Raw genomic sequence first — 56740 nt, 5'->3', positions numbered from 1 at the left:
CGCCCAAAGCGCAGGTCCAGGCCAACTTCGGCCGGCAAATCGATTTTGTAGCCCAGGTAGGTGTAGAGGGTGTCCTGGTCCTCGCCGAAGAGATTCGGCGTGTCCCTGGAGTAATTGGCACCCAGCTTCACGCCGTACAGGTCGAGAACGGCGTACACCTCGCTGAGGTTGAATTCGGAGTTTTTCGGATAGTCGTACTTGATGTAGCCCAGATCCAGGCTGATGGCGTCCGTCGCCTGCCAGTAGTAACCGGCGAAGTACTCAAGCTCCTGCCGGGTGTCGAAGCCGCCGCCGAAATCGACGTTGGAGGTCCAGGTACCGATGTACAGGCCGCTGCTGTGCAGCAGCGTTGCACCGCCCTGCACCGCCGGGTCGCCCAGGGTTTGCGAGATGCCGCGGGAACGGTAGTCGCTGACGACGCCCAGGGTCATGTCCAGGCTGAAGTCATCGTTGAGGGCAAGGGCCTGGCTCGTCAGGGGGGCCAGTGCCAGTGCGGCGAGGGTCAATGCTGAAAATGCGTTCATACAGTTCTCTTGTTGTTATGGCGTACGGGAATTTCAGGCATGGCGATGCCACGCCCCTTGCGGTACAAGGGGCTGGCGGTTTTTACGGGTATTGGGGGTACGCAGGTCAGGACGCGGGGGCGTAGACCTGCTTGCCGGCGAAGAAGGTGTTCAGGACTTTGGTTTCGAACAGTTCGTCATCGCTGACCTTGAACACATCGCGGTCGAGGATGATCAGGTCGGCCTGCTTGCCCGGTGCCAGCGAACCGATCTGCTTCTCCAGGCGCAGGGTTTTCGCCGCGTTGAGGGTATAGGCCTGGAACATGGTCTGGCGGTCGATGCTTTCCTTGGCATTGAGAATGCCCAACGGACCTTTGCGCGTGCTGGCCTGGGCAATGGCGTTGAACGGATTGGCGCTCGACACTGGCCAGTCGCTGCCACCGGCAATCGTCGCGCCGGCGTTATGCAAGGAGCGCGCGGGATACTGGTAACCGTAGGCAAAGGCGCTGATGTAGGGCTTGACCAACTCGACGGTGTAAGACTCGCCGGTGGCCCACAGCAGTTGCATCGAGGCAATCACGCCCAGTTGCTTGAAGCGCGGAAACTCCTTGGGATTGACCAGTTGCAGGTGCGCAATGCTGTGGGGCACGGGTGTCGGGCTGAGTTTGCGCGCATAGGCCACGCCATTGAGCGCTTCACGCACCGCGCGGTCGCCGACGGCGTGCATATGCACGATCCAGCCACGTTTTTCCGCCGCCACCACCAGTTCGCCAAAGTGCGCCGGGTCGGTCAGCAGTTGGCCGTTCTTGTGGCTGTTCTTGTACGGCACGACGACCGCCGCTGTTTGCCCGGGGAATTCGAGAATGCCGTCGACAAACACCTTGATGCCGGGGAACGTCAGGTTAGGCACGCCCTGGAATTGCTTGATCACCGTGTCGATCACCTCCAGGTCGGCAGGCTTGCTCTTCGGATTGGTGACCATCAACGCGGCGACGTGGGCACTGAGTTCGCCGTTCTGCGCCAGCTCCTTGTACAGCGGCAGCACGCCGACACTTTGCGCGGTGGCATGGAAATCGAACAGCGAATCTTCGCTGCCGCCGTTCGCCGCCGCGTCCATCCAGGCGGTGACGCCGAATTGATTGTTGATCTTCACCGCCTCGCGAGCGGCCTTGAGCATCACCTCCGGGGTGGGCGCCGGAATACCGTTGCGCACCACGTCCCAGCGGGACTCGGCAAAGTAGCCGTTGGGAGTGAAGTCCGTTTCATGGCCGATGTACCCGCGCTCTTTCTCCGGCAGGCTCTTGACCAGTGCCGCGTCGATGTTCAGACGCTTGAGCATCGCGTTGTTGGCCCAACCGGTGTGCCCGTCGATACCGCTGAAGACAATCGGTTGATCCGCCCAGCGGCCCTGGTTGAACACCTTGCCCAGTTCACGACTTTTCTCCCAGTAGGCCGAACTGACCCCGGCGACGCTGATCACATCACCGGCCCGGGCGCGCCCGGCCTTGTCCTCTTCGATCAACCATTGTTCCAGTTCCGGCAAGGGTTTGACCTCGTCCAGCAGGTTGGCCTTCATGCTGTCGAACGCCCCCACCACCGGATGGCTGTGGGTGTCGATCATGCCTGGCATCAGCACCTTGCCCGCCAGGTCGATACGTTGGGTCCTGGCGTCGGCCAGGGCATTGATTTCAGCATCGCTGCCCACTTTCAGAATCTTGCCGTCTTGCACCGCGACAGCCTGCACCAACGCCTGGCCGGGTTCGGCGGTGAACACTTTGCCGTTGAACAACACCAGGTCAGCGGCGGCCATCGCTTGTACCGAGGACAATGCCAGCGCGGCGGCCAACAGGTTTGGAATGAATCGCATCGGAACGCTCTCTAGTTTTTATTGGACGGATCGGGAAGTGACAACCTGGGAAGCAACCTGTGGCGCCAGTCCCAGGAACGGCGCCTTGGCCCACACGACCTTGCCGCCGACCAACGTCAGCAGCACGTCATTGCGACCCAGTTCCTCCTCGGGCACCTGCATGAAGTTCTTGTCGAGCACGATCAGGTCAGCCAGCTTGCCGACTTCCACCGAGCCCAGCAGCGCATCCAGCTTCAGCTGTTCGGCGGAACTGAGGGTGATGCTGCGCAGCACTTCGGCTCGCGTCAGCGCCGGATCGTTGTTGAGTCGCCCGGCGTACTTGGGCCCATAGCTGTGCGGATTGGTCGGATCGCCGGAACGGGTGACACCAACCTTCAAGGCGAGGAACTCATCCAGCGGATCGACCGGCCAGTCGCTGCCAAACGCCACGCGACCACCGGCATGGGCGATGCTGCCCGAGGGTTCCATGCGTTCGAATCGCTCGGCGCCGAGGTGATCACTGGTGCCGTCGACCGTGAACGGTGCCTGCTGCCCCCACTGGAACGACATGGTGGCCGTGACGTCCAGCGCCTTGAAACGCGAATAGTCGGCAGGGGCCACCGTCTCGGCATGCGCGATGGCCGGGCGGAAGTCTTGACCGGGCAGCGCCTTGCGCACGTAGGCGACGCTGTCCAGTGCATCGCGCACCGCGCGTTCGCCAGTGGCGTGCAGGTGCGGATCGAAACCGGCCTTGACCGCTTGCAGCAACAGCGGGTTGAGCACTTGCGGCGGGAAGTACAGTTCGCCCAGGTTCTTGCCCGGCGTCCACTTCGGCGCCTGGTCGGTGCCGCTGTTGTGCAGGTACGGGGTCAACATGGCTCCGGTGTCCGCCGGGGCATTGATGATGCCGTCCATGAACAGTTTGACGTGGCGCATGCTCACGCCCGGCGCGGTTTTCACTTCGCCCTGGTCGTAGCGGCTGGCCAGGGTCTTGGCTTCGGCGATGGTTTTGGCCGGATCGGCGGCCGCGGCGGCCGGGTCCAGCTTGATCGCCAGCAAGGCCCGGGCGGTCAGTTCACCCGACTGTTGCAAGCGGGTAAACGCCTGAGCATTTTCCGGCCCCGACAGGGCATCGAAGAAACTGGTAATGCCTTGCCGGCGCATGGCGTCGAGGGCCGCTCGAACCTGATTGAGTTTTTCCGCATCGGTGGCGGGCGGCACCACGGCGGCCATCGATTCCGCCGCACCGTCTTCGCAGATACCGTTCGGGTTACCGGCCTTGTCGCGCCGGTATTTACCGTCCTTGGGGTCGACCGTGTGCTGGTTGATCCCGGCCAGTTCCAGACCGCGAGAGTTGGTCAGCACCGTATGGAAGTCGGTGGAACGCACCTGGATCGGACGCTTGGTGTCGAGTGCGTCCAGGGTCGATTTGTCAGCGTCGCCATCGAGCCCGGTCATGCCCATGCGGTCCCAACTGCCCACTTCCAGCCAGGCATCCGGGCCCTTGTCCTTGTCGGCATCGAGGCAGGCCTGGATGCTCGCCTGAAACTGTGCGCGAGTCAGCGCCTGGTATTTCAGGTCGCACAGCGACATGGCGCGACCGCCATCCCCCGGGTGCATGTGCGCATCGACGAAGCCCGGCATCAACATGCGCCCGGCCAGGTCGATCAGTTGTGTCTGCTTGCCGATGTAGCCGTCGACACCGGCATCGCTGCCGACATAGACGATCTTGCCGCCCGAAATGGCGATGGCCTGCTGCACGGAGCCCTGGCCATCGACGGTGTAGACGTAGCCATTGCGCATGACCGTGTCGGCGGGTGTCGCCGCCAATGCCATGCAGGAAAACGCCGTGGTCGATGCAACGGCGATGAACAACCTGGAAAGTCTCAAATGCCTCACCCCTGTTCTTATTGTTTTGAAGCGGCCCGAAGCGACTGCGCCAGCCCCTGACAACCCTATAGGGCGCGGCGCGCGAATGGACCTCTGCAAATGAGGAGGGGTCAGGTAAATAATTGATAGGGCTGGGATTAATCCCGGCGCATGGACTCCGTCAGCCCACCCGGCGAACGCAGGACGGAGCCCAGTTCGACCTTGCTTTTCACACCGAGCTGCACGTAGCAGTTGCGCAAGTAAGTGCGCACGGTCGCGGGGCTCAGGGCGAGCATCCTGGCGATTTCCTTGTAGGAGTGGCCGGCGGCGAACAACATCGCTGCGGTGCGCTCCCGTGGCGCCAGGCCATCCCCGCCCGAGGGGGCCTCGAGGGACAGGATGATGTGTCCGGCGTTAGGACTCAGGGTCAGCGCGCAGCGGCCCAGGCGGAACACACAGGGTGCCTTCGGCAGTTGTGCAATCACTTCGGCTGGCAGCGTGGAACCGCTCCAGCCAGGTAATTCGCGTTGAATGGCGGCGCACAACCTGGCTCCGACATACAGCAGGCTGCCGTCCAGGCGTGCGACGCCAAAATCACTCGCTCCGTTTTCGCTGTCGAAGCGAATCATGTCCTGTACCTGAAACCGCCACAGCTGGAACAGGTGATCGCAGAACGCCGAAAACAGCTCGGCTTCGCACTCCCCGAACGCCTGTTCATCCTGACCACGGTAGAGGCAGACGAAAAACATCAGGCCGCTTTCGGGGAGCTCGTACGTGATGCTCATCAAGTGATAGAGATCGTAGCGCCGGGCGAAGTCGTTGACCGCCTCGCACGGGTCGTTGAACCCCTCGTCGCGCAGCACCTCGCCTGGACGATTGAGCGTGGCGTGGGAAAACTGATCGTTGGCCGCCACCGGATGCCATTCGGTGGCAAAGGATTCGGGGAGATTGATGCTGCCGTGCATCCAGCTCTGCGGGGGAACATCAGGACCTGGCGTCGACATCTCGCCCCACCAGGCAGACGCGAAGGGCACCAGTTGACCGAAAGCCTGCAGGCCGTCGGCAATGAACCGCGACGCCCCGTTCTCCCGCGCCAGCCGCCCGAGGTGCAGCACACAATGATTGAATGCCTTGAGCGTTGCCATCGTCGCGTCGCCGCCGACCTTGTTGCCCTCCTCCATCATTGCAATCCCGTTCACTGCATGGCTTTTCGTTTCGACGATGCCATAGGCCCGTGACGGGCGTCCAGCAAACAATGACATCAACGGTTACAAAGTGCTGTTCAGCCCGTACAACTGTGGCCGGCGGTCCCGATGCAGGTCGTTACGGGCACTGATGCGCTTGTTGCGCGCCTCGGCGAGATTCAGGCTGGCCAGCAACAACTGCTCGCCGCCCTGCTCCGCCGGCCCGGCCAATGGGTAACCGTCGGCATCGACGATGACCGAACCCTGGACCCAGCCGACCCCACGCTCATGGCCATAGCGATCACAGGCGGCGATGAACATGCGGTTCACCGAGGCATTGGCCTGCACCCGCAGCACTTCGGCCGGACGCTCGGTCTGCGGCCGCGGACCGTCGGGCCAATTGACCGGTGCACAGAGCAGATCGGCCCCGGCCAGTGCCGCAAGACGCACCCATTCAGGGAATTCCAGGTCGTAGCAAATCAACATGCCGAGCCGCCCGTGCAGCGTCTCGACCACGGGCGGTGGAGCATCGCCGGCGGTGAAAATATCCTTCTCGGCATCCCATAAATGCGCCTTGCGGTACACCGCGCGCAGGCCATTGGCGTCGATCATCGCAGCGCTGTTGGCCAACTCATCACCGGGCAGGCGCTCGCAAAAGCCGCCGACGATCACCAGGTTCAGCTCACGGGCCAGGGTTTTCCACAGTTGCAAGGTCAGACCGTCAACGGTTTCCGCCAGACCCAAGGCTTCGTCGCGGTCGGCAAACAGATAGCCGCTCTGCACCAGCTCGGGTAGCACCACGATTTGCGCGCCCTGAAAGGCTGCCTGGCGAATCGCGCGCTCGGTGAGCGTGCGGTTGTGGGCCAGGTCAGCTATTTTCGGCGCCAGTTGGCAACAGGCGACCACGGTATTTTTTACGCTGCTCAACGTCCTGCCTCCGCAGATGAATGGGTCATGGCGACGATGTCGCTTTCAGTCAGTGCATCGATCACCCGGCGCTCGGCGGCCAGATCGAGCGAGCGGCTCAGCAGGTAATAGGTCAGCCCCGAAACCACCAGGCCCACCAGCCAGGCAATGTCCACGCCTTCGAGTATCCGCGCCAGCGGGCCAACGAAAACCTCTTTGCCGGCGGCGGCATCGAAGATGTAGAAGAACGGCACCATCGCGGCAAAGCCGATCAGGTACGAAACGATGCCGCGAAATTGCCAGGCGCCGTAAATGCCGTTTGGCGTGAAGAAATGCGGAATCGCATAACGGCCCTTGCGCACGAAGAAATAGTCCACCAGGTTGACGGCGGTCCAGGGCACGAGGAAGTACAGCAACAGCACCAGGAAGGTGTTCAACAGTGCGATGCCGTCACCCTTGATCGACAGCACGCAGGTCAGCAGGATGATGCTGATCACACCGATCGACAGCACACGGGCGCGGGGTGTCGGGGAGATTTTCCTGATCGAGTCGACACCGGTCAGCAGCGTCAACATGGCGCTGTAGGTGTTGAGCGCGATGATCGGCAGGAAACCCGCCACCGAGACGATCACCAGCAGATTGCCCAGCCCCGGCACCATCGAGGAGCCGACCTGATTCAATGCCACCAGCGCATCCGCTGCTTTCAACGCCTGCGCCAACCAGGCGCCCAGGCCGATCATCCAGCTGCCGGACAACGAGGCGCCGATGAACACCGCCGCAATCAGTTTCGTCCGGCTGGTGTTTTTCGGCAGGTAACGGGAATAGTCGGACACGTAGGGCGCATAGGAAATGTTGTAGCTGGCACCGATGGCGAACAGCGTAGCGAAGGCCACCCAGTTGAAGCCCAGATCGGTCGCCGGAGTGACGCCTTCGGCACCTGCACCGAACATCAGGGCGATGGTCACCAGTGCATAGAGCGGCAAGGTTGCCAGCAAGGCCCACTTGAAGGCCTTGTGCATCAGGTCGTGGCCGTAGATCGACAACAGCGCGCCGATCAGCACCACGGATACGGCGACGATGGTCGGGTCGATGCCGAACACATGCTCAAGGCCGTTCATGATCAACGAGATGTTGACCACGTTGAAGCCGACGAACACAAACATCGTCGCCATCAACGCCAGGATCACCCCGCGATAGCCGAATTGGGCGCGGGACTGGATCATTTGCGGCAGGCCCATTTCCGGCCCCTGGGAGCCGTGAAACGCCATGAAGACGGTGCCGAACATGATGCCCAGGGCACCGGCAAGCAGGGTCCACAGCGCGGACAAACCGAGGCTGGGGCCGACAAAGCCGATGGAGAGGGTGAAGAAGTGGAAGTTGCCGAGGAACCAGAATGGCCCCTGGCTGGCGAGTTTGGCGTGACGTTCGTTTTCCGGGATGTAGTCGATGGAATGGCCTTCGATGGCCAACCCGCCGCTCGCCTCGCCGGCGTGCGCAGACACTGGGGAACCTGACATACGATTGTTCCTATGCTGTTGTTTGTTGTTTTTGTGGGTACAGCGCTCGCTACGACGTCCAGATCAGGTGAAACTCCATACATATCTGACGATGGCGCTGGTTTCACGGCAATGTAGGGCGTGGGTCCAGGCAGTAAAATATCGCAGGCACACTGTTCACATAGATCCGCATCTATGTAACCGAGAATCGGGAGCCCCCATGCTGGGAACTGTAACGGAGCTGGATCTGCGTCTGATCCGGGTCTTTCTGACCGTCGTCGAAGCAGGCGGCATCTCGGCGGCACAAACCGCCCTCAACACCACGCAACCCACGATCAGCGCGCAACTGGCGACGCTGGAAGCCAGGGTCGGTTTCCGCTTGTGCGAGCGTGGGCGCGGTGGGTTTTCGGTGACGCCCAAAGGCACTCAGTTCATCGACGCGGCCCGCCGTTTGTTGGCGGCGGCCGAGGGCTTCCGGGTCGAGGTGCAGCACATCAACCGCAAGGTCTCGGGCAATATCAACATCGGCCTGCTGGGGCAAATCGATCCGGTGGCGAACAAGAAAATCGGCCAGGCCATTGCCCGCTTGCGGGCGCGGCACGAGGGGCTGTACTTCCATTTCACCGAGCTGTCATCGTCGCTGCTGGAAGAAAAAATCATCAACGGCCATATCGACCTGGCCATCGGTTACTTCTGGCACCGCTTGCCCAACATCGATTACTTTGCGCTGTTCCCGGAAACCCAGATTGCCTATTGCGCGCCGTCCCATCCGCTGTTCGACCAGGTCGGTGCGCTGACCCGCGAAGATGTCAGCGAGTTCGACTGGGTCTGGCCGAGCCATCCGCTGCCGGAAATGCCGGCCCCCACGTCCATCGAACGCCTGACCGTGCTCACCGACAGCATGGACGGCGCGGCCCTGCTGATCCTGTCCGGCCAGCACCTGGGGTTTCTGCCGCAGCACTACGCGACCCGTCATGAACAGTTGGGGCAGTTGCACCCGCTGAACCCGGATCTGCTGCGTTATGAGGTGAGCTTTCATGCGGCGGTGCGGCACTCCTCGCGCCAGCGCGACCTGGTGAGTGCATTCCTGAACGAGTTGATCGAGATTTTCGGAGCGGTGTAGGCCACCGAAATTATTAAATTACTGTAGGAGCGAGCATGCTCGCGATGGCGTCGTTACCGTCAACATCGAAGCTCTCTGACCTGACGCCATCGCGAGCGTGCTCGCTCCTACAGGGGAATGTGGTGGTTTCAGAAGTGGATGTCCCTGGCCGGTATCACATCGATCCGCGCCACGGAACCGGTCAGGCGCGCCAGGTCCTTGTTGTGCTCGGCGATGATTCCTTCGGCGCTGAGATTGCCGTTGTCGACAGTGGAATGTGCGTCGCCTGCCAGCACCACGTCGTAGCCCAGTTTCAGCGCCTGGCGCACAGTGGCATTGACGCAATAGTCAGTCTGCAGACCGCAGATGACCAGACACTCGAAGTCCTCTTTCGGCAACAGCTTCTGCAGGTTGGTCTGGTAGAACGAATCCCCGGTGGTCTTGCGTACACGCAGGTCCTTGGGCGAGGTTTGCAGCCCTTCGGCCAGTTGCCAGCCCGGGGCGCCATGCTTGAACAGTTCGCCCTCTTCGTGCTGGATCAGCACCACGGGAGCGCCGGCCTGGCGCGCCCGGGCGGACAGGTCATTGATGGTGTCGATGACCCGTCCGATCTCGAAGCACTCGTACTCGCCGGAACACAGGGCTTGTTGGACGTCGATGATTAACAACGCAGTGGCCATGATTTCCTTCCTTGATATGTCGAGGGATCAGGGGACGAACATAAGCCCGTCCCCATTCGGACACAACCTTCAATAGCCCAGCGACAACCCGGTATTGCGCCGTGGGTCGTTCGCCCCGTAGAAACGATTCTTGCCCACCGGTTTGCCCCCCAGGGATGGCGCGCCGACCAGGATCGCCGCCAGGTGGTTGGCGTCCTGGGGACCGGCAAACTTGTGGCCCCAGCTTTCGAGGATTTTCACCGTGTCAGGGCTGGTGGTGAAGGCTTCCAGGTTGGTTTCCTCCGGCAGCCACTGCTGGTGGAATCGCGGTGCGTCGACCGCTTCCTGGATATTCATGCCGTAGTCGATCACGTTGAGCATGGTCAGCAAGGTCGCGGTGATGATGCGGCTGCCACCTGGCGTACCGACCACCATCACCACTTTGCCGTCCTTGGTGACGATGGTCGGGCTCATGGACGACAGCGGTGCCTTGCCGGGTGCGATGGCGTTGGCTTCGCCCTGGACCAGGCCGTACATGTTCGGCACGCCGACTTTCGAGGTGAAGTCGTCCATTTCATCGTTGAGGATGACCCCGGTCTTGCTCGCCATCACGCCGGCACCGAACCAGTCGTTGAGGGTGTAGGTCACCGACACCGCGTTGCCCCACTTGTCGACGATGGAGTAATGGGTGGTGTTGTTGCCTTCGTGGGGCGCTACACCGGGCTTGAGTTCGCTGGATACCGCGGCTTTTTGTGGGTTGATGGCTGCGCGCAACTTGGTCGCGTAGTTTTTATCCAGCAGGTGGGCGATCGGGTTCTTCACGAAATCCGGGTCACCCAGGTAGCTGTTGCGGTCCACATAGGCGTGGCGCATCGCTTCGATCTGATAGTGCATGCCCTGGGCCGAATGGTAGCCCAGGTCCTTCATCGGATAGCCTTCGAGGATGTTCATGATCTCGCAGATCACCACACCGCCGGAGCTCGGTGGCGGCGCCGAGACCACGTGGTAGCCACGGTAGTCGCACTCGATGGGCGCCAGTTCGCGGGTCTTGTATTTGTCGAGGTCGGCCTGGGTGATGATGCCCTTGTTGGCCTGGCTGGAGGTGACGATGGCATCGGCCACCCAACCTTTATAGAAACCGTCGGCGCCCTTCTCGGAGATCTCCCGCAAGGTCTTGCTCAGGTCCTTTTGCACCAGTTTCTGGCCGACCTGCATTGGCTCGCCGTTACTCAAGAAGATCGAGCCGGAATCCTTCATGTCCTTCTTGAACATGTCGGTGGCGTAGTCCAGCAGATCGACGTCGCCCTGCTCCAGAACAAAACCGTCTTCAGCCAGCTTGATGGCCGGGGCGATGATTTCCTTGCGCGGCTTGGTGCCGTATTTGGACAACGCCAGTTCCATGCCCGAAACGGTGCCCGGCACCCCCACGGCCAGGTGACCACGGGTACTCAAGTCGGGAACGACGTTGCCCTCTTTGTCCAGGTACATGTTGGCGGTAGCGGCCAACGGTGCTTTTTCGCGGAAGTCGAGGAAGGTCTTGCGCCCGTCCGCCAGTTGAATGGTCATGAAACCACCGCCGCCGAGGTTGCCTGCCGCGGGGTACACCACCGCCAGCGCATAGCCGACCGCGACCGCCGCATCCACGGCGTTGCCGCCGCTCTTGAGTACATCAACGCCCACATGGCTGGCCAGGTGCTGGGCCGTGACCACCATGCCGTTTTCCCCCGTCGCCGGGGCCACGGAGGCGGCGTGAGCAGTCAGGCAGCTGAGTGCCAATGAGGTCGCAATCAGCGATTTGGCAAAAGGTTCGTACTTCATGAGTCGGTCTCTTCTTGTTATTACGTAGGAAAACGCTTCAAAAGCCGTAGCCAAGTATGGTCGGGATTACGTATTGCGCCTCCCCATCGAGACAGTATCCTTAACGCTTGTTCAGCAACTTCACGTGTGCCCTGACATGAGCTATACCTGCACCACCGTGGCTTCCCCCGTGGGCCAGCTGAAGCTGGTGGCGAACGGTTCACGACTGGCAGCCATCCTCTGGGAAAACGACAAACCCGGGCGGGTGCGCCTCGGCCCGATGAGCGAGGCGCCGGATAACCCGGTCCTGGTGCGTACCGCCGCGCAGTTACGCGAATATTTTTCCGGGACCCGCGATCGCTTCGAACTGGATCTGGATTTCGCCGGCACGGAATTTCAGAAGAAGGTCTGGGCGGCGCTGTTGACCATCCCGTTCGGCGAGACCCGCACCTACAGCCAGATCGCCGAGCAGATCGGCAACCCGGCAGCGGTCAGGGCGGTGGGCGCGGCGAATGGCAAGAATCCGATTTCGATTGTCGCCCCGTGCCATCGAGTGATCGGCGCATCGGGCAAGCTCACCGGGTTTGCCGGGGGGCTTGAGGCGAAAGCGTTGTTGCTGGCCCTGGAGGGTGGAGGCACGGCACGTCTGCCAGGCTTTTGATCATGCCTGGGCAAAGAGGTTTTTCATCGCTGCGTACTGCAACAGCATGATGGTCTTGGCATCGCAGATCTCGCCACGGTCGAACGCCTGGAGCGCGTCTTCGAACGCCCACTCCAGCACTTCCAGTTCCTCGGTTTCCGCCTCCAGCCCACCGCCGGCGCTGACTTTCGAACTGGCGTCGTATTCGGCAATGAAGAAGTGCAGCTTTTCCGTCACCGAGCCGGGGCTCATGTACGCCTCGAATACCTTTTGCACATGGTGCACGCGATAACCGGTCTCTTCCTCAGCTTCATCGCGGATGCGGTCTTCAGGTGCCGCGCCTTCCAGCAGCCCCGCCGCCACTTCGATCAACAGCCCATCGTGTCCGTTGACGAATACCGGCAGGCGAAATTGCCGGGTCAGTACCACGGTTCGCTTTTCGCGGTTGTACAGGAGAATCGCCGCGCCATTGCCACGGTCGTAGACTTCGCGGGTCTGGCGTTGCCACTCGCCGTTGTTGCGCTGGTAATCGAAGGTGATTTTCTTGAGCAGGTACCAGTCGTGGGACAACACCTGAGACTCGACGATGTTGACCCGTTCGGCCGTGTTCGACATGACAATACGTCCTGTTATTGGTCTGATGCTCCACATGTTAAGTGAAAACGAACAGCATTTGCCCGCTCACACAAACTGCGCGTTGGCGGCGGTTCAAATTTTTCGGGAATGGAACAATCGCGACAACCGGGATAGGCTGCGACTTCAATGCCATAAGGATATAGCCATGGACCTGCGTATCGAGCTGTCGCAAAACCCCACGGAAGAACAACGCCTGGCCATCCTCAAGCCATTGCGCGCCTACAACGGCTCGAAGGCCGAAGGTAACGTGCCTGAGCACTTCGCGTTGCTGGTGCGCGATGACAACGACGAAATCCTCGGCGGCCTGCATGGCCGATTGTTTTACCAGTGGCTGTACATCGACTTGCTGGTGGTGCCGGAACAGGCCCGGGGGCTGGGCCTGGGTTCGAAACTGATGCAGATGGCCGAGGACCTGGCGCGGGAACGGCGCTGCGTCGGGCTGTGGCTCGACACCTTTGAATTCCAGGCGCCGGAGTTCTACAGGAAATGCGGCTACAGCGAGATCGGACACATTGCCGATTACCCGCCAGGGCACAAGCACTTCTTTTTCCAGAAGCGCCTGAGCTACTGACCGACACACAGAACCCCTGCTCCCACAGGGGCAATGCACAAGTCTTCAGGTCACAGGCAAGTCGCCAACGCCGCCAGCCGGCGCTTGGCCACGAAATCATCCGTTTGTGCGTAGTAGCTCAACACCGTGCCCGAGGCATCGGTGGTCACGTCCACGAACGACTCTGCCGAACGGGTGTAAACGGTCGTGCCGCCCTTCTCGCCAGGCTCCAGATAGGCCGCGGCATCGACGCCGAACACCGCCTCGTCCTGCCAGGAAAACTGCACGCACTGGGCGACGTCTTTTGCCGGCTTTTCCGAGTTCAGGGTCTTGTACGGGGCCTTGGTGCGGGCATCCTTCATCGCCGAACCCGCGCATCCCGCCAGCAAAGTCACGGCCAGCGCCACCATCAGAATTCGCATTGCATACACTCATCAGGAAAAAGCGGACTTTATCACCCCGACAGCCGGTATCGTTCTGCTTTACTTCATTTTATGCAGCGACATGACGCGACGATTCGCGCACTCTGTCGTGCCTGTATTCAAGGATGCCATCACCGATGCTGCCCAACACCACCAGGACCCACGCCAGCCCCGGTCATTTGCACACGCAGAAATGGCGCGGGCGCATTGGCCTGAGCCTGGTGGCCATGCTCTCGGTACTCGCCGGCATGACCGACGCTATCGGCTTCATGGCCAGCGGCGACTTCGTCTCGTTCATGAGCGGCAATACCACGCGAATGGCCGTTGCCATCAGTACTGGTGACCTTGGCTTGACCCTGCGTCTGGTGATCCTCGTCGCTACCTTCATCGTCGGCAACGCGCTGGGCATTATCGTCAGCCGCCTGGGTGGCCGCCGGGCCCTGCCCTTGTTGTTGTGCATTGCCACCCTGCTGTGCGCCGCCGCGGCCTGGCCATTTGATGCGCAGCTGCCAGCCCTGTTGGCGGCGATCGTTGCAATGGGCATGCTCAACGCCGCGGTGGAAGAAGTGAACGGCCTGCCAGTGGGCCTGACTTACGTCACCGGTGCCTTGTCGCGTTTCGGTCGCGGACTGGGGCGCTGGATGCTCGGCGAACGCCGTAACGGCTGGCGCGTGCAATTGATTCCCTGGACCGGCATGTTCGCTGGCGCGGTACTGGGTGCCGTGCTGGAACATTACCTGGGGCTCAAGGCGTTGTTTGCCAGCGGCCTGCTGGCTGCCGCGCTCGGCGTGTTGTCGTTGAAGATCCCGCGACGCTGGCAGTTGGGGTATATGCCACGCTGACCGAGTGATCAGATCCGACATTTAAATTGCCCGGCAGTCCCCCTTCGCGAGCAAGCCCGCTCCCACATTTGATCTCCAGTGTTCACACGATCAATGTGGGAGCGGGCTTGCTCGCGAAGGGGGCGACACGGTCTACGAGTAAACGCTCTTCGCCGCACCACCGATAAAGCATTATCATGGCCGCAGTTTCGCTGATCGAGTCCGTCATGAAATTCGCCATCGCCGTATTTTCCGCCGCCCATGCGCCCTCCTCTCGCCGCGCCTTGCTGTTCGCCCAGGCAGCGCTGGCCGGCGGGCACGAGATTGTCCGGCTGTTTTTCTATCAGGACGGCATCTACAACGCGTCCGCCAGCGTGGTCACGCCCCAGGATGAACCGGACTTGCCCAGACAATGGCGTGCATTCGTCAGCGAGCATCGACTCGATGGCGTAGTGTGCATCGCCGCCGCGCTGCGTCGTGGTGTCTTGAATGAAGAAGAAGCCAAGCGCTATCAGCGCGAGGCCGTAGCCGTCGGTGCACCGTGGGAATTGTCCGGCCTCGGCCAATTGCATGACGCGGCGCAGGATGCCGACCGCCTGATCTGTTTCGGAGGCGCATGACATGGCCAAATCCCTGTTGATCATCAGCCGTCAATCGCCGTGGTCCGGCCCGGGCGCGCGGGAAGCGCTGGATATCGTGCTGGCCGGCGGCGCCTTCGATCTGCCGATTGGCCTGTTGTTTCTCGACGACGGCGTGTTCCAGCTGGCCGCCGGCCAGAACGCCAAGGCCCTGCAACAGAAAGACCTGAGCGCCAACCTCCAGGCCCTGCCGATGTTCGGTGTCGAGGAGCTGTATGCCTGCGCCGACAGCATCACCCAACGCGGCCTCGACCCGAGCGGCCTGTCGCTGGAAGAGGCCCGGGTGTTGGCCGCCCACGAAATCACCGCCCTCATTGACCGTTACGACCAGGTGATCACCCTCTGATGTCGACTTTGCATGTGTTGTCTCATTCCCCGTTCGGCGACGAACGCCTGACCAGTTGCCTGCGCGTGATTGGCGCCAACGATGGCTTGCTGCTGTCCGGTGATGCGGCCTACGCGTTGCAGCCAGGCACCGCGCCGTTCACTGTGCTCAGCGCCCGCGGCCTGACACTGTTCGTCCTGGCCGAAGATGCCCAGGCCCGTGGGCTTGCGGTTCCCGACTGGGCCAGGGCCATCGACTACCCGGCCTTCGTCGAGCTGTCGATTCACTACGACAAGGTCAACAGCTGGCTATGAATGCATTGACAGTCGGCGCCCGCGCCATCGCGCTGGACAAGGATGGTTTCCTGGTCGAACTCAGTGACTGGTCTGCCGATGTCGCCAGTGCCCTGGCGGCTGCCGAAGACATCGAGTTGACGCCCGAACATTGGGAAGTACTCGAACTGCTGCGCAACTTCTACGCCGAGTTCCAGCTGTCGCCGGCCACTCGCCCGTTGATCAAGTACGCCGCCCTGAAACTCGGCCCGGAAAAAGGCAACAGCCTGCACCTGAACCGACTGTTCAAAGGCACTCCCGCCAAACTCGCCGCGAAACTGGCGGGCCTGCCCAAACCGACGAATTGCTTATGACCGATTACCCCGCACTGACACTCGAAACACCCGCCGAGCATCCGTTCGCCCAGTTCGTGCGGATCCTTGGCAAAGGCAAACGCGGAGCCCGCGACCTGACCCGCGATGAGGCCCGCGAAGCCATGGGCATGGTGCTCGATGAAAAAGTCGAGGAGACCCAGCTCGGCGCGTTCCTGATGTTGTTGCGGCACAAGGAAGAAAGCGCGCAAGAGATGGCCGGCTTCACCGAGGCATTGCGCGAACGCCTGAACCTTCCGGCACTGGCGGTGGATCTGGATTGGCCGACCTACGCCGGCAAGAAGCGGCACTTGCCGTGGTATCTGTTGGCGGCCAAGTGCCTGGCACAAAATGGCATGCGGATCTTCATGCACGGCGGCGGCGCCCACACGGCCGGCCGCCTGTACAGCGAGCAACTGCTGGGCGAATTGAGCATCCCACTGTGCCGCAACTGGCAACAGGTCGGCGCGGCGCTGGATAATGGCGGATTGGCCTTCATGCCATTGATGGACTGGGCGCCGCAGCTGCAACGGATGATCGACCTGCGCAACACCCTCGGCCTGCGCTCGCCGATCCACTCGCTGGCACGGATTCTCAATCCGCTGGGCGCGCGTTGCGGCCTGCAGAGCATTTTCCACCCGGGCTATCAGGCCGTGCACCGCGAAGCCAGCGGACTGCTGGGTGATACAGCCATCGTGATCAAGGGTGACGGCGGCGAAATCGAGATCAACCCGGACGCCGACAGCCACCTGTACGGCACCACCGGCGGCGCAAGCTGGGACGAAGAATGGCCGCAATTGTCCGCGCAACGTCATGTCAAACCCGCCGCGCTCGATCCCGAGCACTTGAAAGCGGTATGGCGTGGCGACGTGGTCGACAGCTACCCGCAAATGGCCTTGATTTCGACCATGGCCCTGGCCTTGCGCGGCCTCGGCCAGAGCCGTGAACAGGCCTTCGAAACCGCTGGGCAATACTGGGCCGCGCGGGATAAATCGATTTAATCGATCATTCACGCCCGATCTTTGCGCTTTTTGTTCGAACTCATCGGAATAGACTCAACTCCAACGATTATTGGTTTTCAGGAGTCTTGAACATGGGTTTGTTAGTCGATGGCCGCTGGCAGGACAAGTGGTACGAAAGCAGCAAGGACGGCGCGTTCCAGCGCGAACAGGCGCAACGCCGCAACTGGTTGACCGCTGACGGCAAGCCCGGACCGACCGGTGTCGGCGGTTTCGCCGCCGAACCCGGGCGTTATCACCTGTACGTGTCCCTGGCCTGCCCATGGGCGCACCGCACGCTGATCCTGCGCAAACTCAAAGGCCTCGAGCACCTGATCGATGTTTCGGTGGTCAGTTGGTCGATGCTGGAAAACGGCTGGACCTTCGACCAGGGCCTCGGGTCGACCGGCGACAAGCTCGATCACCTGGACTTTCTGCACCAGCGCTATACCGCCGACACCGCCGACTACACCGGCCGCGTCACCGTACCGGTGCTGTGGGACAAACGGCACAAGCGCATCGTCAACAATGAATCCTCGGAAATCATCCGCATGTTCAATGGCGCCTTCGACGAGTTGACCGGTAACGACCTGGACTTCTACCCGGCACCGCTACGCGGTGAGATCGATGCGCTGAACGAGCGGATTTACCCGGCGGTGAACAACGGCGTGTATCGCGCCGGGTTTGCCACGTCGCAACAGGCTTATGAAGAAGCCTTCGACGATGTGTTTGCCGAACTGGACCGTTTGGAGTTGCTGCTGGGCGCCAACCGCTATCTGGCGGGCGAGTACCTGACCGAAGCGGACATCCGCCTGTTCACCACGCTGATTCGTTTTGACGCGGTGTACTACGGGCACTTCAAGTGCAACCTGCGGCGGATTGCCGATTATCCGAACCTGTCGAACTGGCTGCGGGAGATCTATCAGTGGCCAGGCATTGCCGAGACGGTGGACTTTACCCACATCAAGCACCACTACTACGCCAGCCACCGCACCATCAACCCGACGGGCGTAGTGCCCAAAGGCCCGGAACAGGACTTCACCGCGCCCCATGATCGGGATCGGTTGAGCGGGAAAGGGGTTTGGCGCAGGGCCTGAGATTCGTGCAGGTTTTGATGGCCCTTTCGCGAGCAGGCTCGCTCCCACAGGGGATTTGTGAACGACACAAATCAAATGTGGGAGCGAGCCTGCTCGCGAATGGGGCAACTCGGTCCTCAGACCTGCCCCTGAGCCCCTTCGAACCACGCCAGTTTCTCGCGCAACTGCACCACTTCACCGACGATCACCAATGTCGGCGCATGCACTTCATGCTCCGCCACCAGCCGCGGCAGGTCCGCCAGGGTGCCGGTAAACACCCGCTGGTTGACCGTGGTGCCCTGCTGGATCAGTGCCGCCGGGGTATCGGCGGCGCGACCATGCTTGATCAATTGCTCGCAGATGACCGGCAGGCCCACCAAGCCCATGTAGAACACCAGGGTTTGCGCAGGCGCGACCAGGTCGGCCCATGGCAAATCGCTGGAGCCGTCCTTGAGGTGGCCGGTGATGAAACGAACCGATTGCGCATAATCGCGGTGGGTCAGCGGAATCCCGGCATAGGCCGCGCAGCCACTGGCCGCCGTGATCCCCGGCACCACCTGGAACGGGATGCCCTGGGCCGCCAGCTCCTCGATCTCTTCACCGCCACGACCGAAGATGAACGGATCGCCGCCCTTCAACCGCACCACTCGCTTGCCCTGTTTGGCCAGGTCCACCAATTGCTGGTTGATCTGGTCCTGTGGCACTGCGTGATCGGCGCGACGTTTGCCGACGTAAACCCGTTCGGCATCACGACGGCACAGTTCGAGAATCGCCGGGGCGACCAAGCGGTCGTACAACACCACGTCGGCTTGCTGCATCAGACGCAAGGCGCGGAACGTCAGCAGGTCGGGATCGCCCGGCCCTGCGCCCACCAGATAGACTTCGCCGGTGGCCACTGGCGCTTCGCCATCGATCTTCGCCTGCAACAAGCGCTCGGCTTCAGCGCCCTGCCCGGCCAGTTGCCGGTCGGCAACCGGGCCCTGGAAAACATCTTCCCAGAACGCCCGACGCTGCTGCACATCGGGAAACAGGCCTTTGACCTGATGACGAAAACGCGCCGCCAATCCGGCCAGGTGACCGTAGGTGGAAGGAATCCAGGTTTCGATCTTGGCGCGGATCAAACGCGCCAGCACCGGCGCATCGCCACCGCTGGACACTGCAATGATCAGCGGGGAGCGGTCGACGATGGCCGGAAAAATCACGCTGCACAGGGCTGGCGCGTCCACCACGTTGACCGGCACGCAACGCCGATGGGCATCGGCGGAGACTTGTGCATTCAGCGCTTCGTCGTCGGTGGCGGCGATGATCAGCCCGCAACCGTCCAGATCCGCCTCGACGTAACCACGCAGCAGGCATTCGCCAGCGCTGGCGGTAACCAGCTCGCGCAGTTGCGCTTCGATTTCAGGTGCAACCACCCGCAGCAGCGCACCGGCATCGGCCAGCAGGCGGGATTTGCGCAAGGCAATTTCCCCCCCGCCGACGACCAACACACGACTGCCGCGCAGGTTGTGAAACAGCGGCAGATAGTTCATTTAGCCGATGACCTCGAGGCCACCCATGTACGGCTTGAGCACTTGCGGCACGCGGATCGAGCCGTCGGCCTGCTGGTAGTTCTCCAGCACCGCCACCAGGGTACGGCCCACTGCCAGGCCGGAGCCGTTCAGGGTGTGCACCAGTTCCGGCTTGCCGGTTTCCGGGTTGCGGAAGCGCGCTTGCATGCGACGGGCCTGGAAATCGCCGCAGTTGGAGCACGACGAAATCTCGCGGTACTTGTCCTGGCTCGGGATCCACACTTCAAGGTCGTAGGTCTTGACCGCGCTGAAGCCCATGTCGCCGGTGCACAGCGCCAGGGTGCGGTAAGGCAGCTCCAGCAGTTGCAGGACTTTCTCGGCGTTGGCGGTCAGGCCTTCCAGTGCTTCCATCGACTTCGACGGCTCGACGATCTGTACCATTTCAACTTTGTCGAACTGGTGCTGGCGGATCATGCCGCGGGTGTCACGACCCGATGCGCCGGCCTCGCTGCGGAAGCACGGGGTGTGGGCAACGAACTTGATCGGCAGCAGTTTCGAATCGACGATTTCGCCGGCCACGATGTTGGTCAGCGACACTTCGGCGGTCGGGATCAGGTACAGGTCGGATTCGCCTTCGCGCGCGATCTTGAACAGGTCATCTTCGAACTTCGGCAGTTGACCGGTGCCTTGCAGCGCCGGGGCCTGGACCAGATAAGGCGTGTAGGCCTCTTCATAGCCGTGCTCGCTGACGTGCAGGTTGATCATGAACTGCGCCAGGGCGCGGTGCAGACGAGCGATCGGGCCGCGCAGCAGGGCGAAACGGGCGCCGGACAGCTTGGCGGCGGTTTCGAAATCCAGCCAGCCGAACTTCTCGCCCAGGGCCACGTGGTCCTGAACCGGGAAGTCGAAGGTCGTCGGGGTGCCCCAGCGACGCACTTCGACGTTGCCGTCTTCGTCTTCGCCAACCGGCACGGATTCGTGCGGCAGGTTAGGGATACCCAGCAGGATCGAGTCCAGTTCGCTCTGGATCGCGTCCAGTTCGACTTTACCGGCGCTCAATTCACCCGCCATGCGCTCGACATCCGCCATCAGAGGCGCGATGTCTTCGCCGCGCTGCTTGGCCTGACCGATGGATTTGGAGCGCGCGTTACGTTCAGCCTGCAGTGCTTCGGTGCGGGTCTGGACGGTCTTGCGCTGTTCTTCCAGCGCTTCGATGCGCGCAACATCCAGCACAAAGCCACGGGATGCCAGGCGGTCCGCTACGTCCTGAAGGTTGCTACGTAACAGTTTGGAATCGAGCATGTCGGTTTCTCGTTTATCAAAGTTTGGTCAAGGACAGGCCGGCCCAGGTGGCAAGCAGCCCGCCGAATACGCTGAGCGCCGCATAGCCCAGGGCCAGCGGCACCTGCCCGCTTTCCAGCAGGCGCACCGTATCCAGTGAAAAGGATGAAAAAGTCGTCAGCCCCCCGAGGAAGCCAACGATCAACCCGGCGCGAATCTCGATCGGCACCTCCGGGCGTATCAAAAACAGACCGTATAGAACACCGATCAGCAAACAGCCCACGATATTAACGGCCAGCGTCGCGGTATAGAAGTGCCGCGGCCAATTCGCGTTGATCCAGTTGCCCGTGGCAAAGCGCAATAACGTGCCGGCGATCCCGCCGACGGAAACCGCAACGATCAAGGGAAGCACTATTTTCTCCGCTGCCGGGGGCTTGAACGGTCGAGTTTTGCCAGGTGATTGAGCTTTTCACCGATCTTCAACTCCAGGCCACGGGGCACCGGCTGATAGAACGGAATCGGCTCCAGCTCCTCCGGGAAATAGTCTTCCCCGGCGGCGTAAGCATCCGGTTCGTCGTGGGCATAGCGGTATTCGTCGCCGTAGCCCAACTGCTTCATCAACTTGGTTGGCGCGTTGCGCAGGTGCTGCGGCACTTCCAGCGAACCGTGCTCGGCGGCGGCGCGCAAGGCCGTCTTGAAGCCCATGTACACCGCATTGCTCTTTGGCGCACAAGCCAGGTAGGTGATGGCCTGGGCTACCGCCAGTTCGCCTTCGGGGCTGCCGAGACGCTCCTGCACTTCCCACGCCGCCAGGCACAGGCTCAGGGCGCGCGGGTCGGCATTGCCGATGTCCTCACTGGCCATGCGCACCACGCGGCGAGCCAGGTACAGCGGATCGCAACCGCCATCGATCATGCGTGCGAACCAGTACAATGCGCCGTCGGGGTTGGAGCCGCGAACCGATTTGTGCAGCGCGGATATCTGATCGTAAAAGGCCTCGCCACCCTTGTCGAAACGCCGCCGGGTATCGCCGAGCAGGCTTTGCAGGAGCTCGGTGCCGATTTCGCTGTTGTCTTCAGCCAGGTCCGAGGCGTTTTCCAGCAGATTGAGCAAGCGCCGGCCGTCACCATCGGCGGCCGACAGCAGCATCTGGAAAGCTTCGTCGCCGAGGGTCAGGTTGCGTTTGCCCAGGCCCCGCTCTTCGGTCAGCGCACGCTGCACCAGTTTGCGCAGCGCCACTTCGTCCAGGCTTTTGAGCACATAGACCCGCGCCCGCGACAGCAGAGCGTTGTTGAGTTCGAACGAAGGATTTTCCGTGGTAGCGCCGATGAAAATCAGCGTTCCGTCTTCGACATAGGGCAGGAACGCATCCTGCTGCGACTTGTTGAAGCGATGCACTTCATCGACGAACAGGATGGTGCGACGGCCATACTGCGCGGCCTGTTGCTTGGCGATTTCCACCGCCTGACGGATTTCCTTGACCCCGGCCAGCACCGCCGAGACTGTTTCGAAGTGTGCATCCGAGACTTCCGCGAGCAGCCGCGCCAGGGTGGTTTTGCCCACGCCCGGCGGCCCCCAGAAAATCATCGAATGCAGGGCACCCTGCTCCAGCGCTTCGCGCAAGGGCTTGCCGCGAGCGAGCACGTGCTCTTGACCGACGTACTCGTCCAGATTGGTCGCGCGCAAGCGAGCGGCCAGTGGCTGGGAGATCGGGGCGCTGCGAAACAGGTCCATCACGTACCGTTGAAACCTCGTTTGATCTGGGTATTGCCCCCTGTAGGAGCGAATTCATTCGCGATGGTCTCAAGGACACCACTGGGTGTCAGGTTACCAGCGTTATCGTTGACGACCATCGCGAATGAATTCGCTCCTACAGGGGGGCTGCGTTTATTCCTGGATCACGTCCGCACCCTTGGGGATGTCGAACTTGAACCTGGACGCCGGGATCGGCTCGTTGGCCTTCACCCCGGTGAACAGGATATTGGTGCGCTGGCCGACGCTGTCGATCAGCTGCATGTCATTGACCAGCCCGTTGCGGAACGACAGGCGCAGGCTGTCGAACAGGGTGTCCTTGGTTTTCGGCTTCAAGGTGAAGTCGATCACGCCGCCGGCTTCCTTGGCGCTGATGGCGAAGCTCTGGCTGATCTTGGAAACATCGCCGGACAGCAGCAACGCCGGGGTCTGGCTCAGACGCAGGTCGAGCGTCTTGATGGTGGCCTGCTCCAGGTCCGGGTCCCACAGGGTGACCTTCTTGCCATCGGAAACCACCACCTGCTCGGCCGGTGCATCGGTGTGCCAGTAGAACAGGCCCGGGCGCTGCACAGACATTTCACCGGCTGTTTCCTGCAACTGGGTGCCGGTGCCATCCAGGGTCAGTTGCGAGAAACGTGCGGTCAGGGTCTGGGATTTTTCCAGCATTTGGGTCAGGCGTGCCACGTCCTTGTCATCGGCGTTAGCCTGGAGCGTGGTCAGAGCCAGTACCGGCAGCAACAGCATGCGGATCAGACGCATGGGAGTCCTCATAACATTCGTGGGAGTGCGGGTGGCGCCGGTGGACGCCACCCCTTTCAAACTCGGGTCAGTCGCGCACCGGGCCCGGGGCCAGGACTTCACGCGAACCGTTGGTGTTCATGGACGTCACGACCCCGGCCATTTCCATGGCTTCGATCATGCGCGCGGCGCGGTTGTAACCGATCTTCAGCTTGCGCTGAACCGCGGAAATGGAAGCGCGACGGCTTTCCAGGACGAACTGGACCGCTTCGTCGTACAGCGCGTCGGCCTCGGGATCGTCGCCTTCGCCACCGCCGCTGCTGCCTTCGAAGCCGCTGCCGGCCTCTTCGACGCCATTGAGGATGTCGTCGTTGTATTCCGGTGCGCCACGCAGTTTCCAGGCCTCCACCACGCGGTGAACCTCATCGTCGGACACGAAAGCACCGTGAACACGAATCGGCAGGCTGGTACCCGGCGGCATGTAGAGCATGTCACCGTGACCCAGCAGTTGCTCGGCACCGCCCTGGTCGATGATGGTCCGGGAGTCGATCTTGCTCGATACCTGGAACGCCATGCGGGTCGGAATGTTGGCCTTGATCAGACCGGTGATCACATCCACCGACGGACGCTGGGTCGCAAGGATCAAGTGGATACCGGCGGCACGAGCCTTTTGCGCGATTCGGGCAATCAGTTCTTCAACCTTCTTGCCGACGATCATCATCATGTCGGCGAATTCGTCGACCACGACCACGATGGTCGGCAGCTTGCTCAGCAGCGGCGCTTCGTCGTGGATGCTCTCGCGCTTGTACAGCGGATCGCTCAACGGCTCGCCGGCGTCCTGGGCCTCCTTGACCTTGGCGTTGAAGCCCGACAGGTTTCGCACGCCCAACTTGGCCATCAGCTTGTAGCGTCGCTCCATCTCGGCAACGCTCCAGCGCAGGGCGTTGGCGGCGTCCTTCATGTCGGTGACCACCGGGCACAGCAGGTGCGGAATGCCTTCGTAGATCGACAGTTCCAACATTTTCGGGTCGATCATGATCAGCTTGGCGTCTTCCGGGCCGGACTTGAACAGGATCGACAGGATCATCGCGTTCACACCCACCGACTTACCGGAACCGGTAGTACCGGCCACCAGCAGGTGGGGCATCTTCGCCAGGTCGGTGATGACCGGCTTGCCGCCGATGTCGTGGCCCAGGGCCAGTGTCACCGGGGATTTGAAGTTGTCGTACTCGGGAGTCGACAACACCTCGGAGAAACGCACGATCTGCCGGTCTTCGTTGGGGATCTCGATACCGACCGTGGTCTTGCCCGGGATCACTTCCACCACGCGCACGCTGGTCACGGCCAGGGAACGGGCCAGGTCCTTGGCCAGGTTGGCGATGCGGCTGACCTTGACGCCGGCCGCCGGCTGGATTTCGTAACGGGTAATCACCGGACCCGGGTGGATCGAATCGACCGCGACTTCAACGCCGAATTCCTTGAGCTTGATTTCCAGCAAGTGGCCAACCGCAGCCAGGGACTCGGGGGAGTAATTGAGCTGTTTCTTTTCCGCCGGGTCGAGAATCGAGATCGGTGGCAAGGTGCCTTCCACGGCGCTGTCGACGAACAGCGGTGCCTGTTTCTCTTTTTCGACGCGTTTGCTCGGTGCGGCAGGTTTTGGCGGTGCGGGTGCAATCACCGGCGGCACCTGCTTCTCGCGCTCGGACATGTGCTTGCTGAGGGCTTGCTCGCGCTCGATCAAGCGCTCCTTGACCTTGGCCTGCTCACGCTTGTCGGCGACGGTCGGCGCGACCACTTCATCCATACGGTCGTCGACTTCACGCAACTGGGCAACCAGTTGTTTACGCTCGGTACGGGCCGCCCACCAGCGATTGGCCGCGCCCTGGAACAGTTCGAACAGATCGAGGGTGATCTTGCCAGTGACGTCCATCACCTTGAACCACGACAGGTCGGTAAACACGGTCAGGCCGAACAGGAACAACGCAATGAACAACAGCGTGCTGCCCTGGATATTCAGGGCGTTCCTGGCCAGTTCGCCGAGGCTTTCACCCAGCGCACCGCCCGCTCCGGCCGGCAGGCCGGTCGCCGCATGGAAATGGATATGGGCCAGAGCGGCACCCGACAACACCAGGAACACCAGGCCGATCAGGCGCCAGGAGAACAGCCAGCCGCTCCACTGCCACGGCTCGTGACGCTGGCGGAAGATCTGGTACGCCTTGATCGCCAGCAGTAACGGGAAGATGTAGGCAAAGTAACCCAGCACCATGAACAGGATATCGGCGCTGTAGGAGCCCGCTGGCCCGCCGAAGTTCTGCACGTCGTCGATCTTGCTGTTATGACTCCAGCCCGGATCGTCCTTGCCATAGGTCAGCAAGGCCATCATCAGGAACAGGCACAGGGCACCGATGGCGATCAGCGCACCTTCCTTGAGTCGGTAGTGCAAGTGCTGGCGCCAGAGCGGAACGACGGCTGGTTTAGGTGCTGCGGTGGATTTCTTCAAAACGCTTCTTTTCCTGCGCCACGGGCGCGTCCATCTGGTGAATGTCTATAAAAACTGCCAAAAAACCGCCCAATCCAGGCAGGTAAAAAAGTTAATACGTGTAACCGGGACTACTTTTAACACTGCGCATCGGCTTTTATAAACACGGCGCACACTGAATATATGTAACACGCAGGGCATTGTACGGGTTTGTGCGCACGACGCCATGCTTGAGACCCTTGGGTGTAGCATAGTCAACAGCACATGACATGCTGTTCAATTTGAGCACGCATTCTCTTTTGTGACAAAGGCTTATGAGGTGTTTTTATGAGCGAAGCGAAGCATTCCCGCCTGATTGTCCTGGGCTCCGGCCCCGCCGGTTACAGCGCAGCCGTTTATGCCGCCCGTGCCAACCTCAAGCCCGTTGTCATTACCGGCCTACAGGCAGGTGGCCAACTCACCACCACCGTCGAAGTCGATAACTGGCCAGGTGACGTCGAAGGCCTGACTGGACCGGTGTTGATGGAGCGCATGCAAAAACACGCCGAACGCTTTGCCACCGAGATCGTTTACGACCACATCCATACTGCCAAGTTGCAACAACGGCCGTTCGAGCTGATCGGCGATAGCGGCACCTACACCTGCGACGCCTTGATCATTGCCACCGGCGCCTCCGCGCAATACCTGGGCCTGGCATCGGAAGAAGCGTTTGCCGGCAAAGGGGTTTCGGCGTGCGCCACCTGTGACGGATTTTTCTATCGCAATCAGGTGGTTGCGGTGGTCGGCGGCGGCAATACGGCGGTCGAGGAAGCCTTGTACCTGTCCAATATTGCCAAAGAAGTTCACCTGATCCATCGGCGCGACAAACTGCGCGCGGAGAAAATCCTCCAGGACAAGCTCTTCGAAAAGGCCGCCAACGGCAATGTACGCCTGCACTGGAACCAGAATCTGGACGAAGTGCTCGGCGACGCCAGCGGCGTGACCGGCGCCCGCCTGCGCGACAGCCACACCGGCGAAACCAGGGAGCTGCCGCTGGCCGGGGTGTTTATCGCCATCGGCCATAAACCCAACACCGACCTGTTCACGGGCCAACTGGAAATGCGCGACGGGTATCTGCTGGTCAAGGGCGGCAGTGAAGGCGATGCCACCGCCACGGCGATTGCGGGCGTGTTTGCCGCCGGCGACGTGGCCGACCACGTTTATCGCCAGGCCGTTACGTCTGCCGGGGCCGGTTGCATGGCGGCACTGGACGCCGAAAAATACCTCGACGACATTCCTGCCGTTTGAAGGCAAACTTTACGGCGGGCCAACACCCGCCACCGCCCTCCCCTTCTGCAAGCCCGGATGCCATGCTGACTTGGTTACAACGCAACACCTTGCATTTCCCACCGCTGGAAAAGGCCATGCGCGACCCCAACGGGCTTCTGGCTGCCGGTGGCGATCTGTCCGCCGATCGGCTGGTCTCGGCTTATCGCCACGGTTGCTTCCCCTGGTTCTCCGAAGGCCAGCCGATCTTGTGGTGGTCTCCGGATCCGCGCACTGTCTTGTTTCCCGACGAATTGCACATCTCGCGCAGCCTGAACAAACTGCTGCGCCAGCAACGCTATCAAGTGACCTTTGACGAGGACTTCGCCGCCGTCATCCGCGCCTGCGCCGCGCCCCGGGACTACGCCGACGGTACCTGGATCACCGAGGCGATGCAGGATGCCTACATCGAACTGCACAGGCGTGGTCACGCGCACTCGGTGGAAGTGTGGGACGGGGACGAATTGGTTGGCGGGCTGTATGGCCTGGCGATGGGCCGTTTGTTTTTTGGCGAATCCATGTTCAGCCGCGCAGACAACGCCTCGAAATTCGGCTTTGCCACTTTGGTTCGACACCTGAAAGACTCGGGATTTGTGCTGATCGATTGCCAGATGCCCACCGACCACCTGCACAGCCTGGGCGCCCGGGCGATACCACGCCGTGAGTTTGCCAACTACCTGGCTCAGTATCTGGACCAACCCAATCGTGCCACCTGGGTTTGCTGAGCGACTTTTGCACAGGTGGCTTACACTTACTCAAAAGCATTATCCCGAGGGTTGATCATGACCGAGTTGGCGCGTTTGAAGTTCTATGCCACTCAGCCGCACTCTTGCAGTTATCTGCCCGAGGAGCAGGCCACAACCCTGTTCCTCGACCCTAGCCAGCCCATGGATGTGCATGTCTATGCAGACCTGTCGGAGATGGGTTTTCGTCGCAGTGGCGACCATCTCTACCGGCCGCATTGCCAGAATTGCAATGCCTGCGTTCCGGCGCGCATTCCCGTGGGGCAGTTCGCGCCCAACCGGCAACAGAAACGCATCTTCAAGCGCAACGCGGATTTGCAGGTGCGCCCGGCCAAACCCTGCTTCAGCGAAGAGTACTTCGACCTTTACCAGCGCTATATCGAACAGCGTCACGCCGATGGCGATATGTACCCGCCAAGTCGCGACCAGTTCTCCACATTTCTGGTGCGGGACCTGCCGTTTTCACGCTTTTACGAGTTCCGCCTGAACGGCCGGCTGCTGGCCGTCGCCGTTACCGATTTACTGCCGAACGGCATTTCGGCGGTTTACACCTTTTACGAGCCTTCCGAAGAGCGTCGCAGCCTTGGGCGTTTCGCAATCCTCTGGCAAATCGCCGAGGCCAGGCGACTGGGACTGGATGCGGTCTACCTCGGCTACTGGATCAAAAACTGCAAAAAGATGAACTACAAGACCCAATATCGCCCCATTGAGCTGCTGATTAATCAGCGTTGGGTGGTTCTAAACTAGAGCCGCCCCTAAATTTCTTGGCTTGAACCCCACTTTTCGGGCACAATGCACGCCGCTTTTGCCTGGCGCAGTTGCACCGGGCCATTCATTGGACACCGAGGGCTTTACTGCATGTCGAAAGAAGACAGCTTCGAAATGGAAGGCACTGTCGTCGACACCCTGCCCAACACCATGTTTCGTGTGGAGTTGGAAAATGGGCACGTCGTAACCGCGCACATCTCCGGCAAGATGCGCAAGAACTACATTCGTATTCTTACCGGCGACAAAGTGCGCGTCGAGCTGACTCCCTATGACTTGAGCAAAGGGCGCATCACTTACCGCGCTCGCTAATCATGTCAATACAAGACGCCCGGCTTATGCCGGGCGTTTTTGTTTGCCCCCCTGTAGGAGCGAGCATGCTCGCGATGAGGTCATCAGATCCAATATCTTCGTTGGCCGATACACCGCCATCGCGAGCATGCTCGCTCCTACAGAGGAGGGGGAGGAAACAGACAGCAAAAAGGCGCCAAAAGGCGCCTTTTTGCTGACTTGCAGTTAACGTCAGGCCATCTCGGCCGTGGTCTCGAACTCGAAGGTCAGCTCGCCATCCTTGATGTCGATGTGCACTACACCGCCATGTTCGGCCAGTTCGCCAAAGAGAATCTCCTCCGCCAGCGGACGCTTGATCTTGTCCTGGATCAGGCGAGCCATTGGGCGAGCCCCCATCGCCGCGTCGTAACCACCTTCGGCCAGCCAGTTGCGGGCAGCGTCGGTGACTTCCAGCAACACCCGCTTGTCTTCCAGTTGCGCCTGAAGCTCGGTAAGGAACTTGTCCACCACGCTCTTGATGACCTCATGGCTGAGACGACCAAACTGGATGATGGTATCCAGGCGGTTGCGGAACTCCGGCGTAAAGCTCTTCTTGATCACTTCCATCGCATCGGACGAGTGGTCCTGATAGGTGAAACCGATCGAAGCGCGAGCTGCGGTCTCGGCACCGGCGTTGGTCGTCATGATGACGATCACGTTACGGAAATCCGCCTTGCGCCCGTTGTTATCGGTCAACGTACCGTGGTCCATGACCTGCAGCAGCAGGTTGAAGACTTCCGGATGCGCCTTTTCGATTTCATCGAGCAACAGCACACAGTGTGGCTGCTTGGTGATGGCTTCAGTCAACAGACCGCCCTGATCGAATCCGACATAACCCGGAGGCGCACCGATCAGACGCGATACGGTGTGGCGCTCCATGTACTCGGACATATCGAAACGAATCAGTTCGACACCCAACGCCTTGGCCAACTGACGCGCGGCTTCGGTTTTACCGACACCGGTAGGCCCGGCGAACAGGAACGAACCGACAGGCTTGTCAGGGGACTTGAGGCCGGCACGGGACAGCTTGATCGCGGTGGCCAGCGAATCGATCGCGGCATCCTGACCAAACACGGTCAACTTCAGGTCACGCTCGAGGTTACGCAGCAGTTCCTTGTCGGAACTGGTGACGTGTTTTGGTGGAATCCGCGCGATTTTCGCGACGATGTCCTCGACTTGAGGCACTTCGATACGCTTGACGCGCACTTCGAGCGGTTGCAGGCGCTGGTAGGCACCCGCCTCGTCGATCACATCGATCGCCTTGTCCGGCATGTGCCGGTCATTGATATAACGCGAAGCCAGTTCAGCGGCGGCGCGCAGGGCTTCATCGCTGTACTCGATACTGTGATGCTGCTCGAAGCGCCCTTTCAGACCACGCAGGATACCGACAGTGTCTTCCACGGAAGGCTCCGACACATCGACCTTCTGGAAGCGCCGAGCCAGAGCACGGTCCTTCTCGAAGATGCCGCGGAATTCCTGGAAGGTGGTCGAGCCGATGCAACGGATATCACCCGAGGACAGCAGTGGCTTGAGCAGGTTCGAAGCATCCATGACACCACCGGATGCGGCACCCGCCCCGATGATGGTGTGGATCTCGTCGATGAACAGGATCGCCTGCGGACGTTTTTTCAGCTCATTGAGCAACGCCTTGAAGCGCTTCTCGAAATCGCCACGGTACTTGGTACCGGCGAGCAAGGCACCCAGATCCAGGGAGTAAACCACGCTGTTGGCCAGCAGGTCCGGCACCTGGTTGTCGACAATGCGCTTGGCCAGGCCTTCGGCAATCGCGGTTTTACCCACGCCCGCCTCGCCCACCAGCAACGGATTGTTCTTGCGACGACGCGCGAGGATCTGCGCGACACGCTCGACCTCCAGCTCACGCCCCACCAACGGATCGATACGACCCTGGCGCGCGAGTTCATTGAGATTGCTGGCATAGGCATCCAGCGGATTGCCTGAGGAAGAAGACTCACCGCCCTCGTCGTCCTGCATATCTTGCTCACCTTCAGAGTGATCGCCATGCCCCGGCACCTTGGAAATGCCATGGGCGATGTAGTTGACGACATCTATACGGGCAACGCTCTGCTGTTTCAGCAGGAACACCGCCTGACTCTCTTGCTCACTGAAGATCGCGACCAGCACATTGGCGCCAGTCACTTCGCGTTTGCCCGAGCTCTGTACGTGAAACACAGCACGCTGCAGGACACGCTGGAAGCCCAGGGTTGGCTGGGTTTCGCGATCCTCGTCATGCACGGGGATCAATGGCGTGGTGGAGTCGATGAACTCCTGCAGGTCATGCTTGAGTTTGTCGAGGTTCGCGCCGCAGGCACGCAAAACGGTGGCGGCAGCCTCATTGTCCAATAGGGCCAACAGCAGGTGTTCGACGGTCATGAATTCATGACGCTTCGAACGAGCCTCCTTGAAGGCAAGATTGAGGGTGACTTCGAGCTCGCGGTTTAACATAGCTTCACCTCATACCCAAGTGTCCGGCGATTAACCGTCCTTCTCGATTTCACAGAGTAGCGGATGCTGGCTTTCCCTGGCGTACTGGTTGACCTGCATGGCCTTGGTCTCGGCGATGTCGCGGGTAAACACTCCACATACTGCCCGCCCTTCTGTATGGACGGCCAGCATGACCTTGGTCGCCAGCTCGCGATTCAGGTTAAAAAACACCTCGAGCACTTCGACGACGAAATCCATCGGTGTGTAGTCATCGTTGAACAAAACCACCTTGTACATCGGCGGCGCCTGAAGTGCAGGCTTTGCCTCCTGAACTGCAATGCCTGCGGAATCGTCGTCGTGTAAATCAGGGCGATCCTGATTGAATGTTAGTCGAATCTGGCTGATTGCATGCATGGAAAGAAAGGTTCGTCAGTTGTTCAAATACAGTGGTGGGGGCGGCTATCAGCGATTTCAATACCGACTGCTAGGTCAGCTTGACTATCGGCAAAACGGTGTTACAACCAATAGAGCCCACAGTGGGTAAAAAAGGTCCGCGGAGTCAATCCTGTTTTCAGATTCGACTGCGGATGTACTGGATGATACTCCAGTGATGGAGTCTGTTGCAGAGGGAGTTGGGTATGGCAGTCGGCAAAGTGAAGTGGTTCAACAATGCCAAGGGTTTCGGATTCATCAACGAGGACGGCAAGACAGAAGACCTGTTTGCCCACTACTCGGCCATTAAAATGGATGGCTATAAAACCCTGAAAGCCGGACAAGCTGTCGTATTCGACATCATCCAGGCCCCAAAAGGCTTTCATGCGGTCAACATCGTCAATCCGGTGAATGCTTCAAAAGAAACGACATCCGCTGCTGAACAGACCGTTACGGTCTAACGCCGAAACGTCATCCAGCCATAAAAAACCGCCTGACTCAATTTGTTGAACCAGGCGGTTTTCGTGTGCTCGCGCCTTCTTACATGTGCGAGATCAGCGCATCACCGAAACCGGAAGACGACACCAGTTTCGCCCCCTCCATCAGACGTTCGAAGTCATAGGTCACGGTCCTGGCCTTGATCGCGCCATTGGTGCCCTTGATGATCAGATCGGCCGCTTCGGTCCAGCCCAGGTGACGCAGCATCATCTCCGCCGAAAGGATCACCGACCCCGGGTTGACCTGGTCCTTGCCGGCATATTTCGGCGCAGTGCCATGGGTGGCCTCGAACATGGCCACGGTGTCCGACAGGTTGGCCCCCGGCGCGATACCGATACCGCCCACTTCCGCCGCCAGTGCATCGGACAGGTAGTCACCGTTGAGGTTCAGGGTGGCGATCACGTCGTATTCGGCCGGACGCAGCAGGATCTGCTGGAGCATGGCGTCGGCGATGGCATCCTTGACGATGACTTCGCGACCGGTCTTGGGGTTCTTGAACTTCATCCACGGGCCACCGTCGAGCAGCTCGGCGCCGAATTCGTTCTTCGCCACCTCGTAACCCCAGTCCTTGAAGGCGCCTTCGGTGAACTTCATGATATTGCCCTTGTGCACGATGGTCAGCGACTTGCGGTCGTTGTCCACCACGTACTGCAAGGCCTTGCGCACCAGGCGCTGGGTACCTTCTTTCGACACAGGCTTGATGCCGATGCCGCAATCCTGATCGAAACGGATCTTGGTAACGCCCATTTCTTCTTTCAGGAACTTGATGACTTTAGTGGCTTCAGGCGAGCCGGCCTTCCACTCGATACCGGCATAAATGTCTTCGGAGTTTTCGCGGAAAATCACCATGTCGACGTCGCCAGGCTTTTTCACCGGGCTTGGTACGCCGTCGAACCATACGACCGGGCGCAGGCAGACGTACAGGTCCAACTGCTGACGCAGGGCAACGTTGAGGGAGCGGATACCACCGCCGACGGGCGTGGTCAGCGGCCCCTTGATGGAGACCACGTAATCTTTCACGGCATCCAGGGTTTCCTGAGGCAGCCAGGTGTCCTGGTCATAGACCTGGGTAGCTTTCTCGCCGGCATAGACTTCCATCCAGGAAATCCTGCGCTTGCCCCCATAGGCCTTTTCCACGGCAGCATCAACCACTTTGATCATTACGGGACTGACGTCGACGCCAATACCGTCGCCTTCGATGAACGGGATGATCGGATTGTCAGGAACATTGAGAGAATGGTCTGCATTGACGGTGATTTTGTCGCCGACGGCTGGAACCTGAATCTTCTTGTAACCCATGCTGAACTCCATTGATTGGATTGAACATCTGGCTTGGTTCGAGCGTAACCCAGTTGAATCAGCGCGCAAACCCTATGTTCCTTCCATCTGCCGCAAAGCCTTGCAACTCGTGAGCTACAAGCCTGAAAGCAAAGGGAAAAACGCCAAACTCAAGCACGACGAATGACCTTGCGCCCCGCTCGCCCCATGCGACCTTTAGACCAATGGACGACATTCGTTGTGTATGAACCATCGGCAGATTGCCAGCTACCTATGTATAATGCCGCCGCTGACTAAAGGGTCACGTCAGGTTGAACAGCTCTACGACGAGCGTTTCCGCCACTCAAGCCGGTCTGTTACCGCAGCCCGGCTACTTGACACCCTACTGATGCACCCAACATCACAGCAACGAAACCTCGATATTCGGCTCATGGATGACTTTGAACGAACGCGCTTACCCGGCGCCCTCGAGTTTCTGCGCACGCTTTAGCAAAGAAGAGAGAGTTAATCCGAATATGCCCACCCGCTCGAAGATCATCTATACCTTCACCGACGAAGCCCCAGCCCTCGCCACCTATTCACTGTTGCCTATCATCGAGGCCTACACCGCTTCGGCCGATATCGCTGTTGAAACCCGCGATATCTCTCTTGCAGGGCGCATCCTGGCCAGCTTCCCCGAGCAACTGGGCGACAAAGCCGTAGCCGACCACCTCGCCGAACTGGGCGCCCTGGCCGTTACGCCTGACGCCAACATCATCAAGCTGCCGAACATCAGCGCCTCGGTTCCACAACTGCAAGCCGCGATCAAGGAACTGCAAGCCCAGGGCTACAACCTGCCGGACTACCCGGAAACCGTGACCTGCGACGCCGACAAAGAAGCCAAGGCGCGCTACGACAAGGTCAAGGGCAGCGCCGTGAACCCGGTTCTGCGCGAAGGCAACTCCGACCGCCGCGCACCGCTGTCGGTCAAGAACTACGCACGCAAGCACCCGCACAAAATGGGCGCCTGGGCCAAGGACTCCAAGTCCCACGTCGCGCACATGAGCAGCGGCGACTTCTACGGCAGCGAAAAAGCCGCCCTGATCGACGCCGCTGGCGCCGTGAAAATCGAGCTGATCGCTCAAGACGGCACCACCACCGTCCTGAAAGAAAAAACCACCGTTCAGGCTGGCGAGATCCTCGACTGCGCCGTCATGAGCAAAAACGCGCTGCGTGCTTTCATTGCCGCTGAAATCGAAAGCGCCAAGGCCCAGGGCGTGCTGCTGTCGGTACACCTGAAAGCCACCATGATGAAGGTCTCCGACCCGATCATGTTCGGCCAGATCGTTGCCGAATTCTATAAAGATGCACTGGCCAAGCACGCTGACGTGCTGGCACAGATCGGCTTCAACCTGAACAACGGCATCGGCGACCTGTACACCCGCATCAAGGCCTTGCCTGCCGAGCAGCAAGCGGCCATCGAAGCTGACATCCAGGCGGTCTACGCCGTTCGCCCTGCCCTGGCGATGGTCAACTCCGACAAAGGCATCACCAACCTGCACGTGCCGAGCGACGTGATCGTCGACGCCTCGATGCCAGCCATGATCCGTGACTCCGGCAAGATGTGGGGCACCGACGGCCAGTTGCACGACACCAAGGCCGTGATCCCGGATCGCTGCTACGCCACCATCTACCAGGCAGTGATCGAAGACTGCAAGGCCAATGGCGCATTCGATCCGACCACCATGGGCAGCGTGCCGAACGTTGGCCTTATGGCGAAGAAAGCCGAAGAGTACGGCTCCCACGACAAGACTTTCCAGATCAAGGCTGACGGCGTCGTTCGCGTCACCGACAGCAACGGCAAGCTGCTGCTGGAGCAGTCGGTCGAGGCCGGCGACATCTTCCGCATGTGCCAGACCAAAGACGCGCCGATCCAGGACTGGGTCAAACTGGCCGTCAACCGTGCTCGCGCAAGCGCGACCCCGGCGATTTTCTGGCTGGACCCAATGCGCGCCCACGATGGCGTGGTGATCGAGAAAGTTCAGGCTTACCTGAAGGATCACGATACTGCCGGCCTGGACATCCAGATCATGTCGCCTGTCGAGGCGATGAAGTACACCCTGCAGCGTACCCGCGAAGGCAAGGACACCATCTCGGTGACCGGCAACGTACTGCGCGACTACCTGACCGACCTGTTCCCGATCATGGAACTGGGCACCAGCGCCAAGATGCTGTCGATCGTTCCGCTGATGAACGGCGGCGGTCTGTTCGAAACCGGCGCCGGCGGTTCGGCACCCAAGCACGTTCAGCAACTGCTGGAAGAAAACTTCCTGCGCTGGGACTCGCTGGGTGAATTCCTGGCCCTGGCCGCGTCCCTGGAACACCTGGGCGTGACCTACAACAATCCAAAGGCGCTGGTTCTGGCCAAGACCCTGGACCAGGCCACCGGCCAGTTCCTGGACAACAACAAGTCGCCATCGCGCAAAGTCGGCAACATCGACAACCGCGGCAGCCACTTCTACCTGGCGCTGTACTGGGCTCAGGCCCTGGCTGCCCAGACCGAAGACACTGCACTGCAAGCGCAGTTCGCGACCCTGGCCAAAACCCTGACCGAGAACGAGGCGACCATCGTTGCCGAACTCAACGCCGTCCAGGGCAAGCCAGTGGACATCGGCGGTTACTACCACGCCGACGCCGAGCTGATCAGCAAGGCCATGCGTCCAAGCGCAACTTTCAACGCGGCTGTAGCTGCGCTGGTTTAAGGTTGTAAGGGAACATCACAAACCCCGGCCCTGCGCCGGGGTTTGTGTTTTTGGTGTTTGCTACAACTCAAATGTGGACACTAACCCCTGTGGGAGCGAGCCTGCTCGCGAATGCGGCTTATCATCCAACACTGATATTGACTGACCCACTGCTTTCGCGAGCAGGCTCGCTCCCACAAGGGGCCGCGTTTCACCAATTAAATCGAGGAAGATTTATGGACTGGCACCCCCACATCACCGTCGCCACCATCGTCGAGGACAACGGCCGCTTTCTCATGGTCGAAGAATCCAAGCACGGCCGTAACGTGCTCAACCAACCCGCCGGCCACCTGGACCCGGACGAAACCCTGATTGAAGCCGCCGTACGCGAAACCCTCGAAGAAACCGGCTGGGACGTCGAGCCGACCGGCGTACTGGGCATTTACCTGTACACCGCCCCCAGCAACGGCGTGACCTATCAACGGATCTGCTTCATCGCCAAAGCGATCAAACACCACCCGCAATATCAACTGGACGACGGCATCGTCGGCGCCAAGTGGTTGACCCGCGAAGAATTAATCGAGCAGCGCGACAACTGGCGCAGCGAGCTGATCATCCGTTGCATCGACGACTATCTGGCAGGCAATCGCTTCGACCTCGAACTGATCCGTCCTTCTCTTTAGCCTTGCGGGCCCGACCCTGTTAGAATCGCGTCCTTTTTCAAGACACTCATTGAATCCCTATGCGTGATCCAGCCCCTTCTGACACACAAAAGAAGCGCGTCATTGTCGGCATGTCCGGCGGCGTGGACTCTTCCGTTTCCGCCCTCCTGCTGATCGAGCAGGGCTATGAGGTGGAAGGCCTGTTCATGAAGAACTGGGAAGAAGACGATGGAACGGAATACTGCACCGCCATGGATGACCTGGCGGACGCCCAGGCCGTATGCGACAAGATTGGCATCAAGCTGCACACCGCCAACTTCGCCGCCGAGTACTGGGACAACGTCTTCGAGCATTTCCTGGCCGAATACAAGGCCGGACGCACGCCGAACCCGGACATCCTGTGCAACCGCGAGATCAAGTTCAAGGCGTTCCTCGACTACGCCATGATGCTTGGCGCCGACCTGATCGCCACCGGTCATTATGTGCGCCGCCGCGACATCGATGGCCGCACCGAGCTGCTCAAGGGTCTGGACCCGAACAAGGACCAGAGCTACTTCCTGCACGCCGTCGGCGGCGAACAGATCGCCAAGACCCTGTTCCCGGTTGGCGAGCTGGAAAAACCGCAAGTGCGTGCCATTGCCGAGAAATACGAGCTGGCGACTGCAAAAAAGAAGGATTCCACCGGGATCTGCTTTATCGGCGAACGCCGCTTCAGCGATTTCCTCAAGCAGTACCTGCCGGCGCAACCGGGCGAGATCAAAACCACCGAAGGCGAAATCATCGGCCGCCACCACGGCCTGATGTACCACACCATCGGCCAGCGCCAGGGCCTTGGCATTGGCGGACTGAAGGATGCCAGCGACGAGCCGTGGTACGTGCTGATCAAGGACCTGGAGCACAACGAGCTGATCGTTGGCCAGGGCAATGACCACCCGTACCTGTTCTCCCGCGCCCTGCTCGCCTCGGACATTTATTGGGTCAACCCGATAGATCTGAGCCAGCCGCGCAAGCTGACCGCCAAAGTGCGATATCGCCAGAGCGACCAGCCTTGCACCCTGGAAAAAACCGCCACCGGTTATCGCGCAACCTTCGATGATCCACAGCGCGCAGTCACCCCGGGTCAGTCCGTGGTGTTCTACGACGGCGAAATCTGCCTCGGTGGCGGCGTGATTGAAGTGGCTGAACCCTGGACCAGCAAGGACACTCCCAAAGGCGAGCAACAATGAGCCCCATTCAGGAGCAATTGACAGCACTGGGCGGCGTGTTTCTCGCCGCCGTGCTGGTGGACAGGATCGCCAAGACCGGCCAGACCCACGAGGCGGGCCTGACCTGCATGCTCGGCAGCCTGCTGATTCGCGACCCCAGGGACACGCTGGAAGTCTACGGTGGCGACGACATCAATCTGCGCGAAGGCTATCGCGCATTGATCGGCGCCCTGGAACGCGACCCGAGCGCCCTGCAGCGCGAGCCGCTGCGCTACGCCCTGGCCATGCTCGGCCTTGAGCGCCAACTGGCCAAGCGCGGGGACATGCTCGACGTGATCGGCAAACGCCTGCCGCAAATCCAGTCCCAGGTCGAACACTTCGGCCCGGCCCACGAAAACGTGATCGCCGCCTGCGGCGCGCTGTATCAGGACACTTTGAGCACCCTGCGCCAACGCATCCAGGTGCACGGTGACATGCGCAACCTGCAACAACCGAGCAACGCCTCGAAAATTCGCGCCCTGCTGCTGGCCGGCATTCGTTCTGCACGCTTGTGGCGGCAATTGGGCGGTCATCGCTGGCAGTTGGTGATCAGCCGCCGCAAATTGCTCAAAGAGCTTTACCCATTGATGCGTAACGAATAACCCGCATCGACAGCACCGAACCTTGCAATACGCGTAATACGCCGGTCAGTTGGCGACGGACCGGCGGATTTTTTCATGTATGATACGCGCCCCATTTCGTTGCCCGACTGTCCGAGAACACCCCATGCAGCTCTCTTCGCTCACTGCGGTTTCCCCTGTTGACGGCCGCTACGCCGGCAAAACCCAGGCCCTGCGCCCAATTTTCAGCGAGTACGGCCTGATCCGTGCCCGCGTCCTGGTTGAAGTGCGCTGGCTCCAGCGCCTGGCCGCTCACCCTGCCATCAGCGAAGTGCCGGCGTTCTCCGCCGAAGCCAACGCTGTGCTGAACGCCCTGGCGGAAAACTTCTCTCTGGAACACGCCGAGCGCGTCAAAGAGATCGAGCGCACCACCAACCACGACGTCAAGGCCATTGAATACCTGCTCAAAGAGCAGGCGGCCAAGCTGCCGGAACTGGCCAAGGTCAGCGAATTCATCCACTTTGCCTGCACCAGCGAGGACATCAACAACCTGTCCCACGCCCTGATGCTGCGCGAAGGCCGTGATGACGTGATGCTGCCGCTGATGCGCCAGACCGCCAATGCCATCCGTGAGCTGGCCATCCGTTTCGCCGACGTGCCGATGCTGTCGCGCACCCACGGCCAACCGGCCTCGCCGACCACCCTGGGCAAAGAACTGGCGAACGTGGTTTACCGCCTGGAGCGTCAGATCGCTCAAGTCGCTGCCGTACCCCTGCTGGGCAAGATCAACGGCGCTGTCGGCAACTACAACGCACACCTGTCGGCCTACCCCGAGATCGACTGGGAAGCCAACGCCCGCGCCTTCATCGAAGATGAACTGGGCCTGAACTTCAACCCGTACACCACGCAGATCGAACCGCACGACTACATTGCCGAGCTGTTCGACGCGATCGCACGTTTCAACACCATCCTGATCGACTTCGACCGCGACATCTGGGGCTACATTTCCCTGGGCTACTTCAAGCAGCGCACCATCGCTGGTGAAATCGGTTCGTCGACCATGCCGCACAAGGTCAACCCGATCGACTTCGAAAACTCCGAAGGCAACCTGGGTATCGCCAACGCCCTGTTCCAGCACCTGGCGAGCAAACTGCCGATCTCCCGCTGGCAGCGCGACCTGACCGACTCCACCGTACTGCGCAACCTCGGTGTCGGCTTCGCCCACAGCGTGATCGCGTACGAAGCCAGCCTCAAGGGCATCGGCAAACTGGAGCTCAACGAGCAGAAGATCGCCGCCGACCTGGACGCCTGCTGGGAAGTATTGGCCGAGCCGATCCAGACCGTGATGCGTCGCTACAACATCGAAAACCCGTACGAAAAGCTGAAAGAACTGACCCGTGGCAAGGGCATCAGCCCTGAAGCACTGCAGACTTTCATCGATGGTCTGGACATGCCAGCCGCCGCCAAGGCCGAACTGAAGCTGCTCACCCCGGCCAACTACATCGGCAACGCTGTAGCGCAAGCCAAGCGCATCTGATCGACCGCCAGGCTCCTTCAAGACGCCCGGCAGCGCCGGGCGTTTTTATTCCCGTATGAAAAGTGCATTTTTTCAATAGGTTACACATGAATCCTGACACTCCTCTTCAACTTCTGGGCGGCATCACTGCACGGGAATTCCTACGCGACTACTGGCAGAAAAAGCCACTGCTGATCCGTCAGGCAATCCCTGATTTCGAAAGCCCGATCGACGCCGACGAACTGGCTGGCCTGGCGCTGGAAGAAGAAGTCGAATCGCGCCTGATCATCGAGAATGGCGAGCGCCCATGGGAATTGCGTCGCGGCCCGTTCGCCGAAGATGAATTCAGCAAATTGCCTGAACGCGAATGGACCCTGCTGGTTCAAGCCGTGGATCAGTTCGTGCCGGAAGTCAGCGAACTTCTGGAAAACTTCCGCTTTCTGCCGAGCTGGCGCATCGACGACGTGATGATCAGCTACGCCGCGCCCGGTGGCAGCGTCGGTCCGCACTTCGACAACTACGACGTGTTCCTGCTGCAGGGCCACGGCAAGCGCAACTGGAAAATCGGCCAGATGTGCAACACCGAAAGCCCGCTGCTGGCCCACGCCGACTTGCGCATCCTCGCCGAATTCGAAGCGACCGACGAATGGGTGCTGGAACCGGGCGACATGCTGTACCTGCCACCGCGCCTGGCCCACTGCGGCGTCGCCGTCGATGACTGCATGACCTATTCCGTCGGCTTCCGTGCGCCGAGCGCCGCTGAAGTGCTGACCCACTTCACCGACTTCCTCAGCCAGTTCCTGTCGGACGAAGAACGCTATACCGACGCCGACGCGGTGCCGACAACCGATCCTCACCAGATCCAGCGCGATGCACTCGACCGCTTGAAAGGCCTGCTGGCCGAGCACATGAGCGACGAACGCCTGCTGCTGACCTGGTTCGGCCAGTTCATGACCGAGCCACGCTACCCGGAACTGGTGGTAGGCCCGGAAGAAGTCGAAGAAGACGACTTCATCAACGACCTGGAGCAAGGCGCGATCCTGATCCGCAACCCGAGTGCACGACTGGCGTGGTCCGAAGTCGACGACGACCTGCTGCTGTTCGCCAGCGGCCAGAGCCGATATCTGCCAGGCAAACTGCGTGAACTGCTGAAGATGATCTGCGCCGCCGACGCACTGCACGCCGACAACCTCGGCGAATGGCTGAAGGATGAAGACGGCCGCGGCCTGCTGTGTGAACTGGTCAAGCAAGGAAGCCTGGGGTTTGCCGATGAATAAGATTCACGTACGTGTCGCAGACTGGCAAAAGGACAACGCCGAGATCCGGCGCATTCGTGAAGCGGTGTTCGTCGCCGAGCAGTCCGTTCCGCCAGAACTGGAATGGGATGCCGACGACGTGACTGCCGTGCACTTCCTCGCCCTCGAAGGCGATTTCCCCATCGGCACCGCCCGCTTGCTGCCTGATGGCCACGTCGGCCGGGTGTCGGTACTCAAGGACTGGCGCGGCCTGAAAGTCGGCGATGCACTGATGCACGCGGTGATCGACGAAGCCGAGAAGCGCGGACTGAAGCAGCAAATGCTCAGTGCCCAGGTGCAAGCCACGGCGTTCTATGAGCGTCTGGGCTTCAACATGGTCAGCGAGGAGTTCCTGGAAGCCGGGATTCCCCATGTGGACATGGTGCGGCACTCGGCCTGAGATCTTGTGGCGAGGGGGCTTGCCCCCGTTGGGTCGCGAAGCTGCCCCAAGATTTTAGGGCGGCTGCGCAGCCCAACGGGGGCAAGCCTCCTCGCCACAGAGAACACCACAAAACGCCCCGCTATCTTCGGATACCGGGGCGTTTTGCTGTCTGCGATTCAACTAGCGCCACCCCGGGCCGACAAACTGGCACTATCATCAGTTCAAGTTGGCGGAGATAACGGATATGTCCCTACGCACCCTGCTCAGTACCTTGCTGGTGGCCTGCAGTTTTTCGGTCATGGCAGCCACAGAAATCGTCCCCCTCAACTACCGCACCAGCGCCGACCTGCTGCCGGTAGCGCAAGACTTCATCGGCAAGGACGGACAGGTCAGCGCCTACGGCAATCAACTGATCGTCAACGCCGATCAACGCAAGATCGACGAACTTAAAGCCCTTCTTTCGCAACTCGATACAGCACCCAAACGCCTGCTGATCACTGTCGATACCAGCGACAACAACGTCCAGGGCGACCAGGGTTATTCGGTGAACGGTGCCAAGCCCAGCCAGACCCGCATCATCAACTACAGCACCGACAGTCGCGACGGCGGTATCCAGCAGGTGCAGGCCAGCGAAGGCGCACCGGCGCTGATCCAGGTGGGCCAAAGCGTACCGCTGACCAGTTCGCAAGTCGACTCCTACGGCGACCTGCGCAGCCAGACCGAATACCGCAATGTCACCCAGGGTTTCTACGTCACCGCAAACGTCACCGGCGACATCGTTCACCTGTCGATCAGTACCAATCGTGACCGCATGAGCCAGGAACGTCCCGATGTAGTGAACGTGCAAAGTACCGACACAACTGTCACCGGCCACCTTGGCGAGTGGATCCTGCTGGCCGGGGTGAATGGCCAGACCCAGGCCGACAAACAGGGCCAGACCCGCAGCTACTCAACTCAAAGCCGCAACGACATGACCCTGCGGGTGAAAGTCGATACTTTGGACTGAGACACCAGAAACTGACTCACGAGTCGTATTAGACCAAAGATGTAGTGCTTGAAAAAAAGCACTACAAAACGTTTGACGAGTCAAAAAAGCGAAGGCATGATGGCCTCGCTCCCGCTAATCAGGGGCCCTGGCAAGGGCCTTCGAGGCGATGTTCGCAACCTACCCCCGCGAACCGCTTCGTGTCTGTACCGCCCACAAGGTGTGTTTGACGAGGTTGTCGACTGGAACGAAGTTGTCCCGAGGGACGGAAGCGTAATTAGGTAACCCGGCAGCACACTGATGTTCGTACCAAGGCCCACGACGCCCGAATGCGCCCGCAGTTCGCCTTTACCTGCTCACTTCCCCTCGAGCCTGTCGTTCATCCCGTCGCCCTCCCCGCCGAATCCGACTTGACCATCCAAACCTCTGGTCAGCGAGCGCAGGAATTTTCCACCGCAGAACAACTTTTCATAAAGACGCGACGAGGTTTATCTCCCATGGCACTGACACGCGAACAGCAAATTGCAGCCCTCGAAAAAGACTGGGCTGAAAACCCGCGCTGGAAAGGCGTGACACGCACTTACTCCGCTGCTGACGTCGTCCGCCTGCGTGGCTCGGTTCAACCTGAGCACACCTTTGCAAAAATGGGCGCCGAGAAGCTGTGGAACCTGGTCACCCAGGGTGCCAAGCCGGCCTTCCGTCCTGAAAAAGATTTCGTCAACTGCATGGGCGCCCTGACCGGCGGCCAGGCTGTACAACAAGTCAAAGCCGGCATCCAGGCGATCTACCTGTCAGGCTGGCAAGTGGCTGCGGACAACAACTCCGCCGAATCGATGTACCCGGACCAGTCGCTGTACCCGGTGGACTCGGTTCCAACCGTGGTCAAGCGCATCAACAACTCGTTCCGTCGTGCCGACCAGATCCAGTGGAAAGCCGGCAAGAACCCGGGCGACGCTGGCTACATCGACTACTTCGCACCCATCGTGGCTGACGCCGAAGCCGGTTTCGGCGGCGTACTGAACGCTTACGAGCTGATGAAGAGCATGATCGAAGCAGGCGCCGCCGGCGTTCACTTCGAAGACCAACTGGCTTCCGTGAAGAAATGCGGCCACATGGGCGGCAAGGTACTGGTTCCTACCCAGGAAGCCGTACAGAAGCTGGTCGCTGCCCGTCTGGCAGCTGACGTCGCCGGTACTCCGACCATCATCCTGGCCCGTACCGACGCCAACGCCGCCGACCTGCTGACCTCCGACTGCGACCCGTACGACCAGCCATTCGTGACTGGCGAACGTACCCAGGAAGGCTTCTACAAAGTGCGCGCCGGCCTGGACCAGGCCATCGCTCGCGGCCTGGCTTACGCTCCGTACGCCGACCTGATCTGGTGCGAAACCGCCAAGCCGGATCTGGAAGAAGCCCGTCGCTTTGCCGAAGCGATCAAGAAGGAATACCCGGACCAACTGCTGTCGTACAACTGCTCGCCTTCCTTCAACTGGAAGAAAAACCTGGACGACGCGACCATCGCCAAGTTCCAGCGCGAACTGTCCGCCATGGGCTACAAGCACCAGTTCATCACCCTGGCCGGCATTCACAACATGTGGCACAGCATGTTCAACCTGGCGCACGACTACGCCCGCAACGACATGACTGCCTACGTGAAACTGCAAGAGCAGGAATTCGCTGACGCCGCCAAAGGCTACACCTTCGTGGCTCACCAGCAGGAAGTGGGCACCGGCTACTTCGACGACATGACCACTGTTATCCAGGGTGGCTCGTCTTCGGTAACCGCACTGACCGGTTCGACTGAAGAAGAACAGTTCCACTGATCCGCTTCTTGAGCAAACAGCCGCTGCAGACCTGATGGAAAGCTAACCGCAGCGCTGCACATCTGACGCCCCGACTGGTTCGGGGCGTTTTTTTTTGCATCATCCAGAACACGACACCTGTAGGAGCGAGCATGCTCGCGAAGAATCTCGAGGCGCCGCGGGCATTCAGGTATCCCTCGTTATCGCTGGCCTCCATCGCGAGCATGCTCGCTCCTACAGGGGCGCATATAAGGCAACTTTCCGAATCGCCTCAAATAGAGCAGATTAAAATCGCATCAAACAATAACAATTATCATTTAGATAAAAACATGTTCGTTACATTACCTACAAAACATTATTGATGAAAAATCGGCTAATGCCCGCAACGCAAGGGCTACAGAGGTTTTTGGGGTTTGGGATGTCCTTATTCCTATAAATAATTTCGCTATAGGAATTTTACTTGCAGGGTGTTTAGCCATAAAATCAGCGGGATTGATTGCTGCGACATATCGTCACTGCTTTTGTTTCTTTCAAGCTCAGAGACCCTTGCTCTCTGTTAAGGATTACCAGCATGCCCGAAGCGACAGGACTCATGGCCCACAACTGGGGCTTTGCCATTTTCCTTCTAGGCGTCGTCGGCCTCTGTGCCTTCATGCTGGGCGTTTCCAGCCTCCTCGGGTCAAAAGCCTGGGGCCGCAGCAAAAACGAACCGTTCGAGTCCGGCATGCTACCTACAGGTGGCGCCCGCTTACGGCTCTCAGCCAAATTCTATCTGGTCGCGATGCTCTTCGTGATCTTCGATATCGAAGCCCTCTTTCTCTTTGCATGGTCTGTGTCCGTCCGCGAAAGCGGCTGGACCGGATTCGTCGAAGCTCTCGTTTTCATAGCAATTCTGTTGGCAGGTCTTGTCTACCTATTCCGAGTGGGCGCCCTTGACTGGGCTCCGGAAGCTCGGCGCAAGCGGCAAGCGAAGCTGAAACAATGAGGCTTTGGCAATGCAATACAATCTCACCAGGATCGACCCCGATGCTCCTAACGAGCAGTATCCGATTGGCCAACGGGAAACCGTTTCCGATCCGTTAGAAGATCAAGTCCACAAAAACATTTTCATGGGCAAGCTCGAAGACGTGCTTGGCGGCGCCATCAACTGGGGTCGCAAGAACTCCCTGTGGCCGTATAACTTCGGCCTTTCGTGCTGCTACGTGGAAATGACCACCGCCTTCACGGCGCCCCACGACATCGCGCGCTTTGGCGCCGAGGTTATCCGGGCATCGCCGCGTCAGGCGGATTTCATGGTTATCGCCGGTACCTGCTTCGTCAAGATGGCGCCGATCATCCAGCGTCTCTACGAGCAGATGCTCGAACCGAAATGGGTTATCTCCATGGGTTCGTGCGCCAACTCCGGTGGCATGTACGACATCTACTCCGTGGTTCAAGGGGTGGACAAGTTCCTGCCCGTTGACGTCTATGTGCCTGGCTGCCCGCCCCGCCCTGAAGCTTTCCTGCAAGGCCTGATGCTGTTGCAGGAGTCGATTGGCCAGGAGCGCCGCCCACTTTCCTGGGTCGTTGGCGATCAAGGCGTGTACCGCGCCGAGATGCCTTCGGAAAAGGAAAAGCGCCGCGAACAGCGCATTCAGGTAACCAACCTGCGCAGCCCCGACGAAGTCTGATCCAGTTCCGCTGTTTCAAAGAAACGAAAAACTGGCTTCATTCTTTACGTTGACCGAAAGCGATAAAATAACCATGACTACAGGCAGTGCTCTGTACATCCCGCCTTACAAGGCAGACGACCAGGATGTGGTCGTCGAACTGAACAACCGTTTTGGCCCCGAGGCGTTCACCGCCCAGCCTACCCGCACCGGCATGCCGGTGCTTTGGGTTGCCCGCGCCAAACTCGTCGAAGTCCTGACCTTCCTGCGCAACCTGCCCAAGCCGTACGTCATGCTCTATGACCTGCACGGCGTGGACGAGCGTCTGCGCACCAAGCGTCAAGGTCTGCCGAGCGGCGCCGACTTCTCCGTGTTCTATCACTTGATGTCGATCGAGCGTAATAGTGACGTAATGATCAAGGTCGCCTTGTCCGAAAGCGACCTCAGCTTGCCGAGCGTCACCAGCATCTGGCCGAACGCCAACTGGTACGAGCGTGAAGTCTGGGACATGTACGGCATCGACTTCAAAGGCCACCCGCACCTGTCGCGCATCATGATGCCGCCGACCTGGGAAGGTCACCCGCTGCGCAAGGACTTCCCTGCCCGCGCCACCGAGTTCGACCCGTTCACCCTGAACCTGGCCAAGCAGCAGCTCGAAGAAGAGTCCGCGCGCTTCAAGCCGGAAGACTGGGGCATGAAACGTTCCGGCCCGAACGAGGACTACATGTTCCTCAACCTCGGCCCGAACCACCCGTCCGCGCACGGTGCGTTCCGCATCATCCTGCAGCTGGACGGTGAAGAGATCGTCGATTGCGTCCCGGACATCGGCTACCACCACCGTGGTGCCGAGAAGATGGCCGAGCGCCAATCCTGGCACAGCTTCATCCCGTACACCGACCGTATCGACTACCTCGGCGGCGTGATGAACAACCTGCCGTACGTGCTCTCGGTCGAGAAGCTGGCCGGCATCAAGGTGCCAGAGAAGGTCGACGTCATCCGCATCATGATGGCCGAGTTCTTCCGGATCACCAGCCACCTGCTGTTCCTGGGTACCTATATCCAGGACGTCGGCGCCATGACCCCGGTGTTCTTCACCTTCACCGACCGCCAGCGCGCGTACACGGTGATCGAAGCCATTACCGGTTTCCGTCTGCACCCGGCCTGGTACCGCATCGGTGGCGTCGCCCACGACCTGCCGCGCGGCTGGGAAAAACTGGTCAAGGACTTCGTCGAATGGATGCCCAAGCGTCTGGACGAATACCAGAAAGCCGCACTGGACAACAGCATCCTGCGTGGCCGGACCATCGGCGTCGCCGACTACAACACCAAGCAAGCCCTGGAATGGGGTGTCACCGGTGCCGGCCTGCGTTCCACCGGTTGCGACTTCGACCTGCGCAAGGCGCGTCCGTACTCGGGCTACGAGAACTTCGAGTTCGAAGTGCCGCTGGCCGCCAATGGCGATGCCTACGACCGTTGCATCGTGCGCGTGGAAGAAATGCGCCAGAGCATCCGGATCATCGACCAGTGCCTGCGCAACATGCCGGAAGGCCCGTACAAGGCGGATCATCCGCTGACCACGCCGCCGCCGAAAGAGCGCACCCTGCAGCACATCGAAACCTTGATCACGCACTTCCTGCAGGTTTCGTGGGGCCCGGTCATGCCGGCCAACGAATCCTTCCAGATGATCGAAGCGACCAAGGGCATCAACAGTTATTACCTGACGAGCGATGGCGGCACCATGAGCTACCGCACCCGGATTCGTACCCCAAGCTTCGCCCACCTGCAGCAGATCCCTTCGGTGATCAAAGGCAGCATGGTCGCGGACTTGATCGCGTACCTGGGTAGTATCGACTTCGTTATGGCCGACGTGGACCGCTAAGCATGAACAGCACGCTTATCCAGACAGACCGTTTCACCTTGAGTGAAACCGAGCGCTCGGCCATCGAGCACGAGTTGCATCACTACGAAGACCCGCGCGCGGCGTCGATCGAAGCCCTGAAGATCGTCCAGAAGGAACGTGGCTGGGTGCCGGACGGCGCCTTGTACGCCATCGGCGAGATCCTCGGCATCCCCGCCAGCGACGTTGAAGGCGTGGCGACGTTCTACAGCCAGATCTTCCGTCAGCCAGTCGGCCGTCACATCATTCGCGTCTGCGACAGCATGGTCTGCTACATCGGCGGCCACGAGTCCGTGGTCAGCGAAATCCAGAGCAAGCTCGGCATCGGCCTGGGTCAGACCACCGCCGACGGTCGTTTCACCCTGCTGCCGGTCTGCTGCCTCGGCAACTGCGACAAGGCGCCAGCGCTGATGATCGACGACGACACTTTCGGTGATGTGCAGCCAGCAGGCGTTGCCAAATTGCTCGAGGGCTACGTATGACCCTGACTTCCTTCGGTCCGGCCAACCGCATCAAGCGTTCGGCCGAGACTCACCCGCTCACCTGGCGTCTGCGTGACGACGGCGAAGCCGTCTGGCTCGACGAGTACCAGGCCAAGAACGGTTACGCCGCTGCCCGCAAGGCCTTCGCCGACATGGCTCAGGACGACATCGTCCAGACCGTGAAAGACTCCGGCCTCAAGGGCCGCGGCGGTGCAGGCTTCCCCACTGGAGTGAAGTGGGGCCTGATGCCAAAGGACGAATCCATCAACATCCGCTACCTGCTGTGCAACGCGGATGAAATGGAACCGAACACCTGGAAAGACCGCATGCTGATGGAGCAACTGCCCCATCTGCTGATCGAAGGCATGCTGATCAGTGCCCGCGCGCTGAAAACCTATCGTGGCTACATCTTCCTGCGTGGCGAGTACACCACCGCCGCCAGGCACCTGAACCGTGCCGTGGAAGAAGCCAAGGCAGCGGGCCTGCTGGGCAAGAACATCCTGGGCAGCGGCTTCGATTTCGAACTGTTCGTCCACACCGGTGCCGGACGTTACATCTGCGGCGAAGAAACCGCACTGATCAACTCGCTGGAAGGCCGCCGCGCCAACCCTCGCTCCAAGCCGCCCTTCCCTGCCGCCGTTGGCGTGTGGGGCAAGCCGACTTGCGTGAACAACGTCGAGACCCTGTGCAACGTGCCGGCGATCATCGCCGACGGCGTGGACTGGTACAAATCGTTGGCTCGCGAAGGCAGCGAAGACATGGGCACCAAGCTCATGGGCTTCTCCGGCAAGGTCAAGAACCCGGGCCTGTGGGAATTGCCGTTCGGCGTCACCGGTCGCGAACTGTTCGAAGACTACGCCGGCGGCATGCGCGACGGTTACAAGCTCAAGTGCTGGCAGCCTGGCGGCGCCGGTACCGGTTTCCTGTTGCCGGAACACCTGGACGCACAAATGTATGCCGGCGGCATCGCCAAGGTGGGCACCCGTATGGGTACCGGCCTGGCCATGGCGGTGGACGACAGCATCAACATGGTGTCCCTGCTGCGCAATATGGAGCAGTTCTTCGCCCGCGAATCCTGTGGTTTCTGCACTCCGTGCCGCGACGGCTTGCCATGGAGCGTCAAGCTCCTGATGGCCATCGAGAACGGCCAGGGTCAGCCAGGCGACATCGAGACCCTGCTGGGCCTGGTCGGTTTCCTCGGCCCGGGCAAGACCTTCTGTGCTCACGCACCGGGCGCCGTGGAGCCATTGGGCAGCGCAATCAAATACTTCCGTCCAGAGTTCGAAGCCGGTATCGCGCCTGTCAGCGCCGCCGTCCCGCCTCTGGCAAGGCCGATCGTAGTCGGCGCGTAAACGCTTAAAAAGGCGAAGGGTCCGTGCCCTTCGCTTTTCGTGTGATGACGCCTTCAACGGCTGTGTTGATTCACGCGGATAACAAGATTCCATTAGCCACGCCCGCTGACACCGGGCCAACGAAGAACTTTGAACCATGGCCACTATCCACGTAGACGGCAAAGAGCTCGAAGTCGATGGGGCAGACAACCTGTTACAGGCATGTCTGTCGCTAGGCCTCGATATCCCTTATTTCTGCTGGCACCCTGCCCTTGGCAGCGTTGGCGCTTGCCGCCAGTGCGCGGTCAAGCAGTACACCGACGAGAACGACACCCGTGGTCGTATCGTCATGTCCTGCATGACCCCTGCCACCGACAACACCTGGATCTCCATCGAAGATGAAGAGTCCAAGGCCTTCCGCGCCAGTGTCGTCGAATGGCTGATGACCAACCACCCTCACGACTGCCCGGTCTGTGAGGAAGGCGGTCACTGCCACCTGCAAGACATGACGGTAATGACCGGCCACAACGAGCGCCGTTACCGCTTCACCAAGCGTACCCACCAGAACCAGCAACTGGGCCCGTTCATTTCCCACGAAATGAACCGCTGCATCGCTTGCTACCGCTGCGTGCGCTTCTACAAGGACTACGCCGGTGGCACCGACCTGGGTGTGTACGGCGCCCACGACAACGTGTACTTCGGTCGCGTTGAAGACGGCGTGCTGGAAAGCGAGTTCTCCGGCAACCTCACCGAGGTCTGCCCGACCGGTGTGTTCACCGACAAGACTCACTCCGAGCGCTACAACCGCAAGTGGGACATGCAGTTCTCGCCGAGCATCTGCCATGGCTGCTCCAGCGGTTGCAACATCTCCCCGGGCGAGCGTTACGGCGAGCTGCGTCGCATCGAAAACCGCTACAACGGTTCGGTGAACCAGTACTTCCTGTGCGACCGTGGCCGTTTCGGCTATGGCTACGTCAACCGCAAGGACCGTCCACGTCAGCCACTGCTGGCCAACGGCGCCAAGCTGAGCCTGGACGAAGCACTGGACAAGGCCGCCGACCTGCTGCGCGGTCGCAACATCGTCGGCATCGGTTCGCCACGTGCCAGCCTCGAAAGCAACTACGCGTTGCGCGAACTGGTCGGTGCCGAGCACTTCTACTCCGGTATCGAAGCCGGTGAGCTGGAACGCATCCGTCTGGTCCTGCAGGTGCTCAAAGAAAGCCCTCTGCCAGTGCCGAACATGCGCGACATCGAAGACCACGACGCCGTGTTCGTCCTCGGTGAAGACCTGACCCAGACTGCTGCGCGCATGGCTTTGGCCCTGCGTCAATCGGTCAAGGGCAAGGCCGAAGACATGGCCGACGCCATGCGTGTCCAGCCTTGGCTCGACGCCGCCGTGAAGAACATCGGCCAGCATGCGCTGAACCCGCTGTTCATCGCCAGCCTGGCTGAAACCAAGCTCGACGACATCGCCGAAGAGTGCGTTCACGCCGCTCCCGACGACCTGGCCCGCATCGGTTTCGCCGTGGCTCACGCCCTCGACGCCAGCGCTCCAGCCGTTGAAGGCCTTGACGCTGAAGCCCTCGAATTGGCCAAGCGCATTGCCGATGCCCTGCTCGCGGCCAAGCGCCCGCTGATCATCGCCGGTACTTCCCTGGGTTCCAAAGCGCTGATCGAGGCTGCTGCCAACATTGCCAAAGCCCTTAAGCTGCGCGAGAAGAACGGCTCCATCAGCCTGATCGTGCCAGAGGCCAACAGCCTCGGCCTGGCCATGCTCGGTGGCGAATCGGTCGACGCCGCGCTGCAAGCCGTGATCGACGGTAAAGCCGACGCCGTCGTCGTGCTGGAAAACGATCTGTACACCCGTACCGACAAGGCCCGTGTCGATGCTGCCCTGACCGCCGCCAAGGTGCTGATCGTCGCCGACCATCAGAAGACCGCCACCACTGACCGCGCTCACCTGGTCCTGCCAGCCGCCAGCTTCGCTGAAGGCGACGGTACCCTGGTCAGCCAGGAAGGCCGCGCCCAGCGCTTCTTCCAGGTGTTCGACCCGCAATACATGGATGCGAGCATCCTGGTTCACGAAGGCTGGCGCTGGCTGCATGCCTTGCGCGCAACCTTGCTGAACCAGGCGATCGACTGGACCCAACTGGACCACGTCACCGCTGCGGTCGCTTCGAGCACTCCGCAACTGGCCGCCATCGTAGACGCCGCACCGTCCGCCGCGTTCCGCATCAAAGGTCTGAAACTGGCCCGTGAGCCGCTGCGTTACTCCGGTCGTACCGCCATGCGCGCCGACATCAGCGTGCACGAACCGCGTACCCCGCAGGACAAGGACACCGCGTTCGCCTTCTCCATGGAAGGTTACTCGGGCTCGGCCGAACCGCGTCAGCAAGTGCCATTCGCCTGGTCTCCGGGCTGGAACTCGCCGCAGGCCTGGAACAAGTTCCAGGACGAAGTCGGTGGTCACATCCGCGCTGGCGACCCGGGCACTCGCCTGATCGAAAGCACCGGTGACTCGCTGAACTGGTTCGCCTCTGTTCCAAGGGCATTCAACCCGGCGCAAGGCACCTGGCAGGCCGTACCGTTCTTCCACCTGTTCGGCAGCGAAGAGAACTCTTCGAAAGCCGCGCCGGTTCAGGAGCGCATTCCGGCTGCTTATGTTGCACTGGCCAAGTCCGAAGCCGACCGCCTGGGCGTCAACGACGGTGCCATGCTGAGCCTGAACGTGGCCGGCCAGACCCTGCGTCTGCCGCTGCGCATCAATGAAGAACTGGGCGCAGGCCTGGTGGCATTGCCTGCGGGCATCGCCGGCATTCCGCCAGCGATTTTCGGTAAATCCGTTGACGGTCTGCAGGAGGCAGCTCAATGACCTGGTTCACTCCTGAAGTGATCGATGTGATCATCGCGGTCCTCAAGGCCGTGGTGATCCTGCTCGCCGTAGTGATCTGCGGCGCCCTGCTCAGCTGGGTCGAGCGTCGCTTGCTCGCCCTCTGGCAGGACCGTTACGGTCCGAACCGCGTAGGTCCGTTCGGTGCGTTCCAGATCGCCGCCGACATGATCAAGATGTTCTTCAAGGAAGACTGGACGCCGCCGTTCGCCGACAAGATGATCTTCACCCTGGCACCGGTCGTGGCCATGAGCGCCCTGCTGATTGCCTTCGCGATCATCCCGATCACCCCGACCTGGGGCGTGGCGGACATCAACATCGGCATCCTGTTCTTCTTCGCCATGGCGGGCCTGTCGGTCTACGCGGTGTTGTTCGCCGGTTGGTCGAGCAACAACAAGTTCGCCCTGCTGGGCAGCTTGCGTGCCTCGGCGCAAACCGTGTCGTACGAAGTGTTCATGGGCCTGTCGCTGATGGGCATCGTGATCCAGGTCGGCTCGTTCAACATGCGCGACATCGTTGAATATCAAGCGCAGAACATGTGGTTCATCATTCCGCAGATCTTCGGCTTCCTGACCTTCTTCATCGCTGGCGTGGCCGTGACTCACCGTCACCCGTTCGACCAGCCGGAAGCGGAACAGGAACTGGCCGACGGCTACCACATTGAATACGCCGGCATGAAATGGGGCATGTTCTTCGTCGGCGAGTACATCGGTATCGTGCTGATCTCGGCACTGCTGGTGACCTTGTTCTTCGGTGGCTGGCACGGTCCGTTCGACATCCTGCCGCAGATCCCGTTCATCTGGTTCGCGCTGAAAACCGGTTTCTTCATCATGATGTTCATCCTGCTGCGCGCTTCGATCCCGCGCCCACGGTATGACCAGGTGATGGATTTCAGCTGGAAGTTCTGCTTGCCGCTGACCCTCGTCAACATGCTGGTGACCGCTGCGCTCGTGTTGCTCAACACGCCCGCCGTCGCGGCTCAGTGAGGATAGAGAATCATGAAGTACATTCTAGATATCGTGCATGGCCTCTACACCCAGCTTCGCAGCCTGGTGATGATTTTCGGCCACGCCTTCCGCAAGCGCGACACGCTGCAGTACCCGGAAGAACCGGTCTACCTGCCGCCGCGCTACCGTGGGCGTATCGTCCTGACCCGCGACCCCGACGGTGAAGAGCGTTGTGTAGCGTGCAACCTGTGCGCCGTGGCTTGCCCGGTCGGTTGCATCTCGCTGCAGAAAGCTGAAACCGAAGACGGTCGCTGGTACCCGGACTTCTTCCGCATCAACTTCTCGCGCTGCATTTTCTGCGGCCTCTGCGAGGAAGCCTGCCCGACCACCGCGATCCAGCTGACGCCGGATTTCGAAATGGCCGAGTTCAAACGTCAGGACCTGGTTTACGAGAAAGAAGATCTGCTGATCTCCGGCCCCGGCAAAAACCCTGATTACAACTTCTATCGTGTTGCTGGTATGGCGATTGCCGGGAAGCCGAAAGGCTCCGCGCAGAATGAAGCCGAACCGATCAACGTGAAGAGCTTGCTGCCTTAAGGAAGAAAGATGGAATTCGCTTTCTATTTCGCATCGGGTATCGCTGTGGTGTCCACGCTTCGCGTAATCACCAACACCAACCCCGTGCATGCCCTGCTCTACCTGATCATTTCGCTGATCGCCGTGGCGATGACGTTCTTCGCCCTTGGCGCGCCGTTTGCCGGTGTCCTGGAAGTGATCGCCTACGCTGGCGCCATCATGGTGCTGTTCGTGTTCGTGGTGATGATGCTGAACCTGGGGCCTGCCTCGGTTCAGCAAGAGCGCGTCTGGCTCAAGCCCGGTATCTGGGGTGGCCCGGTCCTGCTCGCCGCACTGCTGCTGGTGGAACTGCTGTATGTGCTGTTCTCCCACCAGAGCGGCCAGGCCGTCGGCCACTCCACCGTAGACGCCAAGGCCGTGGGCATCAGCCTGTTCGGTCCTTACCTGCTGGTGGTCGAACTCGCCTCGATGCTGCTGCTCGCCGCAGCCGTCACGGCGTTCCATTTGGGCCGTAACGAAGCCAAGGAGCAATGACGATGCCTGCTATCCCCATGGAGCATGGTCTGGCGGTCGCCGGCATCCTGTTCTGCCTCGGCCTGGTCGGCCTGATGGTCCGCCGCAACATCCTCTTCGTGCTGATGAGCCTGGAGGTCATGATGAATGCCTCCGCCTTGGCGTTCATCGTTGCCGGAAGCCGCTGGGCGCAGCCGGACGGACAGATCATGTTCGTCCTGGTGATCAGCCTCGCAGCCGCCGAGGCCAGTATCGGCCTGGCGATCCTGCTGCAACTGTATCGCCGCTTCCACACGCTCGATATCGACGCTGCCAGTGAGATGCGCGGATGAACCTACTCTTTCTGACTTTCGTATTCCCTCTCATCGGTTTCCTGTTGCTGTCGTTCTCGCGCGGCCGCATTTCGGAAAACCTGGCCGCGCTGATCGGCGTTGGTTCCGTCGGCCTGTCGGCCATCGTCGCCGCCTACGTGATCTGGCAGTTCAACGTCGCCCCACCGGAAGGTGGAGCCTATGTGCAAGTGCTGTGGCGCTGGATTTCCGTGGAAGGCTTCCAGCCGAACTTCGCCCTGCACCTGGATGGTCTGTCCGTGACCATGCTGGGCGTGGTGGTGGGCGTGGGCTTCCTGATCCACCTGTTCGCGTCCTGGTACATGCGCGGTGAAGACGGCTACTCGCGTTTCTTCGCCTACACCAACCTGTTCATCGCCAGCATGCTGTTCCTGGTCCTGGCCGATAACCTGTTGTTCGTGTACTTCGGCTGGGAAGGCGTGGGCCTGTGCTCGTACCTGTTGATCGGTTTCTACTACAGCAACCGCAACAACGGTAACGCCGCACTCAAAGCCTTCATCGTGACCCGTATCGGCGACGTGTTCATGGCCATCGGCCTGTTCATTCTGTTTGCCCAACTGGGCACCCTGAACGTCCAGGAGCTGTTGGTGCTGGCACCGCAGAAATTCCAGTCCGGTGATTTCTGGATGGTCGTGGCCACCCTGATGCTGCTGGGCGGCGCTGTCGGTAAATCCGCGCAACTGCCGCTGCAGACCTGGCTGGCGGATGCGATGGCCGGTCCTACCCCGGTTTCGGCACTGATCCACGCCGCAACCATGGTGACCGCGGGCGTCTACCTGATCGCCCGTACCCACGGCCTGTTCACCCTGGCGCCGGAAATCCTGCACCTGGTGGGCATCGTCGGCGGCGTGACCCTGGTCCTGGCCGGCTTTGCAGCCCTGGTCCAGACCGACATCAAGCGTATCCTCGCCTACTCGACCATGAGCCAGATCGGCTACATGTTCCTGGCCCTTGGCGTGGGTGCCTGGGATGGCGCGATCTTCCACCTGATGACCCACGCTTTCTTCAAGGCCCTGTTGTTCCTTGCGTCCGGTGCGGTGATCGTTGCCTGCCACCACGAGCAGGACATCTTCAAGATGGGCGGTCTGTGGAAGAAACTGCCACTGGCCTATGCCAGCTTCATCGTCGGCGGCGCGGCCCTGGCGGCCCTGCCTCTGGTGACCGCGGGCTTCTACTCGAAGGACGAAATCCTCTGGGAAGCGTTCGCCAGCGGCAACAACGGCCTGCTCTACGCCGGCCTGGTCGGCGCGTTCATGACCTCGCTCTACACCTTC

55 protein-coding genes (2 of these 55 cut by a window edge) are annotated in these 56740 nt (G+C 60.6%); 36 read left to right on the top strand and 19 right to left on the bottom strand.

Going from position 1 to position 56740, the window contains the following annotated elements; translation table 11 throughout:
- The 6 genes from CAG47_RS16980 to CAG47_RS16955 form a co-directional block, all read right to left on the bottom strand.
- Positions 1-524 carry the 5' portion of a TorF family putative porin gene (locus tag CAG47_RS16980; RefSeq protein WP_085726006.1) on the bottom strand. It extends 217 nt beyond the left edge of the window, so only the first 524 of its 741 coding nucleotides appear in the window; its start codon is at positions 522-524; its stop codon lies beyond the left edge, outside the window.
- A 106-nt stretch (positions 525-630) separates the two neighbouring features.
- Positions 631-2370 (bottom strand): amidohydrolase, encoded by a 1740-nt coding sequence (locus CAG47_RS16975; RefSeq protein WP_085726005.1) that lies wholly within the window; start codon positions 2368-2370, stop codon positions 631-633.
- 18 nt (positions 2371-2388) lie between these two features.
- Entirely contained in the window at positions 2389-4185 is a 1797-nt protein-coding gene (locus CAG47_RS16970) for an amidohydrolase (RefSeq protein ID WP_177409015.1), read from the bottom strand.
- A 191-nt stretch (positions 4186-4376) separates the two neighbouring features.
- Positions 4377-5399: a helix-turn-helix transcriptional regulator gene (locus CAG47_RS16965; protein ID WP_085726003.1), complete on the bottom strand. Its 1023-nt coding sequence runs from the start codon at positions 5397-5399 to the stop codon at positions 4377-4379.
- A gap of 87 nt (positions 5400-5486) precedes the next feature.
- Positions 5487-6329, bottom strand: coding sequence for a nitrilase-related carbon-nitrogen hydrolase (locus tag CAG47_RS16960; RefSeq protein WP_085726002.1), 843 nt, complete (start codon positions 6327-6329; stop codon positions 5487-5489).
- Entirely contained in the window at positions 6326-7825 is a 1500-nt protein-coding gene (locus tag CAG47_RS16955) for a cytosine permease (protein WP_085726001.1), read from the bottom strand. The genes CAG47_RS16960 and CAG47_RS16955 overlap by 4 nt, the downstream gene beginning before the upstream one ends.
- Positions 7826-8024: 199 nt before the next feature.
- Here CAG47_RS16955 and CAG47_RS16950 point away from each other — a divergent pair, with 199 nt between their 5' ends.
- Positions 8025-8927: a LysR family transcriptional regulator gene (locus tag CAG47_RS16950; protein WP_085726000.1), complete on the top strand. Its 903-nt coding sequence runs from the start codon at positions 8025-8027 to the stop codon at positions 8925-8927.
- Positions 8928-9055: 128 nt separating this feature from the next.
- Here the strand turns inward: CAG47_RS16950 and CAG47_RS16945 are convergent, their stop codons facing one another.
- Entirely contained in the window at positions 9056-9586 is a 531-nt protein-coding gene (locus CAG47_RS16945) for a cysteine hydrolase family protein (protein WP_085725999.1), read from the bottom strand.
- 69 nt (positions 9587-9655) lie between these two features.
- Complete coding sequence (gene ggt, locus CAG47_RS16940) at positions 9656-11383, bottom strand: gamma-glutamyltransferase (protein WP_085725998.1); 1728 nt, start codon at positions 11381-11383, stop codon at positions 9656-9658.
- 136 nt (positions 11384-11519) lie between these two features.
- Between ggt and CAG47_RS16935 the strand changes: the two genes are divergently transcribed.
- Positions 11520-12023 carry a methylated-DNA--[protein]-cysteine S-methyltransferase gene (locus CAG47_RS16935; protein ID WP_085725997.1) on the top strand — a complete coding sequence of 168 codons (504 nt, stop codon included), beginning with the start codon at positions 11520-11522 and terminating at the stop codon, positions 12021-12023.
- Here the strand turns inward: CAG47_RS16935 and CAG47_RS16930 are convergent, their stop codons facing one another.
- Positions 12024-12617, bottom strand: a complete 594-nt coding sequence (locus CAG47_RS16930; RefSeq protein ID WP_085725996.1) for an NUDIX domain-containing protein — start codon at positions 12615-12617, stop codon at positions 12024-12026.
- Between the two features lie 166 nt (positions 12618-12783).
- On the opposite strand from CAG47_RS16930, the gene CAG47_RS16925 reads away from it, so the two are divergent.
- Positions 12784-13209 carry a GNAT family N-acetyltransferase gene (locus CAG47_RS16925; RefSeq protein ID WP_085725995.1) on the top strand — a complete coding sequence of 142 codons (426 nt, stop codon included), beginning with the start codon at positions 12784-12786 and terminating at the stop codon, positions 13207-13209.
- 50 nt (positions 13210-13259) lie between these two features.
- Here the strand turns inward: CAG47_RS16925 and CAG47_RS16920 are convergent, their stop codons facing one another.
- Positions 13260-13610 (bottom strand): hypothetical protein, encoded by a 351-nt coding sequence (locus CAG47_RS16920; protein WP_085725994.1) that lies wholly within the window; start codon positions 13608-13610, stop codon positions 13260-13262.
- A 137-nt stretch (positions 13611-13747) separates the two neighbouring features.
- Here CAG47_RS16920 and CAG47_RS16915 point away from each other — a divergent pair, with 137 nt between their 5' ends.
- The 7 genes from CAG47_RS16915 to CAG47_RS16885 all read left to right on the top strand — a co-directional run bounded on the left by CAG47_RS16915 (position 13748) and on the right by CAG47_RS16885 (position 18132).
- Positions 13748-14452 carry a YoaK family protein gene (locus CAG47_RS16915; protein ID WP_085725993.1) on the top strand — a complete coding sequence of 235 codons (705 nt, stop codon included), beginning with the start codon at positions 13748-13750 and terminating at the stop codon, positions 14450-14452.
- Between the two features lie 206 nt (positions 14453-14658).
- The gene (gene tusD / locus CAG47_RS16910) at positions 14659-15051 is read left to right on the top strand and encodes a sulfurtransferase complex subunit TusD (protein WP_085725992.1); all 393 of its coding nucleotides are present in this window, start codon (positions 14659-14661) and stop codon (positions 15049-15051) included.
- 1 nt (position 15052) lies between these two features.
- Positions 15053-15415: a sulfurtransferase complex subunit TusC gene (gene tusC / locus CAG47_RS16905; RefSeq protein WP_085725991.1), complete on the top strand. Its 363-nt coding sequence runs from the start codon at positions 15053-15055 to the stop codon at positions 15413-15415.
- Positions 15415-15708: a sulfurtransferase complex subunit TusB gene (gene tusB, locus CAG47_RS16900; protein ID WP_085725990.1), complete on the top strand. Its 294-nt coding sequence runs from the start codon at positions 15415-15417 to the stop codon at positions 15706-15708. The genes tusC and tusB overlap by 1 nt, the downstream gene beginning before the upstream one ends.
- Positions 15705-16040 carry a TusE/DsrC/DsvC family sulfur relay protein gene (locus CAG47_RS16895; protein WP_085725989.1) on the top strand — a complete coding sequence of 112 codons (336 nt, stop codon included), beginning with the start codon at positions 15705-15707 and terminating at the stop codon, positions 16038-16040. Before tusB ends, CAG47_RS16895 begins: the two co-directional genes overlap by 4 nt.
- Entirely contained in the window at positions 16037-17038 is a 1002-nt protein-coding gene (locus CAG47_RS16890; protein WP_085725988.1) for a glycosyl transferase family protein, read from the top strand. Before CAG47_RS16895 ends, CAG47_RS16890 begins: the two co-directional genes overlap by 4 nt.
- 92 nt (positions 17039-17130) lie before the next feature.
- A complete protein-coding gene (locus tag CAG47_RS16885) occupies positions 17131-18132 on the top strand; it encodes a glutathione S-transferase family protein (protein WP_085725987.1) in 1002 nt (333 codons plus the stop codon).
- Between the two features lie 116 nt (positions 18133-18248).
- On the opposite strand, the gene cysG is transcribed toward CAG47_RS16885, so the two are convergent.
- The 6 genes from cysG to CAG47_RS16855 form a co-directional block, all read right to left on the bottom strand.
- Positions 18249-19643: a siroheme synthase CysG gene (gene cysG, locus CAG47_RS16880; protein WP_085725986.1), complete on the bottom strand. Its 1395-nt coding sequence runs from the start codon at positions 19641-19643 to the stop codon at positions 18249-18251.
- The gene (gene serS, locus CAG47_RS16875) at positions 19644-20924 is read right to left on the bottom strand and encodes a serine--tRNA ligase (protein WP_085725985.1); all 1281 of its coding nucleotides are present in this window, start codon (positions 20922-20924) and stop codon (positions 19644-19646) included. It lies immediately after the preceding gene.
- A 16-nt stretch (positions 20925-20940) separates the two neighbouring features.
- On the bottom strand, positions 20941-21315 hold the full coding sequence (gene crcB / locus CAG47_RS16870) for a fluoride efflux transporter CrcB (protein WP_085725984.1): 375 nt from the start codon (positions 21313-21315) through the stop codon (positions 20941-20943).
- Positions 21315-22637 carry a replication-associated recombination protein A gene (locus CAG47_RS16865; protein WP_085725983.1) on the bottom strand — a complete coding sequence of 441 codons (1323 nt, stop codon included), beginning with the start codon at positions 22635-22637 and terminating at the stop codon, positions 21315-21317. Before CAG47_RS16865 ends, crcB begins: the two co-directional genes overlap by 1 nt.
- A 153-nt stretch (positions 22638-22790) precedes the next feature.
- Positions 22791-23414: an outer membrane lipoprotein chaperone LolA gene (lolA, locus tag CAG47_RS16860; RefSeq protein WP_085725982.1), complete on the bottom strand. Its 624-nt coding sequence runs from the start codon at positions 23412-23414 to the stop codon at positions 22791-22793.
- 67 nt (positions 23415-23481) lie between these two features.
- Positions 23482-25893 (bottom strand): DNA translocase FtsK, encoded by a 2412-nt coding sequence (locus CAG47_RS16855; protein WP_085725981.1) that lies wholly within the window; start codon positions 25891-25893, stop codon positions 23482-23484.
- Positions 25894-26199: 306 nt separating this feature from the next.
- On the opposite strand from CAG47_RS16855, the gene trxB reads away from it, so the two are divergent.
- The 4 genes from trxB to infA all read left to right on the top strand — a co-directional run bounded on the left by trxB (position 26200) and on the right by infA (position 28997).
- Entirely contained in the window at positions 26200-27159 is a 960-nt protein-coding gene (gene trxB, locus CAG47_RS16850; RefSeq protein ID WP_085725980.1) for a thioredoxin-disulfide reductase, read from the top strand.
- A gap of 62 nt (positions 27160-27221) precedes the next feature.
- The gene (gene aat / locus CAG47_RS16845; RefSeq protein ID WP_085725979.1) at positions 27222-27902 is read left to right on the top strand and encodes a leucyl/phenylalanyl-tRNA--protein transferase; all 681 of its coding nucleotides are present in this window, start codon (positions 27222-27224) and stop codon (positions 27900-27902) included.
- Positions 27903-27959: 57 nt separating this feature from the next.
- A complete protein-coding gene (locus CAG47_RS16840; protein WP_085725978.1) occupies positions 27960-28667 on the top strand; it encodes an arginyltransferase in 708 nt (235 codons plus the stop codon).
- A gap of 111 nt (positions 28668-28778) precedes the next feature.
- A complete protein-coding gene (infA, locus tag CAG47_RS16835) occupies positions 28779-28997 on the top strand; it encodes a translation initiation factor IF-1 (protein ID WP_002553999.1) in 219 nt (72 codons plus the stop codon).
- 210 nt (positions 28998-29207) lie between these two features.
- Here infA and clpA read toward each other — a convergent pair whose 3' ends face one another.
- Together clpA and clpS are read right to left on the bottom strand one after the other, a co-directional pair.
- Positions 29208-31478, bottom strand: a complete 2271-nt coding sequence (gene clpA, locus CAG47_RS16830; protein ID WP_085725977.1) for an ATP-dependent Clp protease ATP-binding subunit ClpA — start codon at positions 31476-31478, stop codon at positions 29208-29210.
- Between the two features lie 30 nt (positions 31479-31508).
- A complete protein-coding gene (gene clpS, locus CAG47_RS16825; RefSeq protein ID WP_015094394.1) occupies positions 31509-31871 on the bottom strand; it encodes an ATP-dependent Clp protease adapter ClpS in 363 nt (120 codons plus the stop codon).
- 224 nt (positions 31872-32095) lie between these two features.
- On the opposite strand from clpS, the gene cspD reads away from it, so the two are divergent.
- Entirely contained in the window at positions 32096-32350 is a 255-nt protein-coding gene (gene cspD / locus CAG47_RS16820) for a cold shock domain-containing protein CspD (protein WP_085725976.1), read from the top strand.
- A 79-nt stretch (positions 32351-32429) separates the two neighbouring features.
- On the opposite strand, the gene icd is transcribed toward cspD, so the two are convergent.
- On the bottom strand, positions 32430-33686 hold the full coding sequence (icd, locus tag CAG47_RS16815) for an NADP-dependent isocitrate dehydrogenase (RefSeq protein ID WP_085725975.1): 1257 nt from the start codon (positions 33684-33686) through the stop codon (positions 32430-32432).
- Between icd and CAG47_RS28755 the strand changes: the two genes are divergently transcribed.
- The 21 genes from CAG47_RS28755 to nuoL form a co-directional block, all read left to right on the top strand.
- Entirely contained in the window at positions 33685-33852 is a 168-nt protein-coding gene (locus CAG47_RS28755) for a hypothetical protein (protein WP_177409014.1), read from the top strand. The genes icd and CAG47_RS28755 overlap by 2 nt on opposite strands.
- A 328-nt stretch (positions 33853-34180) precedes the next feature.
- Complete coding sequence (locus CAG47_RS16810; protein WP_085725974.1) at positions 34181-36406, top strand: NADP-dependent isocitrate dehydrogenase; 2226 nt, start codon at positions 34181-34183, stop codon at positions 36404-36406.
- Between the two features lie 215 nt (positions 36407-36621).
- Positions 36622-37068, top strand: a complete 447-nt coding sequence (locus tag CAG47_RS16805; RefSeq protein WP_085725973.1) for an NUDIX hydrolase — start codon at positions 36622-36624, stop codon at positions 37066-37068.
- A 59-nt stretch (positions 37069-37127) separates the two neighbouring features.
- A complete protein-coding gene (gene mnmA, locus CAG47_RS16800; RefSeq protein ID WP_085725972.1) occupies positions 37128-38273 on the top strand; it encodes a tRNA 2-thiouridine(34) synthase MnmA in 1146 nt (381 codons plus the stop codon).
- On the top strand, positions 38270-38893 hold the full coding sequence (gene hflD / locus CAG47_RS16795) for a high frequency lysogenization protein HflD (protein WP_085725971.1): 624 nt from the start codon (positions 38270-38272) through the stop codon (positions 38891-38893). Before mnmA ends, hflD begins: the two co-directional genes overlap by 4 nt.
- Positions 38894-39017: 124 nt before the next feature.
- On the top strand, positions 39018-40388 hold the full coding sequence (gene purB / locus CAG47_RS16790) for an adenylosuccinate lyase (RefSeq protein WP_085725970.1): 1371 nt from the start codon (positions 39018-39020) through the stop codon (positions 40386-40388).
- An 86-nt stretch (positions 40389-40474) separates the two neighbouring features.
- The gene (locus CAG47_RS16785) at positions 40475-41644 is read left to right on the top strand and encodes a cupin domain-containing protein (RefSeq protein WP_085725969.1); all 1170 of its coding nucleotides are present in this window, start codon (positions 40475-40477) and stop codon (positions 41642-41644) included.
- Positions 41637-42062: a GNAT family N-acetyltransferase gene (locus tag CAG47_RS16780; protein ID WP_085725968.1), complete on the top strand. Its 426-nt coding sequence runs from the start codon at positions 41637-41639 to the stop codon at positions 42060-42062. The genes CAG47_RS16785 and CAG47_RS16780 overlap by 8 nt, the downstream gene beginning before the upstream one ends.
- 226 nt (positions 42063-42288) lie before the next feature.
- Complete coding sequence (locus CAG47_RS16775) at positions 42289-43050, top strand: secretin N-terminal domain-containing protein (RefSeq protein ID WP_085725967.1); 762 nt, start codon at positions 42289-42291, stop codon at positions 43048-43050.
- A 476-nt stretch (positions 43051-43526) separates the two neighbouring features.
- Entirely contained in the window at positions 43527-44852 is a 1326-nt protein-coding gene (aceA, locus tag CAG47_RS16770; RefSeq protein ID WP_085725966.1) for an isocitrate lyase, read from the top strand.
- 550 nt (positions 44853-45402) lie between these two features.
- Positions 45403-45816 carry an NADH-quinone oxidoreductase subunit A gene (locus CAG47_RS16765; RefSeq protein WP_003223812.1) on the top strand — a complete coding sequence of 138 codons (414 nt, stop codon included), beginning with the start codon at positions 45403-45405 and terminating at the stop codon, positions 45814-45816.
- Positions 45817-45826: 10 nt separating this feature from the next.
- Positions 45827-46501: an NADH-quinone oxidoreductase subunit B family protein gene (locus CAG47_RS16760; protein ID WP_085725965.1), complete on the top strand. Its 675-nt coding sequence runs from the start codon at positions 45827-45829 to the stop codon at positions 46499-46501.
- A 73-nt stretch (positions 46502-46574) separates the two neighbouring features.
- Positions 46575-48359 carry an NADH-quinone oxidoreductase subunit C/D gene (gene nuoC, locus CAG47_RS16755; protein ID WP_085725964.1) on the top strand — a complete coding sequence of 595 codons (1785 nt, stop codon included), beginning with the start codon at positions 46575-46577 and terminating at the stop codon, positions 48357-48359.
- 2 nt (positions 48360-48361) lie between these two features.
- Positions 48362-48859 carry an NADH-quinone oxidoreductase subunit NuoE gene (gene nuoE, locus CAG47_RS16750; RefSeq protein ID WP_008020715.1) on the top strand — a complete coding sequence of 166 codons (498 nt, stop codon included), beginning with the start codon at positions 48362-48364 and terminating at the stop codon, positions 48857-48859.
- On the top strand, positions 48856-50211 hold the full coding sequence (gene nuoF / locus CAG47_RS16745) for an NADH-quinone oxidoreductase subunit NuoF (RefSeq protein ID WP_085725963.1): 1356 nt from the start codon (positions 48856-48858) through the stop codon (positions 50209-50211). Before nuoE ends, nuoF begins: the two co-directional genes overlap by 4 nt.
- Positions 50212-50347: 136 nt before the next feature.
- Complete coding sequence (nuoG, locus tag CAG47_RS16740; protein ID WP_085725962.1) at positions 50348-53062, top strand: NADH-quinone oxidoreductase subunit NuoG; 2715 nt, start codon at positions 50348-50350, stop codon at positions 53060-53062.
- Positions 53059-54066, top strand: coding sequence for an NADH-quinone oxidoreductase subunit NuoH (gene nuoH / locus CAG47_RS16735; RefSeq protein WP_085725961.1), 1008 nt, complete (start codon positions 53059-53061; stop codon positions 54064-54066). Before nuoG ends, nuoH begins: the two co-directional genes overlap by 4 nt.
- A gap of 12 nt (positions 54067-54078) precedes the next feature.
- On the top strand, positions 54079-54624 hold the full coding sequence (gene nuoI, locus CAG47_RS16730) for an NADH-quinone oxidoreductase subunit NuoI (RefSeq protein ID WP_218190682.1): 546 nt from the start codon (positions 54079-54081) through the stop codon (positions 54622-54624).
- A gap of 9 nt (positions 54625-54633) precedes the next feature.
- Positions 54634-55137: an NADH-quinone oxidoreductase subunit J gene (gene nuoJ, locus CAG47_RS16725; RefSeq protein ID WP_085725959.1), complete on the top strand. Its 504-nt coding sequence runs from the start codon at positions 54634-54636 to the stop codon at positions 55135-55137.
- 2 nt (positions 55138-55139) lie between these two features.
- Positions 55140-55448 (top strand): NADH-quinone oxidoreductase subunit NuoK, encoded by a 309-nt coding sequence (gene nuoK / locus CAG47_RS16720; RefSeq protein ID WP_085725958.1) that lies wholly within the window; start codon positions 55140-55142, stop codon positions 55446-55448.
- Positions 55445-56740, top strand: partial view of an NADH-quinone oxidoreductase subunit L gene (nuoL, locus tag CAG47_RS16715; RefSeq protein WP_085725957.1) — the 5' portion only. Its footprint extends 558 nt past the window's final position; 1296 of the gene's 1854 nt are visible here — the first part of the coding sequence; the start codon lies at positions 55445-55447; its stop codon lies off the right edge, out of view. The genes nuoK and nuoL overlap by 4 nt, the downstream gene beginning before the upstream one ends.

Source organism: Pseudomonas sp. R37(2017) (assembly GCF_002113375.1).
Lineage (GTDB): Bacteria > Pseudomonadota > Gammaproteobacteria > Pseudomonadales > Pseudomonadaceae > Aquipseudomonas.
Note: the sequence above shows the minus strand (reverse complement) of the source record. Positions and strands in the feature narration are given on the sequence as shown.

What these genes read in the sequence shown, in the direction of transcription:
- CAG47_RS16975 (WP_085726005.1), bottom strand. Translation starts at nt 2,370, where the DNA reads ATGCGATTCATTCCAAACCTGTTGGCCGCCGCGCTGGCATTGTCCTCG.
- CAG47_RS16970 (WP_177409015.1), bottom strand. Translation starts at nt 4,185, where the DNA reads ATGGCATTGGCGGCGACACCCGCCGACACGGTCATGCGCAATGGCTAC.
- CAG47_RS16965 (WP_085726003.1), bottom strand. Translation starts at nt 5,399, where the DNA reads ATGGAGGAGGGCAACAAGGTCGGCGGCGACGCGACGATGGCAACGCTC.
- CAG47_RS16955 (WP_085726001.1), bottom strand. Translation starts at nt 7,825, where the DNA reads ATGTCAGGTTCCCCAGTGTCTGCGCACGCCGGCGAGGCGAGCGGCGGG.
- CAG47_RS16950 (WP_085726000.1), top strand. Translation starts at nt 8,025, where the DNA reads ATGCTGGGAACTGTAACGGAGCTGGATCTGCGTCTGATCCGGGTCTTT.
- CAG47_RS16945 (WP_085725999.1), bottom strand. Translation starts at nt 9,586, where the DNA reads ATGGCCACTGCGTTGTTAATCATCGACGTCCAACAAGCCCTGTGTTCC.
- ggt (WP_085725998.1), bottom strand. Translation starts at nt 11,383, where the DNA reads ATGAAGTACGAACCTTTTGCCAAATCGCTGATTGCGACCTCATTGGCA.
- CAG47_RS16935 (WP_085725997.1), top strand. Translation starts at nt 11,520, where the DNA reads ATGAGCTATACCTGCACCACCGTGGCTTCCCCCGTGGGCCAGCTGAAG.
- CAG47_RS16930 (WP_085725996.1), bottom strand. Translation starts at nt 12,617, where the DNA reads ATGTCGAACACGGCCGAACGGGTCAACATCGTCGAGTCTCAGGTGTTG.
- CAG47_RS16925 (WP_085725995.1), top strand. Translation starts at nt 12,784, where the DNA reads ATGGACCTGCGTATCGAGCTGTCGCAAAACCCCACGGAAGAACAACGC.
- CAG47_RS16920 (WP_085725994.1), bottom strand. Translation starts at nt 13,610, where the DNA reads ATGCGAATTCTGATGGTGGCGCTGGCCGTGACTTTGCTGGCGGGATGC.
- CAG47_RS16915 (WP_085725993.1), top strand. Translation starts at nt 13,748, where the DNA reads ATGCTGCCCAACACCACCAGGACCCACGCCAGCCCCGGTCATTTGCAC.
- tusD (WP_085725992.1), top strand. Translation starts at nt 14,659, where the DNA reads ATGAAATTCGCCATCGCCGTATTTTCCGCCGCCCATGCGCCCTCCTCT.
- tusC (WP_085725991.1), top strand. Translation starts at nt 15,053, where the DNA reads ATGGCCAAATCCCTGTTGATCATCAGCCGTCAATCGCCGTGGTCCGGC.
- tusB (WP_085725990.1), top strand. Translation starts at nt 15,415, where the DNA reads ATGTCGACTTTGCATGTGTTGTCTCATTCCCCGTTCGGCGACGAACGC.
- CAG47_RS16895 (WP_085725989.1), top strand. Translation starts at nt 15,705, where the DNA reads ATGAATGCATTGACAGTCGGCGCCCGCGCCATCGCGCTGGACAAGGAT.
- CAG47_RS16890 (WP_085725988.1), top strand. Translation starts at nt 16,037, where the DNA reads ATGACCGATTACCCCGCACTGACACTCGAAACACCCGCCGAGCATCCG.
- CAG47_RS16885 (WP_085725987.1), top strand. Translation starts at nt 17,131, where the DNA reads ATGGGTTTGTTAGTCGATGGCCGCTGGCAGGACAAGTGGTACGAAAGC.
- cysG (WP_085725986.1), bottom strand. Translation starts at nt 19,643, where the DNA reads ATGAACTATCTGCCGCTGTTTCACAACCTGCGCGGCAGTCGTGTGTTG.
- serS (WP_085725985.1), bottom strand. Translation starts at nt 20,924, where the DNA reads ATGCTCGATTCCAAACTGTTACGTAGCAACCTTCAGGACGTAGCGGAC.
- CAG47_RS16865 (WP_085725983.1), bottom strand. Translation starts at nt 22,637, where the DNA reads ATGGACCTGTTTCGCAGCGCCCCGATCTCCCAGCCACTGGCCGCTCGC.
- lolA (WP_085725982.1), bottom strand. Translation starts at nt 23,414, where the DNA reads ATGCGTCTGATCCGCATGCTGTTGCTGCCGGTACTGGCTCTGACCACG.
- trxB (WP_085725980.1), top strand. Translation starts at nt 26,200, where the DNA reads ATGAGCGAAGCGAAGCATTCCCGCCTGATTGTCCTGGGCTCCGGCCCC.
- aat (WP_085725979.1), top strand. Translation starts at nt 27,222, where the DNA reads ATGCTGACTTGGTTACAACGCAACACCTTGCATTTCCCACCGCTGGAA.
- CAG47_RS16840 (WP_085725978.1), top strand. Translation starts at nt 27,960, where the DNA reads ATGACCGAGTTGGCGCGTTTGAAGTTCTATGCCACTCAGCCGCACTCT.
- infA (WP_002553999.1), top strand. Translation starts at nt 28,779, where the DNA reads ATGTCGAAAGAAGACAGCTTCGAAATGGAAGGCACTGTCGTCGACACC.
- clpA (WP_085725977.1), bottom strand. Translation starts at nt 31,478, where the DNA reads ATGTTAAACCGCGAGCTCGAAGTCACCCTCAATCTTGCCTTCAAGGAG.
- clpS (WP_015094394.1), bottom strand. Translation starts at nt 31,871, where the DNA reads ATGCATGCAATCAGCCAGATTCGACTAACATTCAATCAGGATCGCCCT.
- cspD (WP_085725976.1), top strand. Translation starts at nt 32,096, where the DNA reads ATGGCAGTCGGCAAAGTGAAGTGGTTCAACAATGCCAAGGGTTTCGGA.
- CAG47_RS28755 (WP_177409014.1), top strand. Translation starts at nt 33,685, where the DNA reads ATGCTGAACTCCATTGATTGGATTGAACATCTGGCTTGGTTCGAGCGT.
- icd (WP_085725975.1), bottom strand. Translation starts at nt 33,686, where the DNA reads ATGGGTTACAAGAAGATTCAGGTTCCAGCCGTCGGCGACAAAATCACC.
- CAG47_RS16810 (WP_085725974.1), top strand. Translation starts at nt 34,181, where the DNA reads ATGCCCACCCGCTCGAAGATCATCTATACCTTCACCGACGAAGCCCCA.
- CAG47_RS16805 (WP_085725973.1), top strand. Translation starts at nt 36,622, where the DNA reads ATGGACTGGCACCCCCACATCACCGTCGCCACCATCGTCGAGGACAAC.
- mnmA (WP_085725972.1), top strand. Translation starts at nt 37,128, where the DNA reads ATGCGTGATCCAGCCCCTTCTGACACACAAAAGAAGCGCGTCATTGTC.
- hflD (WP_085725971.1), top strand. Translation starts at nt 38,270, where the DNA reads ATGAGCCCCATTCAGGAGCAATTGACAGCACTGGGCGGCGTGTTTCTC.
- purB (WP_085725970.1), top strand. Translation starts at nt 39,018, where the DNA reads ATGCAGCTCTCTTCGCTCACTGCGGTTTCCCCTGTTGACGGCCGCTAC.
- CAG47_RS16785 (WP_085725969.1), top strand. Translation starts at nt 40,475, where the DNA reads ATGAATCCTGACACTCCTCTTCAACTTCTGGGCGGCATCACTGCACGG.
- CAG47_RS16780 (WP_085725968.1), top strand. Translation starts at nt 41,637, where the DNA reads ATGAATAAGATTCACGTACGTGTCGCAGACTGGCAAAAGGACAACGCC.
- CAG47_RS16775 (WP_085725967.1), top strand. Translation starts at nt 42,289, where the DNA reads ATGTCCCTACGCACCCTGCTCAGTACCTTGCTGGTGGCCTGCAGTTTT.
- aceA (WP_085725966.1), top strand. Translation starts at nt 43,527, where the DNA reads ATGGCACTGACACGCGAACAGCAAATTGCAGCCCTCGAAAAAGACTGG.
- CAG47_RS16765 (WP_003223812.1), top strand. Translation starts at nt 45,403, where the DNA reads ATGCCCGAAGCGACAGGACTCATGGCCCACAACTGGGGCTTTGCCATT.
- CAG47_RS16760 (WP_085725965.1), top strand. Translation starts at nt 45,827, where the DNA reads ATGCAATACAATCTCACCAGGATCGACCCCGATGCTCCTAACGAGCAG.
- nuoC (WP_085725964.1), top strand. Translation starts at nt 46,575, where the DNA reads ATGACTACAGGCAGTGCTCTGTACATCCCGCCTTACAAGGCAGACGAC.
- nuoE (WP_008020715.1), top strand. Translation starts at nt 48,362, where the DNA reads ATGAACAGCACGCTTATCCAGACAGACCGTTTCACCTTGAGTGAAACC.
- nuoF (WP_085725963.1), top strand. Translation starts at nt 48,856, where the DNA reads ATGACCCTGACTTCCTTCGGTCCGGCCAACCGCATCAAGCGTTCGGCC.
- nuoG (WP_085725962.1), top strand. Translation starts at nt 50,348, where the DNA reads ATGGCCACTATCCACGTAGACGGCAAAGAGCTCGAAGTCGATGGGGCA.
- nuoH (WP_085725961.1), top strand. Translation starts at nt 53,059, where the DNA reads ATGACCTGGTTCACTCCTGAAGTGATCGATGTGATCATCGCGGTCCTC.
- nuoI (WP_218190682.1), top strand. Translation starts at nt 54,079, where the DNA reads ATGAAGTACATTCTAGATATCGTGCATGGCCTCTACACCCAGCTTCGC.
- nuoJ (WP_085725959.1), top strand. Translation starts at nt 54,634, where the DNA reads ATGGAATTCGCTTTCTATTTCGCATCGGGTATCGCTGTGGTGTCCACG.
- nuoK (WP_085725958.1), top strand. Translation starts at nt 55,140, where the DNA reads ATGCCTGCTATCCCCATGGAGCATGGTCTGGCGGTCGCCGGCATCCTG.